We start from the raw sequence: 57671 nt of genomic DNA, 5'->3' as shown, positions 1-57671 counted from the left end.
CTGGGGGCCTCGTTCGTCGACACCGGGCAGTTCGTGGAACTGGCGCGGGCGGCCGAACGGTGCGGATTCGACACGCTGACGCTGTCCGACCATCTCTTCTACGCCGACTTCGCCTCGCCCTACCCGTACTCCCGCTCGGGACGGCCGCGTTGGGACGCGCGTACGCACTGGCCCGACGTGTGGGTGACGATCGGCGCCATGGCGGCCGTGACCACCTCGCTGCGGTTCTCCCCCAACGTCTACATCGCTCCCGCGCGCGACCTGTTCACCGTGGCCAAGCAGGTGTCCACGGCGGCGGTCCTGTCCGGCGACCGCGTGACGTTCGGCGTGGGCGTGGGATGGTGCAAGGAGGAGTACGTCGGGACCGGCCAGGACTTCCACACCCGCGGACGGCGCCTGGACGCCATGCTGCCGACGCTGCGCGCCCTGTGGTCCGGCGAAACGGTCACCCTCGACGGCCTGCCCGCGCTTTCGATCTCGCCGACCCCCGCCGGGAGCATCCCGGTGTACGTCGGCGGCGACAGCGAGGCGGCCCTGCGGCGGGCGGCCCGGCTCGGCGACGGCTGGATCGGCAACCGCATCTACACCGAGGAGCAACTCGACCCCGTACTCGACTCGTTGCGGCGCCACCTCGACGACAACGGCAGGACGGGGGCGTTCGAGATCATCGCGCCGCTGGCGGTCCTCCCCGACGCCGACACCTACCGCCGCTTCGCCGCCAAGGGCGTCACCGGGACGCTGGCCGCCCCCTGGTGGCTGGCCACCCCCGAGGAGAAGGCGCGATACGGGGAGGGCACGCTGGAACTCAAGATCGCCACCATGGAACGCTTCGCCGAGGAGGTCATCGCCAAACTCTGAGGCGACCAGGGAAGACACGGCCGCGCAGAGGCGCGGGGAAACTCGGCACCCGTCACACCCGCAGAACGGTGACCTGGCGTCCGGACGGCGTGGTCGCCTGGTCAAAGCCGCCTCGTTCCTTCCAGGGTGGGGCCTCTGGGCGGCGGTCGAAGATCACCAGTACGCCGGTGGGGAGGGTGAGCCGGTCCAGATAGCGGTCGAGTTGCACGAGGCCGTCGGGCAGGGGGTCGTTTCTGTTGGTTCGCCAGACCTTCAGTTCCATCGCTTCCCGCTGCATCAGCCGTTCGCCTTCCGGGCCGGTGTGGGGCCAGCGGACCAGTACGTCCAGGCGTTTGGTGCCTGCGGCGTACTCCCGGTCGAGGTAGCCGCCGCCGTTGACCAGGCGGTGGAGGAAGGCCATGAGGATGATCTGGCAGGCGGCTTCGTGGTAGCCCTCCTGCTGGATGAGTACCTCGCCGTGCTCACGCCAGAACACGACGAATTCCTCCAGCAGTCGCTCCATGTCGAATCGGCCGTCCGGCAGCACGAAGCTGCGCGGATCGGCCTGCACGTACTGCTCTGACGGGTCTCCCAGGACTCGCAGGATGACCTCCCGATAGATCGGGTTCGCCACCTCCAGTGGGGGTTTCTGCTTGATCAGGCCCAGGTCGCGGACGTAGGACAGGTCGTCGGAGAAGGCGGGGTCGATGTCGGGGAGCGACCCGGCCACCACGGGCTCCATCACCCGCTTGACCCGGGGTTCGTGCAGTCGGGCCGCCAGCGCGTCCAGATGCATGGCGCGCGCCCGGATCAGCCGCTCCTTGGCGTCCTCCACCTGCCCGGCGGTGATGGCGCCGGTCACGCCCATCTTGAAGACGATCTCGTGCGCGAGGGCGTTGACCAGCCACGGTTGTCCCTGCGTCAGCTCGAAGACCCGGTCCACCGCGTCCTTGGCGAACTCCTGGCCGGTCGCCTGCGTGTGCTGGCCGTACAGCTCGGCGATCTGATCGGCGGTGAAGTCACCCAGACGCAGCGACTCGGTGATGATGTTGAACGGGCTGATCGGGTTCGACCCGTCGGGGGCGCCGCCCGAGGCGACCTTGTAATCGCGCACGTCGCGCAACCCGCACAGCACCACGGACGCGGGGAACGGATGGCCCCCTGGTCGTGCGTTGTGACCGGTGCGGAGCTGACTGAGGATGCTGATCATGCTGTCGCCCTGCAGTCCGTCGATCTCGTCGAAGAACAGCACCACCCGGCGCGGGCAGCGGCGGCACCACTCACGCAGCGCCATACGGAACCGGCTGCCCGGGGAGGACTGCGGCCAGGGATCCGGCGGGAGCAGTTCGTCCGGCCATCCCGACCGCGCGGCTACCTCGCGGATGGAATCCAGCAGAATCGACTCCGCCCAGGCGACGTCGTCACCGGCTGCCTTGGCCTCCTCACAGGAGAACATCAGGGCAGCGATCTCCCCCTCGGCGGTGAGCTCGGACGCCAGGGTGTCCAGCGCGGTCGTCTTCCCGGTCTGCCGGGGCGCGTGCAGCACGAAGTAGCGATCCATCTCGATGAGTGCCCGCGCCTGCGGGATCCGTGGCGTGGGGGGCAGCATGTAGTGGCGCTGCGGGTCGCAGGGACCGGCGGTGTTGAAGGACTTCGCTCGGGGTGGTCGCACGATCACATTCTGCCATCTCCCGCGTGGTCGGCCTCAGTCCTCTCGCAGAAGGGTGTGCAACCGGCGATGGAGGATCTGACATACGAGAAGGTCATGATTCTGACTGGTCTGATGCTTCAATTCCGTACTGCGGTTCGGCCGGTGTCCTGCAGGTGCAGCCGGGGCTTGGCCTGGTCGCGGTCGGTTGCGCCGCGGAATCGGCGGTAGATTCCCGGCCAAGCTACGGCGAAGAGCGAGGCGGGCCGGTATGCCCCGCGTGGCGACGGGCAGCGTCAGCGAGAGAACGACGCTGGGCAAGTCGGAACAAACGCCATCGGCCAGGCCGGCCGACGGGGCGCGTACGTCACCGTCGCCAGAGCTGGAATCGCCGTGTGCTGCGCCCTCGGCATCGTCGCCTGCGGTGGGGAGCGCTCCCACCGATCCTTTCCACTTGCCGAGTTCCTGGCCTGACCAGACCCGTGGGGTGCGGAAGAGGCACAGCGTCGTCCAAGCGCCGTAACAGCAGGAGAGATGCGATGTCCATCGATCTGACCGAGACCTCGATCACCGAGGCAGTGCGGAAGACCTTCGACGGCGTGGAGAATGAGCGCGTCAAGGAGCTGTTCGTCTGCCTGGTGCAGCACGTGCACGACTTCGCGCGGGAGGTCCGGCTGACGGGCGACGAGTGGTTCGAAGCGCTGGATTTCCTCAAGCGCGTGGGCGATGTCACCACTCCGGATCGGCAGGAGTTCGTTCTGCTGTCCGACATCCTGGGGCTGAGCGTTCTGGTGGACCTGATCAACCACGAGGACGGGTCGTCGACGACGGATTCGACGCTGCTGGGCCCCTTCTACGTCGAAGGCCGGCCGACGGCAGAGAACGGATCGGACATCTCCGGTGAAGTCGAAGGGACTCCGCTGTTCTTCAGCGGCACGGTGCTCGACGTCGACGGCCATCCCGTGGCCGGGGCCCAGGTGGACACCTGGCACAGCGACGGGAACGGCTTCTATGACGTGCAGATGCCGGAGAAGCTGCACCACCGCCTGGCCATGCGGGCACTCATGGCCACCGACGACAAGGGGCGGTTCTGGTACCGCTCGGTGGCCCCGCGCTACTACCCGGTCCCCACCGACGGGCCGTGTGGGGAGATCCTGCGTGTCGCGAACCGCTCTGCGATGCGCCCCGAGCACCTGCATTTCCGGTTCCATGCCGAGGGCTTCGAACCGCTGATCACCATGCTGTTCCGCAGTGACGACCCCTATCTGGAGCGCGACGCGGTCTTCGGAGCCAAACGGTCCCTCGTGGTGGACTTCGTCCAACACGATCCGGGCGAGACCGCTCCGGACGGCACCCACCTGGACGAGCCGTTCCAGACCGTGGAGTGGACGTTCGTGCTGGCCCGCGGGAAGAGCTGAGGATGCCACGCATGAGCTGAACGTCTCCCGCCTCCTGGCAAGGCGCCCCGAAGGCGTTCGATGTGGACATCGACACGCCCCCTGACCAGCACATCACGTTCAACGAGCGGAAAGGGCGGCGAGCATGCGCGCGCTACGCTTCGAGCGGTTCGGCGGCCCCGAGGTGCTGTCCGTCAGTGAGGTGACTGACCCGGTCGCCGCCGAAGGCATCGCGGTGGTCGCCGTCAGGGCGACATCGGATCCACCCGCGACGGCTCGCACGCGGAACGCATGGCCCTGCCTGTCGGCGCCCTGGCCCGCAAACCCGAAGTCCTTGACTTCGCCGAGGCGGCGGCGGTCGGCGTGAACTTCGTGGTCGGCTGGCTCGGTGCGATCGAGACCGCCCACATCGCCGCGGGCGAGACCATCGCCGTCGCGGAGAAGAAGGTGCGCGGCCGGGTCGTCATCCAGCCGTGAGGACGCCGATCTTCAACCCATCTGTTCCGCGCCTGGCCGGTCCCCCGGGGGCGATAACCTCGTCTGGTGCTGGAAAAGATCGCAGCCACCCGTTATGTGACCCCGCTGCGGGAGGGCGGCTCGCTGCCCGGCGTCGTCGAGGCCGACGACCTGGGCACATACGTGGTGAAGTTCCGCGAAGCCGGTCAGGGCAGGCGGGTGCTCGTCGCCGAGATCATCGCCGCCGAGCTGGGCCGCAGGCTGGGCCTGCGAACCCCGGAGCTCAAGCTCATCGACCTCGACCCGCAAATAGGCATCAGAGAGCCAGACGAGGAGGTTCAAGACCTGCTCAAGGCCAGCACCGGGCTCAACCTGGCGGTCGACTTCCTGCCGGGCGCCCTGGGGTTCGACCCGCTGGGCTGGGCGGCCGATCCGGGGTTCGCGGCGCGGGTCGTGTGGTTCGACGGCCTCATCCACAACATCGACAGGAGCTGGCGCAACCCCAACCTGCTGGTCTGGCACCGCGACACCTGGCTGATCGACCACGGCGCGGCCCTGTGGTTCCACCACAACTGGAAGACGGCGAATCCGCAGCGCCCGTTCGACATGGGTGACCACGTGCTGGCCCCCTACGCGGGCGACGTCCCCGCCGCCGGCGCGGAGCTGGCGGAAAGGATCACCAGGGAGCTGCTGGAGCGCGTGACGGCGCTGGTGCCCGACGAGTGGCTCGACGGCGAGCCGGGGTTCGAGTCGGCGCGGGACGTCCGCGCGGCTTATGTCGATCATCTGCTCCAGCGGGCGCACGGGCCCCGCGAATGGCTCACCGGCAGCAAACCCCGGGCCCCGAAGATGGAGGGCCCCGGTTCTGTCGGCGAATTCTGGCGGGGAGGCGACCGATGACCAAAGACGTCTACGAGTACGCGGTGATCCGCGTCGTCCCCAGGGTGGAGCGGGGCGAACTGATCAACGCGGGCGTGCTGCTCTACTGCCAGCCGCGCGACTTCCTGTGCGCGCGGGTCGAGCTGGACGCGGTGCGGCTGCGGGCCCTCGACCCGGAGGCCGACATCGACGGGGTACGCCGTGCGCTCGGCGCGTACGAGATGGCCTGCGGGCAGACGCCAGGACCGCTGGCCGATGAGCCGCTCGGCGGCAGGTTCCGCTGGCTGACGGCGCCACGCAGCACGATCGTGCAGACCGGCCCGGTGCACGCGGGGCTCACCGCCGACCCGGAAACCGAGCTGGCCAGGCTCTTCGACAAGCTGGTCCGCGTTTAGAACAGCACCGACATGAACGTGTCGACCTCGTGGAAGCCCACCTTGCGGTAGACGGCCCGCGCCGAGCGGTTGTAGTCGTTGACGTAGAGGGAGACCACGGGGGCGAAGCAGTCCATGGCGGCCTCGACCACGGCGGCCATGCCGGCCACGGCGTGCCCCCTGCCGCGCAGCTCGGGGGCGACCCAGACGCCCTGGATCTGGCAGGCGTGCGGCGTGACGGCCCCCACCTCCGCCTTGAACACGACCTTGCCGTTCTCGATGCGGGCGTAGGAGCGGCCGATTCTGATCAGTTCGGCGACCCTGGTGCGGTAGAGGGCGCCGCCGTCGCCGAGGTTGGGCGAGACGCCGACTTCCTCGGTGAACATGGCCACGGACGCCGGCAACAGGATGTCGAACTCGTCCGGCCGCACCCGGCGGACGAGCGGATCGGCGGGCACCGGCGGCCGGCGCGAGATGGCCATGACCGGCTGGGCCCAGCGGATCGCGCGGGGCCTGCCCCAGTACGGCTCCAGCCGCTCCCACAGCAGGGAGACGGCGTCGACGGGGCCGACGATGGACGAGCAGCGGCGCCCCTGTTTGCGTGCGCGGTCGGCGAAGGCGTGCACGGCCTCCGGGCCGGCGTTGACCGGCACCATGTTGGCCCCGGCGTAACAGAGTGACACGAGGCCACCGCGCGGCCCGAAACCCCACATCTGCCCGCCGAGCCTCGCCGGGTTGAGTCCGACGGCCCGCACCCGGGAGGAGACGAAGACGTTGGCGACCGGATCGGTGTCCAGCAGGGCGAGAACCTCGTCCCGGTCGCTGTCGTCGAGCACGCGCGACGCCGATGTACGCAGCATCACATGGTCAGACTACGCGAAGGGGCCCCGATTAGCTCATCTGGCGCAGCCCACGGTAACCCATTCTTGACGTGGTCCTCCCTACAGCAGCCCCAAGATCCCCAGGAGAGGCAGCGGGTCCTGCTCGGCCATCATGTGGTCGCTCGCGCGTGGGGCGGGCAGCGCGGTGCAGGTCACGTCCTGCTTCGGCAGGGTCCCGTCCCTCAGGTACGCGGCCAGGCGCCCGTCCACGCACTGGTTGCCCCCCAGCGACACGCCGTGGTTGCCGCCGGGGTCGATCACCATGCGCGTGCCGGGCAGGTGCCTGCGCATCTCCAGCGCCCCCTTGTACGGCGTCGCGGCGTCGGAGCGCGACTGCAGCAGGAGAATCGGCGGCAGCCGCTTCGAGCCCTGCACGTTCACCGGCTGGCCGCCCGGCACCGGCCAGAAGGCGCAGGGGGCGTTGAACCAGGTGTTCGGCCACGTCAGGAACGGCGCCTTCTGGTGCATCCTGGTCATGTCGGCCCGCCACTTGTCCCAGCTACGCGGCCAGCGGGCGTCACGGCACTGGACGCTCAGGTAGACGGCGTAGCCGTTCTCGTCCTTGGCGTCGTTCTTGCCGTGCTTGTTGTAGATGTCCAGCAGGCCCTGCGCGTCGCCCTCCCGCACGTAGCTGGACCAGGCTCGGGCGAACGCCGGCCAGACCCTGTCGCTGTAACCGGCGAGGGTGTAGGTGTCGTCGAGCTCGCTCGGGCCCACGACGCCGCCGATCGGCTGGGTGCGCAGGCGCTCACGCATCGCGTAGTAGGCGAACGACGTCTGCTTCTGTGTCGAGCCGAGCTTGTAGACGGAGTTGTTGGCCGCCGTCCAGGCCAGGAACTGGCGGTGGCGGCGCTCGAAGGCGCGGTCCTGCTTGAGGTTCGCCTCGTACCAGACGGCGGTCGGGTCGACGATGCTGTCCAGGACCAAGCGCTTGATCCGTTGCGGGAAGAGCGTGGCGTAGACGGCGCCCAGGTACGTGCCGTACGAGTAGCCGAGGTAGCTGATCTTCTCCTCACCCAGGGCGGCGCGGATGCTGTCCATGTCCCTGGCGGCGTTCTCGGTGGTCAGGTGCGGCAGCAGCCAGGACCAGAAGGTGCCGCACTGGCCCGCGTAGTGGGCGGCCCTGTCGAGCAGCGCCCTCTCCTCGGCCTGCCCGCGCGGCACCGCGTCCGGCCTCGGGGCCTTGTAGTAGACCTCCGGGTCCACGCAGCGCACGGCCGGCTCGCTGCCGCCGACGCCGCGCGGGTCGAAGCCGATGACGTCGAAGCGCTCCCCGAGCCCCTCAGGCAGCCCCGCCGACACGAACTCGGTCAGGTCCCGCCCGGACGCCCCCGGCCCGCCAGGGTTCACCAGGAGCGTGCCGAGGTGGTCGGCGCCCCTGGGGACCTTGGCCTTGATCCGATTGATGGCCAGCTTGATCGACTGGCCCTCGGGCGCGCGGTAGTCGAGCGGCACCCGTACGGTGGCGCACTCGAGCGACGACGACCCCGACCTGCCCGGCTGCCCGGGACACGGCTGCCACCACACCGAGCCCGCCTGCGCCTCCTGGCTGGCCGACGCCACCCCGTCCGCGCTCACGACCCCCGCGACGAGCACCGCCAAACCGGCGACGATCCGAATTACCCGCTTCACCCGGCTCCCTCCCCTGTCATAGGCCCTGCGATGGTCCCGCGAGAGATCGGGTCGTGACGCTGCGTATGGGGGAACGCTTGCCAATCTGTCACTTCTCCATTGCACAGCGCAATCATCGCGCCCCGGCCGTCGGAGAACGCGGGGCCGCGAGGCGGTGGTCGTCCTGCCGGACGGCGACGCGCCGACCAAACCTCGGGCGCCGACGCCATAAAGGAAATCCGCGACGCCCGCCTCGGACGTGCCCGAATGCCATCGGCCTGATTCTCACCATCTTCCGCAGAGTACGTACGTTCTACGGAAAGTTTGCGGCGATCTACAGCGTACGCCATAATGTCCTTTGCGGCGCGAAGCCGCCCAGTAAACGCCCATTCAACAAGGAGAAGCCGTGTCCACTCGCCACGCGATCGCCCTGTCCGCCTTTATGGTCGGAGTTCTTGCGGGGTGCGCGGGAGAGCAAGAAGTCAAGCTCGACAAACTTAATTTAACGATCACTCTTCCAGGCGGCTGGACCCATGAGGTCAGCGACGACGAAGACGGGCCCATCGCCGAGCTGAGCTCGGATGGACGGCAGGTAAAGATCCACAAGAGCAGCGAGAAAATCGACTCGTTGGATCAACTGAAAAGAGCCATCGAAAAGACCGACGGGAAGGTGGAGAGCGAAGAAAAGACGCCCGCCGGATTTGGCGTCGTCTTCCAGGACAAGTCGGGCAAGAAGCTATTCCGCTATGTAGCCAACCTGAGTGGAACGCAGTACGCCTGCGACCCAGGCGCGTATTATGACGTCGATCATCTCGAAGCCGCCGTCGGGATTTGCAAGACAATGAAAGCGTAATACAGACGGCGATGAGGATTTTCACCATGGCCCCAACACCATGGGGCATTCGGAAGGGGCCAGGGCTCGAATCCCCTCATCCCCAGCAGAGACACCAAGGCCCGTCCGGATAGCCGGACGGACCCTCGCCCCTTCATGCCCGATTCTGGAGTCACGCATCAAGATCGCGTCTAGGCGCGTTCCGCCGTGGCGAAGAGCGCCTTGGCGGCGTCGCCGAGGTACGGCCCGTACATGGTGTGCTGGTCGTCGCTGTACTTGAAGCTGCTCAGCGACGTGATCGTGCCCCTGCCCGTCCCCGCGTCGAACGAGGTCATCCAGGGGCCGCCGCTCGAACCGGCCGTCATGTCGCAGCCCAGCCCCTGGTCGCGCGTCTGGGTGTACGGATCGTCCTTCAGCCGCCCCGCGCAGTAGACGAGGTGGTCGCCGTCGTACGGCGGGTCGGCCGGATAGCCGAAACCGAACGCCTGGCCGCCGCGCGGACGGTTGAAGGCGATCTCCTGGGTGCCCACGACGTCGGCCACGTGCCTGCCGCGCGGCGCGGCCAGGGCGACCATGCCCACGTCGTGGTTGTCGTCCCCGCTGCGCGACCAGGGCTCGGCGACGAACATGCGGCGCGCCGGGTACTGCCCGAACGGCTGCCGCCCGCCCGTCTCGTAGCCGGGGATGAAGGTCCAGTTCGCGGCCCACTCGCCGGCGCCGTTCTTGACGCAGTGGCCCGCGGTGACCACGACGTCCCTGTTGCGGCTCTTGACCGTGCTGGCGGAGCAGACGAAGTCGGCCCCCTCCAGCGTCAGGAACACCCGCCCCGTGGTCTTGGCCACCAGGCCGCCTGTGACCCAGCGCGAGCCGATGGTGCTGGTCTGCGGCTTGCCGTGTCCCCGCTGAGGGGCGGTTTGCCCGCCGGTCGAACGCGGGGCTACGAGGCCGCTCAGCAGGCCGCCCTTCGTCACGACGTCGAGCAGGTCGATCGGCAGTGCCTTGGCCATGCGTTCCGGCGTCCAGTAGCCGAGCACGCGCCGCTGATCCGCCGTGCTCCTGGCGGCCACATGCTCGACTATCCTCGTCCGCTTCGCCGCGTGGACGGGCGTGAACGCGGGTGGGTCCTGCTGCGCGCCGGGCGCCGCGCCGATGAGGGCGGGGCCGATCAACCCCGCCAGGAGCGGGGCGGCCGCAAGCAGGGGGGTGCTCATGGTCATGACCCCCGAGTGTGCACCACGAGATGTGTTCTTGTGACTACTTTCCGTAAATTCAGGAGCTCCCGACCTCCGGAAGCGGGATGGTGACGAGAGAGGAGAGAGTTGCGGGACTGGAGGTGAATTTTGTACCTCCCGAAACCGGACGCGAGTCCTGGAAGACAGCCGCACCAATATCCAGATTTTTCAATATTCGCGCACGCCAATATGGCGATATTCCGGAATAAATTCACTAGGTTATCTGACGTCACACCAACGCCAGTGTTTTGGCACCGGCGCCACCGCGTGCCCGAGCGCACCGCCTAGCGGGGACAATGGGATCGTGCACGCAGAGACCCTTCGCTCCGTCGTCGTCCTCGGCTCCACCGGCTCGATCGGCACCCAGGCCCTCGATGTCATCGCCGCCAACCCGGGCGGCTTCAGAGTCTGCGGGCTGGCGGCGGGCGGCGGCAGAGTCGAGCTGCTGGCCAAGCAGGCGGCCGAGTTCGGCGTCGACGTGGTGGCGGTGGCCGACGCCGACGCCGTACCGGCGCTGAAGGAGGCGCTGGCCGCGCACGGTGTCCAGCCCAAGGTGCTCGGCGGCCCGGAAGGGGTCGCGGAGGTGGCGGCCTGGCCGTGCGAGGTGGTGCTCAACGGCATCACCGGCGCGCTCGGCCTGACCTCCACGCTGGTCGCGCTGGAGGCCGGCAGAACCCTCGCCCTGGCCAACAAAGAGTCCCTGATCATCGGCGGGCCACTGGTGAAGCGGCTGGCCAAACCGGGGCAGTTGCTGCCGGTCGACTCCGAGCACTCGGCGCTGCAGCAGTGCCTGTGGGCCTCGGGGCCCGACGGCTACGACCCCACCCAGGTCAAGCAGCTCGTGGTCACCGCGAGCGGCGGGCCGTTCAGGGGCATGAAACGCGAGGAAATGTCCGACGTCACCCCCGAGATGGCCCTGGCCCACCCCACCTGGTCCATGGGCCCCGTGATCACGATCAACTCCGCCACCCTGGTCAACAAGGGCCTGGAGGTCATCGAGGCACATCTGCTGTTCGACCTCGACTTCGACCGCATCGAGGTCGTGGTGCACCCACAGTCGATCATCCACTCCATGGTCGAGTACGTCGACGGCTCCACCATCGCCCAGGCCAGCCCGCCCGACATGCGGCTGCCGATCGCGCTCGCGCTCGGCCATCCGGAGCGCATCCCCGGCGCCGCGCGGGCGATCGACTGGACCAGGGCCCACACGTGGACGTTCGAGCCGCTCGACGACGTGGCCTTCCCCTCGGTCGCGCTGGCCAGGCACGTCGGCACGGAAGGCGGCACCGCGCCCGCCGTCTACAACGCGGCCAACGAGGCGTGCCTCGACGCCTTCCTCCGGGGCGAACTGCCGTTCCTGGGGATCGTCGACACCGTCGCCAAGGTCGTCGAAGAGCACACGGTCACCCCCGCCGACTCCGTCGAAGAGGTGCTGGCGGCCGATGCCTGGGCGCGGGCGCGTGCGGCAGAGCTCACAGCCGGGCAGTCCGGGTAGCTCCCTAAACTAGACAGCGTCGTCACAGTAAGGGTTGAAATGTCTTCTGTAGCTCTCGGCATTCCGACAGTGCGCCCCAAGCCGCTGGCCGAACGCCGTCACTCTCGCCAGATCATGGTCGGCAGCGTGCCCGTGGGCGGCGACGCGCCGGTCTCGGTGCAGTCGATGACGACGACGGTGACCGCCGACGTCAACGCCACGTTGCAGCAGATCGCCGAGCTCACGGCGTCGGGCTGCCAGATCGTCCGCGTCGCGGTCCCCTCGCAGGACGACGCCGACGCGTTGCCGATCATTGCCAAGAAGTCGCAGATCCCGGTCATCGCCGACATCCACTTCCAGCCGAAGTACGTCTTCGCCGCCATCGAGGCGGGCTGCGCGGCCGTCCGGGTAAACCCCGGAAATATCAAGAAATTCGATGACAAAGTCGGCGAGATCGCCCGCGCGGCCTCCGACCACGGCGTCCCGATCCGCATCGGCGTCAACGCCGGCTCCCTCGACCCGCGGCTCCTGCAGAAGTACGGCAAGGCCACGCCCGAGGCCCTGGTCGAATCGGCGCTCTGGGAGTGCTCCCTGTTCGAGGAGCACGGCTTCCGCGACATCAAGATCTCGGTCAAGCACAACGACCCCGTCGTCATGATCAACGCCTACCGTCTGCTGGCCGCCAAGTGCGACTACCCCCTCCACCTGGGCGTCACCGAGGCCGGCCCCGCCTTCCAGGGCACGATCAAGTCGTCCGTCGCCTTCGGCGCCCTGCTCGCCGAAGGCATCGGCGACACCATCCGCGTCTCCCTCTCGGCCCCTCCGGTCGAGGAGGTCAAGGTCGGCGCGCAGATCCTCGAATCCCTGGGCCTGCGCGAGCGCGGCCTGGAGATCGTCTCCTGCCCGTCCTGCGGCCGCGCCCAGGTCGACGTCTACACCCTCGCCGACCAGGTCCAGGCGGGCCTGGAGGGCATGAAGGTCCCGCTGCGGGTGGCCGTGATGGGCTGCGTCGTCAACGGGCCAGGCGAGGCCCGCGAGGCCGATCTCGGGGTGGCCTCCGGCAACGGCAAGGGCCAGATCTTCGTCAAGGGCGAGGTCATCAAGACGGTGCCCGAGTCGCAGATCGTCGAGACCCTGATCGAAGAGGCGTTGCGCCTGGCCGAGGAGATGGGCGTCGAGGTCGACCTCGAAGACGACGCCGGCCCCACCGTCACGGTCGGCTGAGATACAACCGAGCCCACACCCTGTGGCCTGATTCATCGTTCCCGTCGTAGCCCACCTGATCGGCAAGCGCGGCGACGATGTTCAGGCCACGTCCATGCTGGGCATTCCCTGAACATCGGACCCCGAAATGCGGGGTTCCGCCCCAGCCGCAGTCATAGACCGCGATGGTGATCACCGTAGTCGTGCGAGTGATCTCGACGATGAACGTGCCATAGAGGTGACCGCTGCTGGTGTGCTGCACGGCGTTCGCGGCGAGCTCGGTGACGATGAGCTCAGCGTCATCCTTGCGTGCCGAATCGGCCAGGAGAAAGCGGGCGAAGTAGCGCGCCTCGGCGACCTGATCGAGCGTGCCGGGAAAGCCACGCCGCCAGGCCAGGCCACCGGGGGTCAGCTCGATCATCGCGTTCACGTGGGCTGAGGCGAGCATGCCGGGGTCCTCCTTGGGTCTGGGTGCCAAACGCGCTACCAAGGTGGCCGGGGAACAGCGCCTATGCAATCCCCGACTCGGAAGCTCCTTTTACTGCGCAAGACTTCGGCACTGACCTGGGCAAATACCGGTGATCGGATGTCCGGCGTCCCCTCAAGGACGCAGCCTCTCGGTCATTCCGTGACCACGCAAGTACAATGCGTATGCATCCCCAGGCGAGAGGTGAGCGTGATGTCCGGTGAGGGCAAGCGAGCGCTGTCCCTGTCCCGTTCTTGGAGCAACCGCCTACGTGAGAAGGGCTTCACGTGGGACCAGATCGCCGACGTCCTCTCGCTCACGCACGACGTCAGCCCGCTGCGCCGCTACCGGCTGGCCCACGACCGGACCGCCGCCGAGGTGGTGTCCATGGTGAACGACGCCGACCCGGCAGGCACGGCTTGCATGCGAGAAGCTCGGCTGTACGACTTCGAAACGTGGCCGCAAGCGGGCCGCCGCCCGTCCGCGCGACTCCTCGCGATGCTGGCCAAGATCTATCAAACCGCCGCCGCCCACCTGGTCACCGACGACGTCCTGAGCACCTACAACGGCGTCGACCGGGACGAGATAGACGGCGCAGACTTCCGCGACCTGGACGCCAATCGTCCACGCGAAGCCCGTGTCACCATGGAACCGAGCGCAGCGGCCACCCCCACCGACACGTCGCTCCTGGACGCATCGGCGTGCGTGCGACTGCTGCACGCCATCGACGTCGAGGAGACCGACGTGAAACGACGGGAACTGCTTTTCCAACTGGCCCTGGTCCTGGGCGGAATCAAGGCACTCGACTTCCTGCGCATCCTCACCCCCGACGAGGAAACGCGCCTGGCCGGAGTGCTCCGCGGCACATGGCGCGTGGACGAGACGACGGCACGCACCTTCGAGAAACTCACCATGCACGCCCGCCAAGCCGACGACAAGTTCGGGCCGGCCACCCTGCTTCCCGTGGTGACTGGGCATCGCACGGCACTCTCCCAGATACTTGCTCGCGAGTCGATGCCACCCATGCTGCGAGATCGGCTCCTGGGTTCGTATGCACAGCTGTCCCAACTCTCCGGTTATCTCGCCTATGACCTGCTTGATTACCCAGCGGCCGAGCACGCCTACAACGATGGGCTGAGAGCCGCGCTCGAACTCGGCGATCCGACGTTGATCGGCTTCCTGCACTGCTGGATGGGCATGATGGCCGCCCACCGACAGCAGGTGACCACGACTCTGGACCACGCTTTCGCCGCGAGGGGCTGGGCAGCACGATCCCCGAGCAAGCTGTTGCGAGCACAGGCCGAATCGGTGACCTCCCAGGCCCACGCCCTTGGAGGCAAAGCCTTGGCAAGCGCCCAGGCACGCGACAGCGCCATGGCACTGGCTGCCGCGCCGGGCGATTCCGAGCCAACGTTCCTCTACTGGGTCTCGCCGTCCATGATCGAGAGTAAGGCAGCCCGGTCGCTGATGTGGTTGAGACAGGCCGGACCTGCTGTGGCGGCGGCTCAGCAGTCGCTGGCCGGGCTCGATCCGCGTTTCAAGAAGGACCGTGCGCTCACACTCGTTCAATACGCCGAGGCCATGATCCTGGCCAAGGAGATCCCGGAGGCGACCGGCAGGCTGGCGGAGGCCGCCGGCATCGCCGCGAAGCACAGTTCGGCCCGCCCGATCGATCAGCTCAGAAGGGTGCGGGCCCATCTGGAGCCGTGGGCCGAAGACAGCCACGTTCGCCGACTGGACGAGACCCTGCGGTTTCACGGGCTAAAGACGCAGCTTGCGTGACTTGTGGCCGACGATGAAGCCAGGCGAGAGAACAGCATGACGGCAAATCATCGGTTGTTCTCTCTGGAGGTGGACAACTTCCGCAGCCTGCGACAGGTCACCCTTCCACTCGGTCCGGTGAATGTGCTGGTCGGGCCGAACGGCGCGGGCAAGACGAACGTCCTGGAGGTCTTCCGGTTCCTGGCCGACATCGTGCACACGGACATCGTCCCGGCTTTGGACCAACGGGGAGGGTTCGAGCGGCTCGTCTTCCACGGCGGCGCCAAGCCGGCCGGGCATATCCGGATCGGAATCAAGGGATCATGGTCATCCGAGCCAGGCGAACCTGGGGACGAGTACAGTCTGCGGATCACCGGAACCCCGTTCACCAGGGAGGAGCTTTTCCAGTCCAGTGCAGAACAGCACCGGCTGCGAACGATCACGGTTCTGGGCAGCTCGGTGACCGCCCAAGCAGCGGACCTCACGACAGCCGACAAGATCAGGATTCAGCCCTCGACAAGTGGGCTGTCCACGCTGCCACGGCTGAGTGACGAGAGGTTCGGGCCGATCACGGCCGAAGTGGCGGGCCTTCTCGCTAGTTTCCGGGTCTTCGACGTGGATGTGAACGAGGCGGCGCGCCCCACTCCCGCGCCCCTCAAAGCCGGCGATGGCATCGCGAATAACGCCTCCAACCTCTCGGCCTTCCTCCTCTTGTTGAGCGCCAACGAGCCCGATGCGTGGCAACGGTTGGAAGCCGACGCGGTCGAGGTACTCCCCCAATTGAAGGCCATCAAGTTCCACCATGTCAGGCTGGCCAATCAGCCCACCGTTCTGGCGATGCTGCAGGAGCGCGGGCTACGTGAACCGACGCCGCTGCGGGACGCCTCCTTCGGCACCATCCGACTCCTCGGACTGCTCACCATGCTGCACGATCCGCGCCCACCCACATTGACCTGTGTCGAGGAGATCGATTACGGGCTTCACCCGCAGGCTGTGGAGTTGCTGGTCGAACGAATCCGCGAGGCGGGTGAGATGACGCAGTTCATCATCGCCACCCATTCGCCGGCGCTGGCCAATCAGCTCAAGCCGGAGGAACTCATCGTCTGCGAACGAGGCGACGACGGCTCATCCCTGATTCCGGCGATCTCCAGGAGCAAGGTCGAAACAATCGTCCACGCCGGTGAAGGGCTACCACTCGGAGAGCTCTGGTTTTCGGGGGCTCTGGGCGGTGATCTATGAGCCGTCTGAACGGAACCCGCGCCAAAGCGAGACAGAGACCGATCATCGTTCTCGCGGGCGAAGTCCGCAACGATCGGCGAACCGCTGATTGGCTGCAGGCGAGCGGTCTCCGGCGTGCCCGACGATCGTCCATCCGATACGTTTGGACAGGTCGTCATGACGGCGCTGACGAGCAATTGCTCTCGTTGCGCCGGTACCCGATCACAAGATCGCATCGACCTATCACGTATCCATGAACCGATTTCATCCTCATGCGGCCTGCGCGACGCGATGGTTCTGAAGGACGGCGATGACCTTGCACAAGTGGCCGACCTTGGAAGGACTACAGCGTAGCTTGCGGAGGATCTGGATTGAGGCTAAAGAAGATTATTGCTCGCCAGGGTTCCCTGATGGCATGAACACGTCGCGATGAGCAAACAGAAGGTCATCCTCTTCTCCTTCCGCGACTCCAAACGGCCTCGACGGCCAATCATGAGGATCCCTCAGCATTGGCTCATCTATTTTTAGAAAGTAAATGATTCCGGAAATTGGGATTCCAGCGGGAAATGGAAAGGGGACCTGATCGCCGTTCTCATGCAGGATTTCATATATGGCGTCCGCCGCATCAGAGACTTCGGACCTTGCCTCGCCTGGCGTTGTAGCCGAATTCATTCGGCGATAAGATTCGCGGCCTTCCGATACTAGCCCCTCAAAGTCTTCGACGAAATAATCAATGCGCGACAGAATGGAAATGAAATTACCGCCAGAGCCGCCACTTTTCGAAGTCGCAGAATTGTTCGACGAAGACATATTAGATGCCTGCAACAGATTATTGCCCGTTAGTCGCTCATACGCTTCACTGTATGCGCGAAACGCTTCGATGAGGCCCTCTTCGCAAGCAGCCTGTGAAAAATTCGGGGAGTTTACGCCTTCCTCAATCACATGTAGACCACTCTGAAGGCTTGAGATAAGCCCCTGGGTCGCATTCCGAAAATCGTTCGCGCTTTCGCTCTCGCGACCTTGCCCTCGATCATGATTTACCATTTACTCATTCCATCGCGCCTATTACATCTGTATTTCAAACGCCCTACAGGAGAGCGGACGAATACTTCAAATCCACCCCTCCTATCCGCAACCTCCTATCTTGGACTCACTCTGGAGCGTCCACCTCCGACGATGCCTACGCCTCGACCACCGCCCCGAGTACCCGCTCTATTGCCGTCTACGGAGGCGGTCGGCGCTCTTCCTGTCGTTCCTCCAGTACTCCACCACCGGTAGTGCATGGTGAACACCTTCCTCTTCCCCACATAGTAGTCGACATGACAATGGCCCACGCAGTTCCCTTGCGGTCGGAACACCATACGCCGGTTACCTTCACGCTTTCCATGCTGAGCTCTTGCTGCCGCTTCGGCCTCTGCCTTGGTTTGGTACCAGACCGAGCTGTTCCTGGCAGGCCCATTCTCCCCCTCTCTTCTTCTACCACCACCAGGCCCACCGGCTGATGTCGCCATGACGAGTTCATCTCCGACGACGAACACATTGGGATTCCGAAGGGTTTGCATCATACGTTCGACGTCATTGTCACTGACGATCATCCCGTCGTAGATGCGATTCAGAAGATATTCCCTCTTGTCGTTGTCGAGCCCCAAGAAGCCTTCCGGTAGACTCGTACCATTGGGCAAGACGTTCTGCCTCTTGATATCCAGCAGATCCATGACTACAACGAACCCGCCAATGACGGCTCCAACACATTCCCGGATATCACAGGCTGTTGGCCCGCTTTCTTCGGTTCGGGAAGTACAACGGGTTCCGGTGCATAGCCCGCTTCCTGCATCCTCATCTATTATGAGGCCGTACTTAGCATAGGTTTGCACGACTGTTTGATAGTCCGCCCCTGGTATATAGGGCGAAGCCCATGCGCCTCCCGTCGCGCCGTCGTTGATGACGGTGGCGAAACCAGTAGGGTCGGTGCCAGTGAGCGGTGCGGCGTTGGCGTAGGTGTAGCGGTTGGCCTGGATGGAAGGGCTGGGTTCGAGAGTGGCGGTGTCGCGGCTGGTGAAGGTGCCGGTGCCGGGCTGGTACCAGCGGGCGTGCATGTTGATCTTGTCGGTGTCTGGGTCAGTGTATTCGCCCTGGTAGCCAAGCTGCGTCTTTGGGCCGGTCTGCGCGATGACCGTGCCGAAGGGATCGTAGGCCGTGGATGTCTGCAGAGTGGCGGTGTAGGTGGCGACCAGGTCACCATGCAGATCCGTCAATGTCGCCACGGCCGCACCAGTACCCTCCTTGAGCCCGAGCAGTGAGCCACCAGGGTCGCGGGCATACTTGGCCTGGACAGCGCCGCTGCTGTCGGTGATGGCGGCCAGGTCGTTGCCGAGCCCTGAGTAGGCGAAGGTCTGTTTGGCGGTGCCGCGGATACGGTTGGTCATTCGGTTGAGGGCGTCGTAGCTGTAGAGGCTGTCGCCGTCGGCGATGAGCCGGTCGAAGGCGTCGAAGGTGTAGGCGGTGGTGGCGCCGGCCTTGGTGCTGGTGGCCAGGGTGCCGCGCGAGGTGTAGGCGTACTCAGTGCCGTCCCCCGACGTCAGGCGGTTGCGCTCGTCGTAGGTGAAAGCCTTGTCACCGACCTTGGTGCGGTTGCCGGAGGCGTCCCACTCATACGCGGTCACCGCGCCGCCCGGGGCGGTCCAGGAGGTGAGCCGGCCGGCGTGATCGTAGCCGTAGGTGTTGGTGCCTGCTCCGGCGGTGCCCGCGGTGGTTTTGGTGGTGAGGTTGTCGTCCTTGTCCCAGCCGTAGGTGATTTTGGCGAGTTGCTGGCCGCTGACGGTGCCCTGGGTCAGGGTCTGGGTTTTCAGCCGGTCCATGTCGTCATAGGTGAAACTCTGGGTGTCGGTGGTGGTTGTGCCCGTGGCGGCGATCAGTGAGACGAGATTGCCGGCCGGGTCGTAGCCGTAGGTGATCCCCCGGCCGGTGATCGGGTCGGTCGCCGTGTCCGGGCGGTTGTTGCCGTCCCAGGTGAAGGTGGCGGTCCCAGCGGCATCGACGCGCTGGAGGGGGTTGCCGAGCGCGTCGTAGCTGTAGCCGGTCTGCTGGACGGTGCCGCGTTTGATGCTGAGCGGCAGGCTGCGGTCATTGTAGTCGACGGTCAGGTCGCCGATGACGGTTTGGCGTCCGGCCAGGTCGTAGCCGAGGGTGCGTTCGGCACTTGCCGCGCCGCCGCCCGCGCCGGTCTCCTTGGTGAGACGGCCGAGGTGGTCGAAGGTGCGGTCGATGCGGACACCGCCGGGCTGGATGATGGCGGTCGGGTTGCCGGCCTTGTCGTAGACGTAGGTCCAGGTGCGGTCGGCCGGGTCCGGGTGTGCGGTGGTGGCCGGTTCGGTCACCGTTTCGGCCAGTCCGAGGCTGTTGTAGCTGGTCCAGGTGGCATTGCCGCGGCCGTCGGTGAGCCGGGTGCGGGCGCCGGCGGCGTCGTAACCGAAGCTCGTGGTGATCGACTCGCTGCCGGAGACCGGTTCGATGAGCGAGGTGACCCGATTCAGCGCGTCAACGGTCTGCTTGGTGACATGGCCCTCGGGGGAGGTGGCGCTGGTGGGGTTGCCCGCCAGGTCGTAGCCGTAGTTGTAGGTGCGCAGCACCCCGCCGCTGGAGTTCAGGTCCTTGACTGTGGTCTTGCGGCCGGCCAGGTCGTATTCGGCGACGCTGGCGTTGAGGTTCGGGTCGGTCGTCTTGACCAGGCGCCCGGCCAGGTCGTACTCCATGGAGGTCTTGTTGCTCAGTGGGTCTGTGATGGTTTTGATCTCACCGGCTGCGTTGGGCGTATAGCTGGTCACCTTGTTGCCCGGAGCGGTCTGTTTGGCCAGCCGGCCGGCTTGGTCGTACTCCATCGTGGTGGTGTAGGACGCGGTGGACGGTTTGCGCTCGATCTGCGTCGCGGTGATCTGCCGGCCCAGGTCGTCGTAGGTGGCCTCGCTGCGCGCGCCGGTGGGATCGACGGTCGCGCGCATCTCCCCTGACATGTAGTACTCGCTCACCCACGTCCCGGCGGTCTCCCCGTCTGGGGCGGGGTCGGTGACGCGGACCTGGCGGCCGAGCTTGTCATACTCGAACCGGGTGGTGTAGCCGCGCGGGTCGGTGGTGGAGATCAACTGCCCGGCCGCGTCGTAGGTGTGTGATGTGGCAGGGGTGACGGCGGTCCCGCCGGGCGGGGTGTAGCTGGGCGCGCTCTGGCTGGTCAGGCGGCCGGCCCTGTCGAAGGTCGAGGTGAGGGTGCGGCCTTCGGCGTCGGTCTCGTGCGTCTTGGTGCCGAGCGTGTCGTAGCCGTAGCGGGCGGTGGGGTGCGCGTCAGTGGACGTGGCTGCCTTGTCGACCTTCACCTGCGGGGCGCTCGCCTCGATCAGTCGGCCGAGGGCGTCGTAGCGCATGGTGGAAGTGAAGTCGGCCGCGTTCGCACCAGTGACGTTGCCGCGCGGATCGGTGCTGGTGATGGCTAGGCCGCGATCGTCGTAGCTGGTGGTGGAGACCAGGTCCTGATCGCCGTTCTCCACGGTGGTCTTGGTGACCTGGTTGACCTTGTTGTAGGCATACTCGATGATCTCGGCCCGGGTGGAGCCTGCACCGGTGCGGGTGGTCTTGAGTACGTTGCCGTTGGCGTCATAGACGAACGCCGTCTTGCGAGCCAACACACCGGGGTCGAAGGTTTGCGAAGTCAGCAGACCGGCGGCGTCGTAGACGGATTCGGTAGTGATGGCCTTGTCTCCACCGGTGACCAGCTTGATCTCGTTGCCCGCCGCGTCGTAGGTGTGATCCTCCAGCACCACGTTCTGTGGAGGATTCGTGGGCTCGTTCAGCTTGGCAGCGCTGGCGATCTTCTCGTCCAGCAGGCCGTCCTTGAAATACTTGTACGTGGTCTTGCGGAGCATCGCATCGACCTGTGATTCCAGGCGCCCGCCGGCGTCGTAGGTGAACGACTCCAGCACGACATCCTTGGTCGGCTCCGGGTTGACCGGACTGCCGGTCCACCCCTTCAACGTGCGCGAGGCCAACTGGCCACGCTCGGTGTAGGCGTAGTCGACCACGGCGCCTCTGGCGTCGGTCAGCGTGGCCAGCAGGCCGAGGCTGTTCCACGTCTGCCGCACCACGCCACCGCCCGGGTCGGTGACCGTCTCCACCCGGCCCAAGCCGTCGTGGGTGTAGACGGTCGAACGTTCTGCGTCGCCACCGGTCAGGTCGGCGATCGTCTCGCTCAGCCTGTTGCCGTCCGGATCGTAGGCGTTCGTGGTGCGCTTGGTGTGCGTAACCCCGGAGACCTCGTTCTTGACCCCAGGCTCGGTCTGCGTCAACAGCCGCCCCAGCGCATCATAGGTGAAGGCGGTCTTCAACCCGTCCGGGTGCGCCTGCGAGACCTCGGACTTCTCGCGTACGCGACCGAGCACGTCGTAGCTCAGTTTGGTCAGCAGGCCCGCTGGATTGGCCTGTTCCGCCAGGTCACCCGCCGTGGTGTAGCGATAGATCCAGGTGTTGCCCCGGGCATCGGTTAAGGAAGCGGTCAGACCCGCTGGAGTGAGGCCACCACCTATGGCCGCCTCGCTACCATCGGTATACGCAATGCTAATTGCGCGACCGTTAGGGAAGCCGGTGGTGACCGGGGCGGTCACCTTAGTCTGCTCACCATAGGAGTTGTACTCAAAGGCGGTCGCGTAGGTGTTGTCGCCGCTATTGGCCGAGCGGGCATCGCGGGTCTTCAGCACCCGGTCGTTACGCGCGTCGAACTGGTCATCCTTGTTGAAATAGAACTCGGTATAGGAGACCTGGCAACTGCTGGAGGTCCGGCAGGTCTGAGTGGAGAAGGTGTTGCCACGCTTGTCGTTGTAGAACGTGGTGGCGTTGTCGTTGGCGTCGACCGCCTTCGACAGGAAGCCGTTGGTGTCATAGTCGTAGCGGGTGATCTTGCCGAGTTGGTCGGTCTTGGAGCTCAGCCGGTAGCCGCGCCACATGTCGTGGACGGCCTTCAGCGTCTTGTTCTTCGGGTCGGTCACCACCACCGTGGAGGTGCCCGCGCTGCGGTCCAGCGTCGGCTCGGCCAGTTGCCAAGTACCGCCGTGCTGGTCGGTATGCGTTTTGATTCGCTCGGTGGAGACGTCGTAGGTGTTGACGGCCCAGACCCGCCCCGACGGCAAGGTGATCTTCGTCAGCTCGTGCGCCGCCGCCACCCTGGCCGCGTAATGCCCGGCCACCTCCACCGCCGACAGCGGCCGATCATAGACCGCGGCCTCATCCACGGTCGCGGCGAGGCCGCCACCGAGGCCCAGCCCCTTGCCAGCAGAGATGTCGGCCAGCGGCTCGGTCACCGTCCCGGCCTGCTGGCCGTCGACATACAGCGTCTGCACGGTGCCGCCGACGGTGAACACCACATGGTGCCACTGCCCGTCGTTGACGGAGGAGGCCGTCACGATCGGGGTGGAATTGGTCTGGAAGGTCGCCGACAGTTTGCCCGTGCTGGTCACCGCCAGCAGCGGTTCGATCTTGCTCGGGTATTCGTAGCTGGTCGATACCAGCGTGCCGGTGGCGGTGGTCTTGAACCAGGTCTCCACCGACCCCCACGCACCGATCCGCGACATGGCATCGGAAGACAGACGGATGTTCGGATTAGACGAGGCCGCGATCTGCACGGCGGCATCGGCGGTGCCCGCCAGCGCGCCCGGTTTGCCCAGGGTGTAGCCGGTGATGTAGCCCGCGTCGTCGCCCAGCCAGCCCAGGTCCTTGGAACTCGTCCCGGTACTTTCGCCCAGCCGCCAGTAGCTCATCGGGTCGGAATCGAGCACCGCGCTGCGATACAACGACCCGTTGTTCAGCTGATACAGAGTGCATGCCTGCGTCGGGTCGCACACCTTCTCCAGCGCGTCCCCGTTGTAGGTGTAACTCCAGCTCAACGCCTTGCCGTCGACCTCATCGGTGGACACCTTCGTGACATGCGCGCCAGTCCAGACGAATGTCAGAGAACGGCCCCCGGTCGCGGTCGCCTTCGCGAGCTTGCCGTCAGTGCCGTAGGTCAACTCCTGACTGCGCCCCCGGCTGTCGGTCACCTTCAGCAGCCGGCCGGTGGCGTCGAACCGGTAGGAGGTGGACGACTTGTCCATCAACCGCCAAGTGCCGTCGGCGTTCTTCGCCAAGGTCGCATACATGCCCGGCGGCGGCTGGAACGTACCGTCATCCTTCTTGGCAAACCGCACCTGACGGCCGTCCGGGTAGGTGACCAGAGCCGCCTCCCGCCCCCGCACACTCTCGGCCACGATCCGCATATCCCACCGGGTCGACCAGCCCGCCCCGAACGCCCCAACGCGGCGCGGATCCAGGCTGTTGTAGGCGCGCACCACCGACAACGGCGGACCCACCGTCGCCACCTGCGCATCGGTGAACGTGGTGGTGTAGTTGCCGGAGGCCTGGTTGAACTCCTGCCCATTGACGCCGCGCACCGACAACTGCGAATTGATCGACGGCTGCTGCACCCCGATCACCATCGTGTACGTCGGCGAGTACTGGCTCTTGCCGCCGATCGTCGAAGAGTCGCTGACGAGCACTCGCCACCAGTACTGGCGGCCCCACCCGAGCGTGTCCTTCGGAACCGTCCAGGAGTTGTACAACGGATCCTCGGTAATACAACCCCTCGACATCGACGGACTGTCACACACCTCGAACTCATAGCCGATCGACCCGCCCGGCCACGTCGTCGCGGTCGCGGACAACGTCGGCTCTGTCGTCATGACCTGCGCACCGTTGGCCGGCGACATCGACCTGATCGTCGGCGCCGGCGGCAACGGGCAATCCCCAATCAACTGCCAGCCGGTCGAATCCTCCTCGGGTGGATAGAAATTCAGGTTGGCCGGGATGTTCTGAATCGCCTTCCACACCCGCCGGTCGGATGACACATACGTGCCGTAGGCCACGTACACGCTGCGCTGCCACGGCGAATACGAGCCACACGGCGGATCCGAGGCCGCCACCGAGGTCGTAGCAGAAGATGTTTTGGGCGTCAGCAATTGGGAAAGTGGACCGGCCTGTTTAGTGCGGACCACCCCCTCACGCACTTCCCCCGGCACCGCATCCACCGGCGCCGCCTTCATCCTCGGCGTCCCCGGATCGGCGGTCGAGCGCGTCGCATCGGCCGACACCGATGAAGGCAGGTTCGCTGCGCTGCCCATCATCTGCTTGGGCGTCGCCGGCATGCCGCCAGTCGACGTCGTGACGGTCGACGTCGTTGCATCGGCCGCCACCGGCTGCGTCTGCAATGTCAAGAGGCCCGGCAGCGCCGTCACTAACAAGGAAAACACCAGGCCGAATCGGACGCGAGCAGCACGAGGCCATGCCAAACTCCGGCGCATACGCCGTCACACTCCGAACCACGCAGGGCACCCCGACGGGGCGCCGGACGAAGCTCCACCCCACCCGGCACAGACCACATCGGCCCTGACACGCGCGGCTCGGAGCGAGTTACCAAACGGGCAAAGCGTAAGACGATCAACCAAACCAGAACAAGATCGAAACTAGTCACCCGAACACTACGGAATGCGACGAACCAGATGGGAGGCCACCCAACACCACAAAACAAACAAATCAGACAGCAACGAAGCGAATGTCTGAACACGACGTTCTCGCTGACGGTCCCCATGGAGGGACAGGACCAGGACCGGCGAAGGAGCGCCATCCCAGATCATCCCGATCTCCGGCAGGGGATCGTGCACCAGTGACGAGCTGAGCATCGCCCTGGCCGAAGCGCTCGGCTCCAGCGCCACCCCGCCCGGAGCCTCGTCTAACCGGGCACGGCCGCATCAACCGTCACGCCGGTCACGCTCTCGGCGCCCGCGTTCCGGAGATAGGCGGCGAACTGCGACTCGCGCGTCACCTCCCACGCAACCGCCGACTGCATGCCCCGCACTGCTTCGATCTCGGCGACCTGCTCGGCAGCGAGCGCCGAGCGCTCCGCTGCATCCGCAGACCGCGCACAGCCGCCGCCGATTCTTCGGCGGCGACAGCCAACCCGTTTGGCTTCCTCAACACTCCGCATTGATCCCGATTGCGGGAATAGTCCAGTTGAAAGTCAGCACGCCACGCCCTTTCCGTAACTCCTCTCCAGTGAAAGGCAACTTCATCCCACATCAACCAGGCGTTCCAGCACGCTCTCGGCCAACTGCTGAAACTCAGCACGGCACTTGTGCACGTAGGTTTGCATGCTACCCAATGCGCCGTCAGCGGCCTTCAGGTCGAACATCGGCTTGCGTGCGTCGTGTGCGAGCGGCATGAGGCTCTGGTAATTCCGCAAGGTAGCAATTTCATAAGACTGCCTGTCGGCGGCCTTGTTCAGAACAGAATCCGCATACACGCTTGGGATGCGTTCCAGCCACCGCTGATACGCCTTGACCGGCCGATCCAGTCGCATAGTGGGCTGCATGATTACATAACCCAGAGGCCGCATTTCGCCGGACGGTGCAGGGATAGCCTCAGGAGTTTTGGGCAACACCAGGCTCTGCCACGTCGTCCTCCAGTCGCGGAGTGCGGGGCCGAGATTGCGCAAGCCTCGGAGCGAGAAGAGATCCGCAGCAAGCGGCATCAACACTGTGTCTGCGGCCAGTAGCGCAGCACGGTTGATTGCCCCCAGGTTGGGTGCCACATCTATCAGGACAATGTCCGCATCGATTTGACGTGCAGCGTCATCGATGACGCGATAGAACGCGGTGATGGTACGCTGCGCGTCGGGCGCACCCACGACACAACGCGGCCAGGCTTCCGAAAATTTTTCCTCGAAGGCGCTCAATTCGAGGTCGCCTGGCACCAACCATAGTCCGTCCACAATACTGGTGGGTTGGTAGAACTCGACGTCCCCCAGCCCTTCCATGATCGGCCGGACGGATGCCGCCATCGTGCCGGCTTCTCGGGTAATACGCCGGGCTATCGGCGCGAACGTCGTAGGCTGTTCAGCACCCGATGCCGGACTCTCTGTCTCAGCCCAGAGAATGGCCATGTCGTCTTCGCCTAGAAATGCCGACGTGAGGTTCGCCTGGGGGTCGAGATCAGCGGCAAGCACTCGATGTCCAAGCCGTTGGAACATGTGGGCCAGATGATAGATCAATGTCGTATTCCCCACACCCCCTTTATTGTTGAAAAATGCAATAGAGATCATGATGCCCCCCTAAGAGTAACCGACCACGACGAGGCATCAACATTGAACTCCGCCCGAGAATTTCCATTGGCATCAAGTTCTGCCTGTATTCGGGAAATGCCCCGGCCGAAGCGGTTTACGTAGCCAAGGGATTTCATTGCGGCCGCCAAGGACGGGTTGCGATAGTCGTTGACTCGGTCGAAATTGTCTTCACGTACCTGCCCGTAAGGACCGCCGGGGTTGGAGATCTCGATCCGGTCCGCGAACCACAGGATACGGATCGGCGCGTTGGAGGTCTCATAATTACGGTGCATTACCGCGTTCATGCAGACCTCACGCAGGGCGCTGAAAGGATAATCCGGCTGCGGGCGCTCGCGGAAGCCGGTCTGTTCCACCACCCGAGTGTGGAGATGACCTCTGATCAGGGCTTCCAATCGCTCGGCAAGGTCAACCACGTTTACCCGCGGTTCCTGATCGTCAATGATGCCGGCGGCCATATCACCTCCGTCATATCGGACGAACTGTAGGTAAGCGCCGGGAATGAAGGCGCTTGGGTCGTAACCCAGAACCAGCAAGCCGAGCACGGTGGGTGTGCCAGTGGCGTCGGCCAGGCGCAGGCTGTTCAGCTGGAGCAATTCCGGACGCCCGTTCTCCTCAATCACCTCTGGGGCGACCTCGGAAGGAAGATAGGTGGACTGGAAGAGCCGCAGATCGAGATCGGCGAGTGTGCTCGCCGGAACCGGCTTTCCATCGAAGGGACCATCGATGGTTCGTCGGCGCTCGGCCAGAATTCGCTCATCGTCGCTGTTGGCCTTACGGGTGGTTGGCCCCGGCCGCACCCAAACGACACCGTCGTAGCGAACCGGGGGTGCTGCCGACGCTTCGACCTTGACCCGGATGATCGTCTTTCCTTTGAACGTGGCCTTCTAGACGGTCATCGAGGGCCGCGGCAGAATCTTGCCGCTATCGCGGTGCTCGGTCACCTTCAGCAGATCACTGTCAGAGGCCTTCACACCAGTCAGTGATTGTCCATGCTTGTCCACACCGATGAGCAGATCCCCGCCACCTCGACCGCACAAGTCGTTGGCCAAGGCACAGATCGCTTGCCCGATTTTCTTGCCGTCATTGGCGGACTCCTTGAACTCCAAAACCGTACTTTCCTGGTCACCAAGCACATCCGCGAGATCAGCCACGCCGCCATTGTTCCATCGCTACCTGGTCGTCGTCCCGAGCGCAGCGTTCTCGGCATCCAGGACCTCGTTCGTGCCCGGGCCAGGCGCTGGGGCGTGGTGTAGTGGGGCTCGCCGCTCCTAACAAGTAGGGCTCGGGACCCCTCCCAACGTTGCCGTGTGAAAATCCTCCGGTTCAACCGTGAACGTCGGAGGTGACCGGGACTTGCGTACGTCATGCTCTGGAAGGGTTTTCGTCCCTGTCCACTCGGCGCTGCTGGCAGGGGTCTTGGTCCTGGCGGGCTGCTGGTCCGGTCAGGGCGCGAACGACGCCTGTCTGGATGTCCGGAAGGTCGCGGCTTCCTTCCCGCACATCAAACCCGATGACAGCGGCACCACGATCATTCCCCGGATCGACGAGGAACTCGCGGCAGCGCGGGAAGCGCAGCGTACGTTCGCGGACGACGTGCCGCCGGACTTCCGGAACGCCTGGGCACGCATGATCGACGCGCTCCAGGCGAACCGCAAGGCGTGGCAGGACGCAACGCCGTGGAAAGGCGCCCCCGGCACGGACATGATCGGCGTACTCAACCTCGGAGAGGCCAAGGCCGACGAGGCGAAGAAGGCCCTGGATGCCGTGGCGGACAAGCACGGGTTCGACTACTGCGGCACAGCGATCAGCTGGCAGTACTGATCAAAGCATCAACCCCGTCAAAACCATGACCTTCTCGTACGTGAAATCCTCCATCGCCGAGTGCAGCCCCTCGCGCCCGATCCCCGAGTTCTTGACCCCACCTTAAGGAATCTGGGCGCTCGATCCGTCGACTGAGCCGGCTTGACCCGTCAGCCTGCGGCCTGCCCGCCGCCAAACACCTCCTGGACGAGCCGCTGCGTCACCTGGGTGATCTTCGACCGCCGCCCAGAAGCCCCACCCTGGAAAGAACGAGGCGGCTTCGAACAGGCGACCACACCGTCCGGCCGCCCCGTCACCGTCCTGCGGGTGTGACGGTTGCCCGAGTTTCCAGGCAGAGCCAGTCCCGCCGTTTGAAGACCATGGAGAGGATGAGACACACCGCCGCCCTCGGACCCGATGAGCAACTCGGCCGCCACTTTCGTCTGCCGAGCCACCCTTTCGATCGCCGATGGCGACCGATCCGCGATCTTGGCTAGTCCGCCGTGCGGCTCAATGCATCATCGCGTTCGGGAACCGCTGGGCCAGCCGGTCGATGGCAGCCTGGCCTCGGTGGAGGAGCCGTTGTCGACGATCCAGAACACCCGCTTGGCCGAGGCGTAAGGCTCTTGGGTCATGACTTGGGTGACCAGTGGGGGCACTGAGCTGAACGCTGACGCCGAAACCCTAGGCGATTACTGGGAGTTACATTTCCTCCGATGGTCCGGACCCGAGCGGCGGGCCGAGCTGGGCGATGCGCCGTTTGCTGAGCACGGCCGCGATCACCCGATCCAGGTCGTCCTGGGTCGGCGAGTTTGTCCAGCGCTGAGGCTCAGGATCGGAACGTGTACTCGTGCCGGTCGAAGTCCAGCGTCCAGGCGTACTCGGCGAGGAACGCCTGCGAGAGCAGCCCGTCGATCGTGACGCCGCCGAACCGGGACCAGGGCGCGGTCCTGCCGGGAGCGACGGACAGGAGGTGCCCCGGCTGCTCCAGCGCCCCCAGCCGCAGGGGATGGGCCGCCTTCAGGTGGGTGGCGGCGAGGTCGGCGCGTGGGATTCCCCACGAGCGGTACTGGGATCTGGTGGCCAGCACGGCCGCCTGCCGGGTCGTGCCGTCCTCGTCCTCCAGCACATGGACCAGGCCTGAGTCGACGAAGAAGGTCAGGTCGCGGTGGTGGCCGTAACCGCCCCTGGCGAACATGAAGTGGTCGCCCCACAGGTAGAAGGGCACGCGGGTGCCGTCGGGCGGGGAGCGGTGCCCGCACGGGGCGAGGAGCAGGTGGCCGGCCGGGGTGTCGATGGTGGGCAGGAAACGCCGCAACAGGCAGGTGCCCATGATCACGAGATCTTGGGGGCCGGTCAGGGTGGGGACGACGTCCACGGGCACGTTCGTCAGCATCGCGCCGCCGAGGGCCAGCTCGCGGGCGATGCCGGTGCGGACCGGCGTACGGGTGACGCCGTGGAAGCGGCGGCCGTTCGGCACGGTCTCGATGCCCATCGCCGCCGCCCGCTCGGTGCCCATCACCAGGAACGTGCCCCCGGTGTCCAGGTGGAGCAGGGTCCGGTGGCCGTTCAGCGTGCCTTCGACGGCGGGCAGGTACGCGGCCAGCGGGTGGTCGCCGAACGGGAGCCGGACGGGCTCGGCCGCCTTCACCATCATCGGGTGGTCGCGCCGCAGCGCCAGATCGGGCGGGATGCGGCGGCGCCGGCGGCGTAAGTGCTCGCAGGCCCGGTCCACCTGGTCCAGGTGCAGCCAGGCGTGCGCCACCGGCTTGTCGAGCGCGCGGAGCCGGAGCCCGCCCGCGAGGGACTCGTAGCGGGCCAGCGCCCGCTCGAACCTGCCGCGTACCAGGTCGGCCAGAACCAGCAGGTGCTCGTCCCCTGCCTCGGCCGCCAGCCGGGCGGCCTCCTCGACATCCCCCGACGTCCATGCCCGCCGTGCCCCGGGGGGTCGTGACGGCGTCATGCCGGCTCCTGTCCCGGCTCGTCCGCGAGCGTGCCCGGGCTGACGTCGAGCGCGGCGGCGAGGATGGCGAGCAGCGGGATGACAGCCCGCGCGACGACCTCGTACGAGCCCCGCCTCCGCTGCGTGATCAGTCCGGCCCGCTGCAGTTCGCGCAGGTGGTGGTACAGGTGGCCGGTCGAGCTCTCGCCGCCCAGCGCCTCCTGCAACTCGGCCCGGCTGCGGGGCCCGCCGACGAGCGCCGCGAGCAGCGCCAGCCGGGGCGGGCTGCCCATTGACTCCAGGGACCCGGCGGCGGCCGTCCAGTCGGTCGCCATCAGTTCGGCGACCGGATGCTCGCCGGCCCACACGTATTCGTGGCCGCCGAGGAACGCCGCCCCGGCGTACGCCACCGTGCCGGCCGTCTCGCCGGGCGGGTGGCCCTCCGCGGCCCGTTCCCGGAAGTGGCGCACCAGCTCCAGCGAGGACGACGCCGTTGCCTGACGTCCGGGGGCGGGTGCCCTTGTCTGCTGTTCCTCCAGCCGGTCCATCCGCCGTTCCAGCGCCGCCAGACGATCCTCCACGTGACCCCTTCCACTTTTCCGTAATATCGGAAAATGTACGTAGGTGGTGATGTGCCGTCAAGCAGTGGGTGAGCTCTAGGTCGCTGACGTGCGCGATCCAGCGTCGCGCTGTCGGCTGTTCACCGACTTCCTTCAGCGTCCCTAATCCGGCGGCCCAACAGGGAGGACGCGGCCGCCGCCATGCTGGACGAGGTCGTCGCCTGAAGCGGGAGGCGCGCCGGGCGCGGCGCTGGCGGTGCTGGCCAGCCGAGCTCAGCGAGCCCTCAGTTAGTCGTCGGGCCGCCACTGACACCTTCGTGACGGAAGTCCACTGACATCCGGCGGCAATGCCCACTGACACTCTCGGGGCACTTGGCACTCCGCGCCATGCCTCAGAGGCGTCGTGAATCCGGAGGAGGCCAGGGTCGCGAGCGGTGGACCTGCCTCAAGGGGGCGACGACCCGGACGGCCGGACCGCGTTCCGCCCGTCAGCGCAGGATCGTCGACGCCGAGTCCGCCTTCCGCGGCGCAGGCCGCGACGACGACTGACGCCGGCGCGGTGCTGCCGGTTCGCCTTCAGCGGCGGGCCGGCTTCGGCTCATGAGCAGTCGGGTGGCCCCAACCGGGTGGCCGCCCGCTTGTCCTGCGGCTCCGCCGCCGTCTCCTGGGAGCCGAGGAGCGCGCGGGTGAGGGTCTGGCCGTCGCCCGCCATCGCCTGCAGCGCCGTGCCGAAATGATCGTCGGTGAGCACCCGCTCGTCCGAACGCAACGCGACCAGGATGACCCGGCGCAGCAGTTCCTTGATGAACGACGCCGTGACCCCCTCGGTGGCGGCGACGACCTTGACGGTGTCGGCCACGATGGGCCGATTGCGGGCGTACAGGCGGATCAGGCGTTCGCGCGCCGCGGCGTCAGGCGGCGGCACCTCCACCGCGAGGTCCACCCGGCCGGGCCGCTGGACCAGGGCCTTCTCCAGGGCCTCCACCCGGTTGGTGGTCAGGACGAAGGTGACGTCCACGTCGCCGCTGATCCCGTCCATGGCGTCCAGCAGGGAGAAGAGCAGCGGGCTGGTTTCGTGGTGGCTACGGTCCTCGGCGATCAGATCGACGTCCTCGACGACCACGATGGACGGTTGCAGCTTGCGAGCCATCGCCACCGCGTAGTCGATCTTGCGCATGGCGGGCCCGGTCATCAGCACAGCCGTGTGCTCGCGCAGCCGCCCGATGAGGTAGCGCGTGGTGTGGGTCTTGCCGGTGCCCGGCGGGCCGTACAGCAGCAAGCCCCGGCGCAGGTGCTGGCCGGCCTCAGTGAGCTGGTCGGCATGCTCGGCGATGCCCACGACATGCTCTTCGATGGCCTCCAGCCGTCCTTCCGGCAGGACCACCTCTTCGGGGCCCAGCTCGGGGCGGGGCAGGAAGGTGAGCAGTTCGTTCTCCCTGTGCTCGCTGAAGCCGAAGCTGAGCACCTGGCCGCGGCATGGGTCGTTGTCCTGCTTGAGCCGGTTCACCTCGTCGCGTACGGCGGTCGCCGCGTCCCGCCGAGCCGCCAGCACGGTGAGCAGGCTGTGGCCGTCGTAGTCCTCCGTGCTGCTCAGGCCGATGACCACCGGGGTGCCGTCGGGGGCGGCCGTGGCGACCAGGCCGAGCTGCACGACCTCTATCGTGGTATCTGGGCCGATCGAGGCCGTGCCGTAGTCGGGGCGGCCGAGCATGCGGCTGCCTTCACGCATCGCCGCGAGCAGCATGTTGATGATGCTCTCCCAGCGCCGCTCGCCGCCCACGATGCCGAACCACTGCGCGCCCGGGGAGTAGGCGTCGAGGTAGAGGCCGGCAGCGGTCTGCAGCGCGGCGTGCTCGTAGAGCCGGTACTTCTCCTCCACGACGACAAGGTCGCCGAGCGGGCAGCCGAGGTGCTCGGTCACCTTCGCGACCAGCGGAGAGGTGGCGTTGGCCTCGCCGATCCGCTCGGCCACCGCGGTGTAAACCTGCCGCAGGCTCTCGGCGAGCGCTCGCGCGTCGGCGAGTTCGATGTCGGTCACGGCACCCATCATCGCGATCGGGGCGAACGAATGCACCCGATTAACCCGCGACGGCTCGTCGAAGGCCGTCCGGCAGGATCCGTGCCGGACGGCCGCCGCACAGAGCGTTAGAGCGTCAACCCCGTCAAAACCATGACCTTCTCGTACGTGAAGTCCTCCATCGCCGAGTGCAGGCCCTCGCGCCCGATCCCCGAGTCCTTGACCCCGCCGTACGGCATCTGGTCGGCCCGGTACGAGGGGACGTCGCCGATGATCACGCCGCCCACCTCCAGCTCCCGGTTCGCCCGGAAGGCGGCGTCGAGAGAGCGGGTGAAGACGCCGGCCTGGAGCCCGTACGCCGAGTCGTTGACCAGGGCGTATGCCTCGTCGATCGAGGCGGCGGGCTGGAGGATCATGACGGGGCCGAAGACCTCCTCGCAGGCCACCTTGGCGCCGTGCGGCACCTCGGACAGCACCGTCGGCGCGAACGTGGCGCCCTCGCGGGTGCCGCCCGCCAGGATCCGGGCGCCTGCCTCGACGGCCTCCTTGACCCACTGCTCGACGCGTTCGGCGGCGGCTTCGGAGACCAGCGGGCCCACCTGGGTCTTCTCGTCGGCGGGGTCGCCGGTGACGAGGCCGGAGACGGCGGGCAGGAGGCGTTCGACGAAGGCGTCGTACACGGGCCGCTCGACGATCACGCGCTGGACGGCGATGCAGCTCTGGCCGGCCTGATAGTTGGAGTAGAGGGCGATGCGCTGGGCCGCCCAGTCGAGGTCGGCGTCGGCCAGCACGACCGCGGCCGCGTTGCCGCCCAGTTCGAGCGTGACATGCTTGCGCGGGACCTGGTCGGCGATGGCGTACCCGACGGGCGCCGAGCCGGTGAACGACACCACGGGGAGCCGGGGGTCCTGGACGAGGGCCGAGGCGCGGTCGTTCTCGATCGGCAGGACCGAGAACATGCCCGCGGGCAGGTCGGTCTCGGCCAGGATCTCGCCCAGCACGAGCGAGGACAGCGGGGTCGCGGGGGCGGGCTTGACGACGACGGGGGCGCCGACGGCGATGGCGGGGGCGACCTTGTGGGCGACGAGGTTCAGCGGGAAGTTGAACGGGGTGATCGCCAGCACGGGGCCGTACGGGACGCGCGAGACGTAGGCCAGCCGCCCGGCCGCCGCAGGTTCGGTGTCGAGCCGCTGAACCCCGCCCGACCAGCGCCGCGTCTCTTCGGCGGCGAAGCGGAACGTGGCGACGGCCCGGCCGACCTCGCCGCGGGCCCACAGGATCGGCTTGCCGTTCTCGGCCGTGATGAGGTGGGCGATCTCGTCGGCCCGTTCGGCCAGGCGGCGCGAGACGTGGGCCAGCGCCTCGGCGCGCACGTGCACGGGCAGCGCGGCGGCCTCCTTGGCCACCGCCTGCGCGGCCGCGATGGCCTCCTCGACCTGGGCATCCGTCGGTACGGAGTGCCGGCCGACCTCGCGGCCGTCGTGGGGGTTGGTCACGGTGAGCTCGGTGTCCCCGGTCGCTGCGCGGCCGGCCAGCCAGAAGGTACGCACGTCCATACTCACGACGTTATGCCAAGACGGGGATCGGGGATTTACACCATGGTGCACAAGACTCCCACGAGGGCTCACCGTTAAGTACAAGCCCTGGTGTATACCCATGATGTAACAGAAGTAGACCCAATTCGGGATGTTTACCATGCGGAGTGGTTTGAGGGATCTCCGCCATGGCTAAGTCATCGTGTGCGGGTCTCCAGCGCGGCGGGCCCCCGATCAGAAAGGCGTGGGCCCCGTGACCGAACGACGTGAGGTCACAAGGACGCTGTGCTCCTTGGCCACGAGGGAGGTTTCATGACCTCGGCGCCCCTGGGGCTACAGGGCGCTTATCTCCTTGGTGAGCGCGCCAGTCACGACGAACTCCGTGCCCGACTCCTTGACGTGGCGGTCAACCTGCTCGAGTCGGACGGGCCGGAGAGCCTGACCATGCGCAGAATCGCCGCCGAGGCCGGATGCACGACGACCGTCATCTACACGATGTTCGGCAACAGGGAGGGCCTGGCCGAGGCACTTTACCTGGAGGGGTTCGAGCGCTTCCGCCGTTTCCTGGAGGCGGTGCCGTCGCGACGCGACCCGTTCGAGCTCCTGGCCGCCCTCGGTCCCGCCTACCGGCAGGCGTGCCTGGCCGAGCCCGGCTACTACAGCTTGATGTTCGAACGGGCGATCCCCGGTTTCGAACCCAGCGAGCGCGCCAGAACCCTGGCCCGGGCGGCGCTCAACATCCTCGACCGGGTGATCGCCGACTGCATCTCGGCCGGTTACCTGATCCCGACACAGCCCCGCAAGATCGCGGACGCGCTGTGGGCGGCGGCCCAGGGGGCGATCAGTTTGGAACGTGCTGGGCACCTGCGGGATGACAGCACGTACACGGCGGTCACGATGGCCACCATCTGCTGCTACCTGGTGGACAAGAATCTGGCGCCGCCGCCCGCCTAGGGACCCGGCAGGCTGGTACAGACGCTGGGCGAGGCAGCCCTGAGCGGGATCGGAGCTCTGGGGGTCCGCGTTCCTGATCGGCCCCGCCGCGCGGCACCTGTCCGGGGAGGGCACGGCAGACGCCGGCGGGGGAGTTTGCGCTTGCCGGTGGGGATGATCAGGTCCTTGCGGTGTGGATCATGCTCTAGGGATAACCCCATGGTGAACGTTCCAGCAGCCCAGAAGGATGGCTTCGCCCGTCCGCGGAGGAGGCGGCCGGCCATGGAAAGCGGGGCCCCGACCCTCCGCACGTCACCGTCGGAGGCGAGGAGGGCGAGCCGGGTGCGTGCGGAAAGCCACGATCTGTCCGGGACCTTGGCTCGCCATAGTGGCTCGCTGCCCGCCTCCCCTTTCCAGAAAGGCATGAGCCATGTATCCCCCTCCCCCCGGGTACCCATACCCGCCTCAGGGGTACGCGCCGCCCCCACCGCCACCGTTGCGTCCGGTCCGCGGCGTCGCGCTCTTCGCCGTGCTCGCCCTGATCTGTAACTCCGTCATCGGAGTCATCACGGCGGGGGTCGACGCCTGGTACATAGCGATCTTGCACCGTCTCACCACGGAGCCAGGCACCGTGTCCGACGCGGACCTCGACGCCCTCGACAGCGCAACCCGCCTGTCGAGCATCCTGGAGATGGTCACCTACCTGGTCGCCGTCGTGGCGTTCCTGGTCTGGCTGTTCCGGGTGCGAGCGAACGCGGAGATCCTCTCGCCGCTCGGCCACCGGCTCACCAGGCCGTGGGTGTTCTTCGGCTGGGTGGTGCCGATCATCTCGTTCTGGTTCCCCAAGCGGATCGTGGACGACATCTGGTACGCCTCCACGCGCGCCCGTTACCCGGCCTCGCCGTCGAAGGTCCTGATCAACGCCTGGTGGGCGGCCTGGGTGGTGGCCCTCCTGATGACTTACGTAGCCACGCGGCTGACGGTTCGCGCCGACGAAGATGACCTGGATAGCCTGTCGGCCGCCGCGGTGTTCGACATGCTGAGCACCGGGCCGCTGCTGGCGGCGGCCGGGCTGGCGATCGGCGTCATCTACCAGATCACCGATGCCCAGCAACGGCACCCGACCATCCCGGCCGCCCCCGGCAACTATCCGCCTCCCCGTGGCTATCCGGCTCCTGGCGGCTACCCAGCGCCGGGGGGTCACTCGGCGCCTGGCGGCTACCCGGCCTACTGACGGGCCGCCGTCGTGGTGGACAGGCGCTTGCCGAGCGCCGATCGTCGCTCGCTAACGGTGGCGCTGGGTGGCTTCGAGCGCGAGCCACAGCTCGGCGCGCACCCCGGGGTCGTCGAGGTCGCGGGCGAGCAGCTCGGTGACGCGTTTCATCCGGTAACGCAGAGTGTGACGGTGGACGCCGAGCCGCTGAGCCGCCGCGTCCCAGTGGCCGTTGCTGTCCAGGTACGCCCGTAGCGACTCCACGAGGTCCACCCGCGAGCCGTACCCGGTGAGCGGGGCCAGCAGCGCCTCGGAGTACGCCGAGAACGCCTGGGCGGCGGACTGGTCGAGCAGCCCCAGCAAGCCCTGCCCGGCCAGCTTCCGGAACCACGTCATCCCGTCTCCACGAGTTCTGGCGGCCTCCAGAGCGCGTCTGGCCTGGTCCAGCCCGGTCCGCAGGGAGGTCTCGCCGTAGCCGCAGGGCAGGCTGCCGCCCACCGGCCCGTCCACTTCCTGCCCCGCCTTCTCCGCCACCTCCTCGGTGACGAGCGCCACGGCCGACGAAGCGTGCAAGGCGGCGAAGCCGTGGCCCTCCAACGCCTCCAGGGCGTCGGCCCCGGCCGCGAGCACCACCAGCGGCTCCTCCGGCAGCCGCCCCCCGAGCGGCCCCAGCACCGCGCGCGCCCGCTCCCCCTCCCCCGCCAGCAACAGCTCCAGCACGGCGGAACGGACCCGGCGGACGGCGGCGAGCTGGCTGCGTCCCTGTTCGAGGGAGAGCGTCAGGAGGGAGCCCGCGGCGTTGATCACGGTGTGGACCACGGGTGGGAACGCCTGCTTGGCCCCGACTGCGAAGAAGCCGCGCGGCCGGGCCCCGCCTCCCAGCGGCTGTACCACGATGTGCTCGCCGGGCCCGGACAGCGCCAGGCTCGCGACGGAGCCTCCGGGTTCCGGGAGGCGGCGCAGGCGGGCCAGTTCGGCGGCGACGTCCTGCGCCCCGTGGGTGGCGTGCCGCACCTCGCCCGCCTCGTCCAGCAGCGCGGCCCAGCCGCCGATCTCCTTGGCCAGCCGGTCGATGACCGCGTGCATGCCCTCCGGCTTCAGCGCCGCCCGCGTGAGCCGTCCTTGGGCGGCGAAGGCGCGGGTGATCTCCTCGTACTGCTCGGCGGCCAGGAGTTCGCTGACCGCCTTGCCGATCGCGATGAACGGCGTCTCGCGCGGCACCTCCAGCAGTGGCAGCCCGGCCTCGTCGGCGGCGGTGACGAGGGCGGCGGGCGTCTGCTCGTGGGAGACGCCGACGCCGAAGCCGAGCCCGGTAACACCGCGGGCCACCAGCCGGGCGACATATCCGCTCAAGTCGCCTTCCATCCGCATCCCGGTGGTGAGCAGCAGCTCCTCACCCTCCAGGTACGGCGTAGGATCGGCCAGTTCGCTGACCGCCACCCAGCGCACGGCCGCGTTCAGCGCCCCGCGACCGGTGATCCCGGCCAGCGGCCGCAGGCCCATGCGGCGCACCACGGTCTGGAGCGAAGGCGGCATGCGAGGTTTATCCATTCTGGCAAAGACGAACACCCTTAGTGTGACATATCGACGTATCGGCGCAGGTGGGAGCCCGCCGTAGCGTCAAAGCATGAGCATTCCCCAGGAGCGGCGCCTCGTGACCGCGATCCCCGGCCCCAAGTCCCAGGAGTTGCTGGCCCGCAAGCAGGCCGCCGTCCCGCCCGGCATCGGCACCACCCTGCCGGTCTTCGTCACCCGCGCCGGCGGCGGCGTGGTGCAGGACGCCGACGGGAACTCACTGATCGACTTCGGCTCCGGCATCGCCGTCACGAACGTGGGCAACGCCGCGCCCAAGGTCGTCGACCGCGTCCAGAAGCAGGTTTCCGACTTCACCCACACCTGTTTCATGGTCACTCCGTACGAGTCGTATGTGCGGGTGTGCGAGAAGCTCAACGAGCTGACCCCGGGAGACCACGACAAGCGTACGTTCCTGGTGAACTCGGGCGCCGAAGCCGTGGAGAACGCGGTCAAGATCGCCAGGCACGCCACCGGCAGGCCGGCCGTCGTGGTGTTCGACCACGGCTACCACGGCCGCACGCTGCTCACGATGACGCTGACGGCCAAGAACATGCCGTACAAGCACCGGTTCGGGCCGTTCGCACCGGAGGTGTACCGGGCGCCGCTGGCGTATCCGTTCCGCTGGCCGGGCGGGCCGGAGAACTGCGCGCAGGAGGCCGCCGAACAGGCCATCGATCTGATCACCAAGCAGATCGGCGCCGAGAACGTGGCCGCCGTGGTGATCGAGCCGATCGCCGGCGAGGGCGGGTTCATCGTGCCGGCCAAGGGTTTCCTGCCGCGCATCGCGGAGTTCTGCAAGGCCAACGGCATCGTGTTCGTGGCCGACGAGGTGCAGACCGGCTTCGCCAGGACGGGCACGCTCTTCGCCTGCGAGGACGAGGGCGTCGTCCCCGACATCATCACCACGGCCAAGGGCATCGCGGGCGGCCTGCCGCTGGCCGCCGTGACGGGCCGGGCGGAGATCATGGACGAGGTGCACGCCGGCGGCCTCGGCGGCACCTACGGCGGCAACCCCCTGGCCTGCGAGGCCGCCCTCGGCGTGCTGGAGACGATCGAGGAGGAGGACCTGGTCGCCAGGGCCCGCCGCATCGGCGACATCATGCTCCCGCGACTGAAGGCTCTCCAGGAACGCTTCGACGTGATCGGCGACGTGCGGGGCCGTGGCGCGATGATCGCGATCGAGCTGGTCCAGCCGGGCACCAAGGACCCGAACCCGGCCGCCGTGGCGGAGGTCGTCAAGCGCTGCCACGCCGAGGGCCTGCTGGTGCTGACGGCGGGCACGTACGGCAACGTCCTGCGCTTCCTGCCGCCCCTCGTCATCCCCGAACACCTGCTCGAGGAGGGCTTGGGCATTCTGGAGAAGGCGATATCCGAGCTCTAGAATAAAACCCAACGAATCGGGCATCCGGCTTGCGGCTGGATGCCCGATTTTGTTGGGTTAACTGACGTCGGTCGGGTAGAGAATTCACCCTGACTTGACGCTCAGCTAGACGCTCACGGCCTCGGTCAGGGTTATAACGGTTGCGACATACGGATGGTCGATGGCATCGGGGAGCGTGATGAACTGGGGTCCGACCAGAACGGCGCAGAGTATGTTGACGTTCGACCCTGAAGGCCTGAGCCCGGCCCAGCGAGAGGGCGACTCCTGCGTCGTCTGCCACAAGAGGTGGCCGCGTCCGCGCATGCGCGTGGGCCGGCTGCCCGACGACTCCGCGGTCTTCGCCTGCGGCGACTGCGCCGAGGCGCTCCTGCCCGCCCCGAAGGCCACGGTCGTCGCCTTCCCATCCCGCTGAAAGCCCCGTAACCCCGTGAGCGAGACGCCCCGGGACAGAGGGGAAGGCCCGGGGCGTCTCCGCAGGCCGCGCCCAGCGGGGGGAGGGGGCGCGCCCGCGCACGGTGGGGCCGGCGGGCCCCAATCACTCGGAGAGCTGCCGCCACCGTTCGGTCCAGGCGGCATAGTCAGTGCATTCCCCGTCATCCGCCCGGCAACCCCCGGGAGGCCGTACGGCAAAGGCGATCCGGTCGAGCTTCTTGCCTCTCCCGTACAGGTCGCACATCGGCCTGGCCCGCCCCTTGCACGCCTTGTCGTTGGCCGGCGCCAGCCCCGCCCACGCGGCGGCGTCACGCTGCGCCTCGGGCGCGCTCACCCAGTTGAGCCACCGGTAGGCGCAGGTGGTGTCGGAGACGTTCGCGCCGAGCATCCAGGAGTCCACCCATCCGGTGGTCTTGCGCGTCGGGAGCGCCCTGACCGGCTTGCCGGCCTTCTCCAGGAGAAGGCGGTAGTACGGGGTGGCCTGGGCGTAGTCGAGCGATCCGGTGGCGAACCCGGTGACGAGGTCGATCGGGTTGGCCCAGTACGTGCGGTCCTTGGCCTGGTCGAGCAGCCCCATGGCACGGTCGAGCCGCTCCTTGCTCAGCTCGAACGGATCCCCCGACGACCCTTCGGCCAGCGCGGCGTCGGCGATCGTCAGCGGGCTGTCGCGCAGCGCCACCCGGTTGGAGGCGAACGCCTGCCGCAGATCGCCCTTGACCCTGCTGGAGTCGTAGATGAACTCGTGGAACCCCCACAGGTAGGGCACCCCGTAGACCTTGCCCGACACCGTCACCATGTCGCGGAAGCGTTCGTCGACGTCCTTGTAGTCGGCCACCTTGGCCGGATCGATGGCCTGCACCTGCTTGTCCTCGATGAGTTCGCTCGCCAGCACCGGCCCGGCGGAGATCACGTCGTAGGGCCGCTCCTTGACCCTGGCTGCCATCTCCTGCGCGCTCTGGACGGAGTCCTGCCTGGCGACCCGGCAACCGGTCTCCTTCTCGAACGAGGACATCCAGTTGACCTTGGGACTGACGCCGCCGTACTCGGCGTAACCGCGATAGGTGAGGATCTGCAGCGTGCCGTCGCTCTGCGTGGCGCTCGGGGTGGGCGTCGGCGTCGGTGTGGGGGCCGCCGCGCCCATGCCGGCGACCAGCGCCGTTACGGCGAGCGCCATGGCATTAGTGCGACGACGTTTCACGATGTCCCCCTCTGTCCCAGTGGCCTGGAGCTTACCGGGACTCGGACGGGAGGGATGCGCGTCCCTCCCGTCGGGAATCGTCGCTTACCTGTTCGTGGGGAAGCCCAGGTTCACTCCGCCGTGGGACGGGTCGAGCCAGCGGGAGGTCACGACCTTGCCCCGGGTGTAGAAGTGCACACCCTCGGTGCCGTGCACGTGCGTGTCGCCGAACAGCGAGGCCTTCCAGCCGCCGAAGCTGTAGAAGGCCATCGGCACCGGGATGGGCACGTTGATGCCGACCATGCCGACCTCGACCTCGTTCTGGAAGCGCCGGGCCGCGCCGCCGTCGTTGGTGAAGATCGCGGTGCCGTTGCCGTACAGGCCGCCGTTGATCAGCTCCAGGCCCTCCTCGTACGAGCCGACGCGCACGATCGACAACACCGGGCCGAAGATCTCGTCGATGTGCGTACGCGAGCCGGCGGGCACGTGGTCGAGCACCGTCGGCCCGAGCCAGAACCCCTTGGCCTCCGAGGCCTTGCCGCCGCCGAGCACCTCGCTCTCGCGGCCGTCGACGACCAGCTTGGCGCCCTCCTCGACGCCGAGGTCGAGGTAGGAGGCGACCTTGTCGCGGTGGGCCTCGGTGACCAGCGGCCCCATCTGGGACTCGGGGTTGTCGCCAGGGCCGATCACGAGCCGTTCGACCCGCTCGACGATCTTCTGGACGAGTTCGTCGCCGACCGGGTCGACGGCCAGCACGACGGAGATCGCCATGCACCGCTCCCCCGCCGAGCCGAACCCTGCCGACACCGCCGAGTCGGCGACCAGGTCGAGGTCGGCGTCGGGCAGCACGAGCATGTGGTTCTTGGCCCCGCCGAGCGCCTGGACGCGCTTGCCGTGCGCGGTGCCGCGCTCGTAGACGTACTTGGCGATCGGGGTGGAGCCGACGAACGACACCGCGCGCACGTCGGGGTGCTCAAGCAGCCGGTCCACGGCGACCTTGTCGCCCTGCACGACGTTGAAGACGCCGTCGGGCAGCCCGGCCTCCTGCCACAGCCGCGCCATGAGCAGCGACGCCGACGGGTCCTTCTCCGACGGCTTGAGCACGAACGCGTTCCCGCACGCGATCGCGATCGGGTACATCCACATCGGCACCATGGCGGGGAAGTTGAACGGCGTGATCCCGGCCACGACGCCCAGCGGCTGCCGGATCGAGTAGGAGTCGACCCGGGTCGAGACGCCTTCGGAGAAGCCGCCCTTGAGCAGGTGCGGGATCCCGCAGGCGAACTCCACGACCTCCAGGCCGCGGGCCACCTCGCCGAGCGCGTCGGAGTGCACCTTGCCGTGCTCGGCGGAGATCAGCGCGGCCAGTTCGTCGCGGTGGGCGTGCATGAGCTCGCGGAAGCGGAACAGCACCTGCGACCGCTTGACGAGCGAGGAGTCACGCCAGGCGGGGAAGGCCGCCGTGGCGGCGGCCACGGCCGCGTCCACGTCCGCCGCGGAGGCCATCGTCACGTGCCCGGCGACCTCGCCGTTCGCCGGGTTGTAGAGCTCCGAGGTACGGGGGTCGCCGTCGGCGAGCGCCCCGTTGATCCAATGCCTGACCGTCTTCACTGGTCCGCAGCCTCCGCGTTGATGATGTCGAGTGCGTGGACGATGATCCCCAGGCCCTCGGTCGCCTCGTCCACCGTCAGGGTGAGCGGCGGGGCCATGCGGATGGCGGTGCCGTACAGGCCGCCCTTGCCCGCCAGCAGGCCCGCCTTCTTGGTCTCCTCCATGAAGCGGGCGGCCTGGGCGGGGGTTTGGAGTTCGACGGCGAACATCAGGCCCTTGCCGCGCACGCCCTTGACCACGGGCAGACGCTCGGCGGCCTGGTGCAGGCCGCGCAGGATGATCTCGCCGGTGCGCGCCGCGTTGGCCTGCAGGTCGTGGTCGAGCACGTAGTCGAGGGTGGCGTTGGCGGCGGCCATGGAGACGGGGTTGCCGCCGAACGTGGACAGGCCCACGGCGTGCGGGGCGTCCATCAGGTCGCCGCGCGCCACGACGCCGCCGACGGCGAAGCCGTTGCCGAGCCCCTTGGCGAAGGTGATCATGTCGGGGGTCACGCCGTGGTTCCCGATGCCGAAGAACGCGCTGCCGGTCCGTCCCCAGCCGGTCTGGACCTCGTCGGAGATGAACAGGATGCCCTGCTCGTCGAGGACCTCCTTGTAGGCGGCGAACAGCCCGTCGGGCGCCATGGTGAATCCGCCGACGCCCTGGATCGGCTCGGCGATGAGCGCCGCCACGTCGTTGGAGACGGCCGTGGCCAGCACGTGGCGCAGGTCGTCCACGCACGCGGCGATGTAGTCGGCGTCCGACAGGCCCTTGAACTGGGTGAGGTGCCGGTCGGCGCCGTGCAGGAAGTGCACGTTGAGCGGGGAGAGCGAGTTGTTCTTCCACGACCGGTTGGAGGTGACGCTGACCGCGCCGAAGCTGCGCCCGTGGTAGCTCTGGCGCATGGCGAGGACCTGGTCGCTCTTGCGCGCGTAGGTGGCCAGCAGCAGCGCGGTCTCGTTGGCCTCGGTGCCCGAGTTGGTGAAGAAGACCTTGGCGTCGGGGATGCCGGACAGCCGCGCGATCTTCTCCGCGAGCTCGATCTGGCCGCGTAGCAGGTAGACGGTGCTGGTGTGCACCACGCCGGTGGCGATCTGGCGCTCGACGGCCTCGCGTACTTCCGGCACGTCGTAGCCGATCATGTTGGTCAGGATGCCGGCGAAGAAGTCGAGGTAGCTCTTGCCGTCGGCGTCGATGACGCGGTTGCCCTTGCCGCTGACGAGCTCGATGGGGTCGTTGTAGTTGAGTGCCAACCAGTTGGGCATGACAGCCCGGTGGCGCGCGAGAAGCTCCGACATGTTATCGAGTATCCCTTTCTGGACCTCGCCCTCCTATCCGCAACCTGTCGGCGTACGGTCAATTCACCTTACACGGTGTAAGTCCGCCCCTTAGGGGATGTCCCGTGCGCCTGGCGATGTACGGAACGCGAGCTCGCTACGCCGCCCGGGGCATCGCGAAAGCCGACTTCAGGGCGACGACCGGGGCCACTGCTCTCGGCCACGATCGAGTCATCCGAGATGAAGGAGACATCGAGATGACCGTCACCGTCGACAACCGCCCCGAGGCCCCGTCCGGCCCGCCCAAGCTCGACCGCGACCAGTTGCGCCGGGCCCAGCAGGACACCCTCGACACCCCGCGCATGAGCTACAGCCCGCTGGCCAGGATGATGTTCAAGCCTGTGGACCTCATGTACGGCCCGAAGGGCTCATACACGAAGTTCGCCATGCTGGAGATCATCGCCCGCGTGCCCTACCAGGCGTGGGAGCGGATGGGCTACTGGGCCGTGCACCGGCACGCGGGCCGCTCCGCGCTGGCCAGGCGGGTCTTCGAGCGGATCGTGGAGGCCCGCGCCGACCAGGACAACGAGCAGTGGCACCTGCTGATCATGCAGGACCTGGTGCAGCGCAGCGGGCAGAGGCAGACGTGGCTGCTGCACAAGGCCGCGCCCTGGCTGATCGCGTTCTTCTACTACCACGTGTCCTGGGTGCTGTTCCTGGTCAGGCCCGACTGGAGCTACCGGCTCAACGCGGAGTTCGAGGACCACGCCGAGCACGAGTACATGACGTTCGTGGCGGACAACCCCGACCTGGAGTTCGTGCCCGACCCCGGCACGTACGCCGCCGAGTACGGCCGCTTCCGCTCGGTGGCCGACCTGCTCAGGCAGATCGGCCACGACGAGCGCTGCCACAAGCTCGACAGCTTGGAGAGCATGCGAGAGCCCCGTGTGCGCTAGACCTGCGCCGGCTCGGGGGCGGCGGCCGGTTTGGCGGGGCGCAGCACGGCCAATGCGAGCAGGGCGGCGGCCACGCAGAAGGCGGCGCCGACCCATGCGCCCAGGTGCATGGCCGAGGTGAACGCCTGGTTGGCGGCCTCGCCGAAGCCCATCGGATGGGCGGCGCCGATCGACTCCCTGGCGGCCGCGGGCAGGTCGGCGGGCATCTCGGAGGTGTACCGCCCGGCCAGCACGCTGCCCAGGATCGCGATGCTCAGCGCCATGCCGACCTGCTGGACGGTGTCGTTGAGCGCGGAGCCGACCCCGGCGTGCTCCATCGGGATGGCCCCCATGAGCGAGGCGTAGGCGGAAGGACCGGCCAGACCGCCGCCGATCCCCATGATCACCAACCCGATCAGCAGCTCCATGTAGCTGGTGGTGAAGGCCATCACGACGAAGCCTCCTGCCATCAGCAGCAGCCCGGCGCCGATCAGCACCCGGTTGCTGAGCCGCCGGCCGAGCCCCGCGCCCACGCCGTTGAAGATGGCCGCGGCCACGGCGTAGGGCAGCATGGCCAGGCCGGCCTGCATCTCCCCGAAGCCCAGCACGAACTGCAGGTACTGGGTGAGCATCAGCATCACGGAGCCCGCGCCGAACGCCATCAGCAGGATCGAGAAGGACGCGCCGCTGAAGTTGCGGTTGGCGAACAGGTGGAGCGGCAACATCGGCTCCACCTGCCTGCGCTCCCAGATCACGAACGCGCCCAGGGCGATGACGGCCAGCGCGATGACGGGGACGTTCCACTCCCTCTCGATGATCACATAGACCGCCGAGGTCAGGCCCACGACGGACAGCACCACGCCCACGGGGTCGATCCTGCGGCCCTCGCTGCGGGTCTCGGGCATGAGCACGACGGCGGCCGCGATGGCGATCGCCGCGATCGGGATGTTCAGCAGGAAGACCGAGCCCCACCAGTAGTGCTCCAGCAGGAAGCCGCCCAGCGTCGGGCCGGAGACCATGCCGACCAGGGCCACGGCGCTCCAGGCCGCCATGGCCTTGCGCCGCTCGCTCTCGTCGAACACGGTCATCAGGATCGACAGCGTCGAGGGCATCATGATCGAGCCGCCGATGCCCATCAGGGCCCGCGCGGCGATCAGTTGCCACGGCTCGGTGACGAGCACCGCGACCAGTGACGCGCCACCGAAGAACACCAGGCCGATGATCAGGAACAGGCGGCGGCCGTACTTGTCGCTCAGGCTGCCCGAGGTGAGCAGCAGCCCCGCGTAGGCCAGCACGTAGGCGTTGATGATCCACTGGATGTCGGACGGTGTCGCGCCCATCTCCTCGCTCAGCGAGGGGATCGCGAGGTTGAGCACGGTGTTGTCGACGACCAGCACCAGCAGCGCCAAGCAGAGGACCACGAGGATCCACCAGCGACGGGGGTCTCGTACAGTGTTCGAGTTCACTCGCACACTGTACGACAACTCTCGCACACTGTACGAATGGATTTATCCTTGGAGGATGACCGGCAAGCAGTTCTCCTCCGTCTGGCTTCGCGAGCCGCGCAAGGCCACCAGCCCCGGCCTCAGCCGCGAAGAGATCGTCAACGCGGCCGTCGCGCTGCTCGACGAGGAGGGGCTGGCCGGGCTGAGCATGCGCAAACTCGGCGCGAAGTTGCAGGCAGGCGCCACCAGCCTCTACTGGCACGTCTCCCACAAGGACGAACTCCTTGAACTGGTCTACGACCAGGTGTGGGGCGAGATGAGCGTGCCCGAACCGGAGGAGGCGGGCTGGCGCGAGGCGGCCTCGGCCCTGGCCCGCAGCATGCGCATCGTGATGCTGCGCCACCCGTGGTCGGCCGACCTCCTCGGCCGCATGCCCGCGCTCGGCCCGAACGCCCTCCAGATCGCCGACCGGCTGCGCCGGATATTCATCTCGGCCGGCTTCCAGGGGATCGACGTCGAGTACGCCGGGAGCGCGCTCACCGCCTACATCTACGGCATGACCACCCCCGAGGTCGCGTGGAACACCGTCATGGGCGAGCGCCAGTACGACGCCGACGAGATGCGCGCGCAGGTCGCCAGGGTGGTCAAAGACTTTCCCGGCATGCTTGAGCGCATCAACCTGGATGCCTACGACGACCCGCAGGCCATCCGCGAGACCGCCTTCGACTTCGGGCTCACCTCGGTGCTCGACGGCCTTGAGCGGCGGCTGACGACGTAGCAGGATCCGGGCATGAGCGAATTCCGTGCCGCCCGCGACTTCCTCCTCGACGCCGATCCCGCCACCGCCCGCCGCGACTTCCGCTGGCCGCACCTCGAAGGCTTCAACTGGGCGCTCGACTGGTTCGACGGGGTGCTGACCGCCGAGACCCCCGACGCCGTCGCTCTGAAGATCGTGGGCTCGCGCCCGGCCTCCTCCACCTTCGCCGAGCTGACCGCGCGCTCCAACCAGGTCGCCAACTGGCTGCGCGGGCAGGGGGTGCGCAGGGGCGACCGGATCCTGCTCATGCTGGGCAACCAGGCCGAGCTGTGGGAGTCGGTGCTGGCCGCGATGAAGCTGGGCGCGGTCATCATCCCGGCCACCACGCTGCTGACCGCCAAGGACATCGCCGAACGCATCGAACGCGGCCGCGTCTCCCACGTGATCGCGGACGCGGCCGACGCGGGCAAGTTCGGGGACGGCGACCACACGAAGATCGCCGTCGGTGACGCCGGCTCCTGGCTGCCGTACCACGACGCCTACGAGGCGAGCCCGCTGTTCACCCCCGACGCGCCGACCCGCTCGGGCGACACCCTGCTGCTCTACTTCACCTCCGGCACGACCTCCCAGCCGAAGCTGGTCGAGCACACGCACGCCTCCTATCCGGCCGGGCACCTGTCGACCATGTTCTGGATCGGGCTGCGGCCCGGCGACGTGCACCTCAACGTCTCCTCCTCCGGGTGGGCCAAGCACGCGTGGAGCAACGTGTTCGCGCCGTGGAACGCCGGGGCCACCGTGCTCGTCCACGACTACGAGCGTTTCTCCGCCCCCGCGCTGCTGGAGGTGCTGCGGCAGGAGCGGGTGACCACGTTCTGCGCGCCGCCGACCGTGTGGCGGATGCTCATCCAGGAGGACCTGACGGCCTGGAAGCTGCCCCTGCGTACGGCGGTGGCCGCCGGCGAGCCGCTCAACCCGGAGATCATCGACCAGGTGGACAAGGCGTGGGGCATCACGATCAGGGACGGCTACGGCCAGACCGAGACCACCGCGCAGATCGGCAACGCTCCGGGGGAGCCGGTCAGGCCGGGGTCGATGGGCCGGCCGCTGCCCGGGTACGACGTCGTGCTGCTCGACCCCGTCAGCGGCGAGCCCGGGGACGACGGGGAGATCTGCCTGCCGCTGGACGACCGCCGCCCCTTGGGCCTCATGTCCGGATATGTTGGTGGATCGAGTGAATCCATGCGCGGCGGCTTCTACCACACCGGCGACGTCGCCACCCGCGACCAGGACGGCTACATCACCTACGTGGGCAGAACCGACGACGTCTTCAAAGCCTCCGACTACCGCATCTCGCCGTTCGAGCTGGAGAGCGTGCTCCTGGAGCACGCGGCGGTCGCGGAGGCGGCCGTGGTGCCCGCGCCCGACCCGGTACGGCTGGCGGTGCCGAAGGCGTACGTGACCCTGGCCCCCGGGGCCGAGGCGGACGCGGCCACCGCCCGGTCGATCTTCGAGCACTGCCGCAGGGAACTGGCGCCGTACAAGCGGATTCGCCGGCTGGAGTTCGGCGAGTTGCCCAAAACGATCTCCGGGAAGATCCGCCGGGTGGAGCTGCGGGTGCGTGAACCCAGGGCGGAATTCAGGGAAGAGGACCTTAACCAGTGACAAAGCGTAAATTGGCACATGGCCGCTCTTACAAGTTGATCGGCTAGGCTCTGCCCCGTGTTGCCCACCATTGCCGACGTCCTCGCCCTGGAGACCGTACGCCGGGGCAGCCCGCGCGTGGTCGCGGGCGCCGACCGGCTCGACACCAAGGTGCGGTGGGTGCACGTCGGCGAGATCGCCGACATCGCCCAACTCCTGCGCGGCGGGGAACTGGTGCTCACCACCGGCGTCGCCCTCCCCGAGGACCCGGAGAAACTCGCCGACTACATCGGCGAACTCTCCTCCGTCGGGGCCTCGGGGCTGATCGTGGAGCTGGGCCGCAGGTTCGTCCGCGAGCTGCCGCGCGCCGTGGTCAAGACAGCCGAGGAACACGGCCTGCCGGTGATCGTGCTGACCCGCGAGACGCCGTTCGTGCAGATCACCGAGTCCGTGCACGCCCGGATCATCGACATCCAGCTTGAGGAGCTGCGCGCCTCCGACCAGCTTCACGAGGTCTTCACCGAGCTGTCGGTCGAGGGCGCCTCGCCGGCCGAGGTGCTGGCCCAGGTGGCCCGGCTGTCCGGCCGCCCCGTGCTGCTGGAGAACCTCGCCCACCAGGTACTGGCCTGCGAGTCCGCGGGACGCGACGCGGGCTCCCTGCTGGCCGGCTGGGAGACCAGGTCGCGGGCGGTGGCGCCGGCCGAGCGCACCGCCTACGATCCGGCCTCCGGCTGGCTGGTCACCACGGTCGGGGCGCGCGGGCAGGACTGGGGGCGGCTCATCCTGATCTGCGACACTCCGCCGTCACCGCGCGACATGGTGCTGGCCGAACGCGCCGCCACCACGCTCGCGCTGGGCCGCCTGCTCGAACGCCACCAGGAGTCACTCGAACGCCAGGCCCACGGCACGATCATCACCGGCATCCTGACCCACGCCTACGCCGACCCCGACGAGGCCGCGGCCCGCGCCCGCGCCGCCGGCGTGCCGCTCACGGGCCGCAAGCTGATCAGCGTCGTCATCCGGCCGACCGACCCCGCCGACCAGGCCCTCGACGGCCAGGCCCAGCTCGGCGAGCTGGCCGAGGCCACCGCCGCCGCCTGCCGCGACGCCCGCCTGCCCGCCCTGGTGGGCGCGCTCGACCAGGAACGCGTCGGCATCCTGCTGCCGCTCCCGCCACGCGCCCAGGCCGAGCCCGCGCTGACGACGCTCGCCGACCGGCTGCGCGTGCTGTGGCGGCCCGGCTCGGCGTTCGTGCTGGCGGCAGGCTCGGTGGTGGAGTCCATCAGGGACGTACGCCGCAGCTTCCTCGAAGCCGAGCAGGTGGCCGACGTCGCGGTCCGCCAGCCCGACGGCCGGGCCTTCTACCGGCTGCCCGACCTGCGCCTGCGCGGGCTGCTCCACCTGCTGCGCGACGACGCCAGGCTGCAGACGTTCGCCGAGCGGGAGCTGGGGCCGCTGCTGGCCCACGACGCGCAGCGCGGCGGCGACCTCACCCGCATCCTGCGCATCTATCTCGACGCCGGACGCAACAAGGCGGTGGCCGCGCAGAAGGCCCATCTGTCCAGGCCGGCCTTCTACGATCGGCTGCGACGGCTCGAACGCATCCTCGACACCGACCTCGACGACGTCGAGTCGTGCCTGTCGCTCCACGTGGCCCTGCTGGCCCTGGAGTCCTTCCGCCGAGAGTCCCGCTGACCCGTCACCTGAGGCCGTCGAAGGTGGCGGTCAGGGTCCGACGCCCCGGAGTTCTTCCATGGTCCTTGTCACACCGTCGCTCGCTACTCGGATTAATGTGCTGGAATGAGCGATATGTCTGATGTGCTGGTGCCAGACCTGGACGACCTCGGCCGCATGCTCGCGACCGCCGGTGCCTTCTCCGTGCCCGTCCACGACGTACGGCTGACCCCGGACGAGCTCTCCCCCGAGCAGATCGTGGCAGGCGACCCCGCCGTCTCCTCGCTGGAACTGGGCGGCGGCCGGGGCATCCGGGAGATCACCCCTGGCGTCGTGACGGACGTGGAGAGCGACGAGATCTTCGTCGTGCTGTCGGGCCGGGCCACCATCGCCGTCGAGGGCGGCACCACGATCGAGGTCGGCCCGGGAGACGTGTGCCTGCTGGCCGAGGGCGCCAAGACGACGTGGATCGTGCACGAGACGCTGCGCAAGGTCTACCAGAGGAGCCAGGCCCGCGCTTAGCGTCGCGGGTGTGCCCCTCTTCTTCAACGCTCTGGAGGCGACAGCGCATCGGCTGTCGCTCGTGCCGCCCATGTTCGACTACTTCCACACCCTTGGGCTGCACGCGCTCGTCGCCGCGGCCAGGATGGGGATCTTCGACGCCCTGCGCGAGCGGCCGGCGACCTGCGCCGAACTCGCCACCACACTCGACCTCGACCCCCACGCGGCGGACGTGCTGTTACGCGTCCTGGCCGGGCTCGGCTACCTGCGCGGCCGAGGTGGCCGCTACCGGCTGACCCGCGCCTCGCGGTTGTGGTTCACCACGGACTCACCGACGTCGCTGGTGGCGGGGCTGGAGTTCTGGGAACGTACCGCCTGCGTCATCTGGCCGCGCATGGAGAGGGCGTTACGTGACGGGTCGCCCGCCACGCCCTTCTACGACCTGCTGGAGAACGATCCCGAGTTGTCGCGCTCATTCCAGGCGTGGACGGCCGCGCTGGCCAGGCGGCAGGCCCCGGCGGCGGCCAGAGCCGTCCCCGTGCCACGCGGCGGCGGACACGTGCTCGACGTGGGCGGCGGCCACGGCGTCTTCAGCCTGGAACTGCTGCGCCGCCATCCCCTCCTGCGGGCCACGGTGCTGGACCTGCCCGGGGCGCTCCAGTCGGCGGCGGGCCACCCCCGGCTGACGCCGCGTCCCGGCTCGTTCCTGGACGACGATCTGGGCGGCGGGTACGACGCCGTCCTGCTGTTCAACGTCCTGCACGGCCTCGGCGACCAGGAGGCCGCGACGCTGCTGCGACGGCTGGCGGCGGCGCTCAACCCCGGTGGCGCGATCGTGGTCGGCGACCAGTTCGGCGACAGCCTCATGCCAGGACGCTCCAGCCGCGCCCTGCTGCACCTGCTGGACCTGAACTACCTGGTCGCGACGGGCGGCCGGGTGCGCGGCTTCGCCGAAGTGGCGCAACTGCTGCGGGAGGCGGGCTTCCGCAGGCCCCGCCACCGCCGCCCGCTGCGCTCGGTGACCACGGAACTGGCCGTCGCCAGAACCTAGAAACCCATCGCGGCCCTCACCTCCTCCAGCGTGGCGATCGCCCGCTCGCGAGCCACCGCATTGCCCTCGGCCAGGATCCGCCTGACATCCGCCTCGGTGTGCTCGCGACGCCGTTTCCTGATCGGCCGCAGGAACTCGTTGACCGCCTCGGTGACCAGGCCCTTGAGCACGGCGGCACCGCCGTCGCCGATCTCCTCGGCGAGGTCGCGCGGCGGGCGGCCGAGACAGAGCCCGGCCAGCGTGAGCAGGTTCGCCACCTCGGGACGCCGCTCCTCCTCGAACGTGATCAGCCGCTCCGAGTCAGTGCGGGCCCTGCGGATGAGGGCGGCCGTCTCGTCCTCGGTGGCGGACAGGGCGATCGCGTTGCCTCGGCTCTTGCTCATCTTGCCGCCGTCGAGCCCCTTGAGCAGCGGCTGCTCGCCCATCATGGCCTCGGGCAGCGGGAACACCTCGCCGTAACGCTCGTTGAAGCGCCGGGCCACCATCCGCGTCACCTCCAGATGCGGAAGCTGGTCCTTGCCGACGGGCACCAGCGTGCCCTTGCAGAACAGGATGTCGGCCGCCTGGTGCACCGGATAGGTGAACATCAGCCCGCTGACCGCCTGCTGCGAGCTGTGCGCGATCTCGTCCTTGACGGTGGGGTTGCGGCGCAGCTCGGCCACCGACACCAGGCTGAGGAAGGGCAGCAGCAACTGGTTCAGCTCGGGGACGGCGCTGTGCTGGAAGATCGTCACCTTGGCCGGGTCGATCCCGACGGCCAGATAGTCGAGCAGCAGGTCGGTGATGTTGCGCTGGATCTCGCCGGGCACGTCACGATCGGTGATCACCTGATAGTCGGCGACCAGGACGTACATCGGACAGGCGTCCTGCAGTCTCACCCGGTTGGCCAGCGAGCCGAAATAGTGGCCCAGGTGCAGCGGCCCGGTCGGGCGGTCTCCGGTGAGCACAAGGTCGTTCATGGGGGTCTGTCTCCTTCAGGTCATGCCGTCCAGAGAGACCCGCACACGTCGAGGGGGCCGTCTCCAGGACGGCCCACAGCATGGGTGATCAGCGGCCGTCTGCCGGCCGCCACCACATGCTGATGCGTGTCATACACGAATTGTATCCGGCTGCGGTGTCAATCTTGTAACGCCGCGATCTATTGGCGTGTTCGGCTGCCTGGCCGACCTTGATCTCGTCAGGATGGTGCGGTCCCTTTTCCGCCCTCTGGAGAATCCATGTCTCGACGCACCCTCGCCGGCGGCCTGGCCATAGCCGCGGCACTCACCTTCACCACGCTGCCCGCCTCGGCGACGCAGCAGTCGGTGAGGTTCCCGTCGGCCAAGTTCCCGCTGGGCGCCCAGCCCGTGCCGACCAAGACCATGAAGGCCGTGACGCAGGGCATCGACCTGTACGACGTGAAGGCGGGCACGTCGACCGACGGTTACACGGTGACCGTTCTCATGCCGAGCGGCCGCGACTACGGGACGCTCCCCACCGCCGAGGCCAAGGTCGCCGAGGTGGAGGCCACGGGGGAGACGCCCAGCCTGCAGAAGCTGGTCCGCCCGTCCGTCGCCGACGCCCCCTCCCAGACCGCTTACATGGTCCGGGTCGGGCTGTGGAAGCTCGACGACAAGAAGAAGGCCGAGGAAACGGCCAAGAAGCTCAAGGACGCGGGCCTGAAGGTCAAGGTCGACTACGTCGGCGACGACGGGCTCCAAACCACGGGACCGTGGGACGCCAAGGTCGTCATGATCGACGCGAAGACGTTCCGCGGCTCGTACGCGGCCTCACTCGGCACCAGCGTCGCCGAGCGCGAGACCGTCTCCGCGATGGCCAAGGCCGGGGGCGCTGTGGTCGGCGTCAACGGCGGCTTCTTCAACATCCACACCGCCAAGAACCTGCGCGGCGAGCCCGTCGGCGCGTCCGTGGTCGGCGGCAGGCTGCTGAGCGAGGCCGTCCCCGGCCGCTCGGCCGTGGTGCTCAAGGGCCGCAGCGCCAAGATCACCGAGGTCAAGACGACCGTCACCGCAGCCGCCCAGGACGGCCAGAAGAGCGACGTCAACGGCGTCAACCGGGCCGCCGCGACGGACGAGCTGATCCTTTACACCGAGGAGTACGGGGCCAAGACCCCCAGCGGCGGCACCGACGCCGTCCTCGACGCCGGCGGCAAGGTCGTCGCCCTGCGCACCTCGGGCGCGGCGGTGGCCAAGGGCACGCGGGTGCTGCACGGCAACGGCATCGCCGCCGACTGGGTCAACGAACACGCCACGGCGGACTCGACGGTCAAGGTCGAGACCAAGGTCGTGGACCTGCGTACCAAGAAGGCGCTCAGCCTGACCCCCGACCTGCACGTGATCGCCGGCGGCGTCGGCCTGGTCAGGAACGGCAAGGTCAAGATCACGGCCAAACTCGACGGCCACGACTCCATGAACATGATCCTGCGCCGTCACCCGCGCACGCTGCTCGGCCTCACCAAGAACGGCAGCCTGATCCTGGCCACCATCGACGGCCGCAACCCCGGCATGACGGTCGGGGCGAACTTCCACGAGGCCGCCCAGTTCATGCGCTGGCTGGGCGCCAAGCAGGCCATCAACCTGGACGGCGGCGGCTCGACGGCGATGGTCGTCGACGGCAAACTGGTCAACCGCCCCTCCGACGGGGCAGAACGCGGCGTCGGCGACGCCCTCCTGGTCCTGCCCAAGTAACTCTCGAAGCCGCCGCCGTGTCCCCCATCGGGGGCATGGCGGCGCGCAGGTCCAGGTATCACCCGCACGTCGGCACCGCAGACGAAGCCCTCGCAGCAGCGCCCGCAGGAACGCACGGCGACCCGTGACCGCAACACGCTCTTCGGCACCTCGTTGACCACCCTGACGACCCCCGTGGGGGACCGGATGTGCTCAGCGTCTCTGATTGGCTCAGCGATCCTGAGGAACAGTGCACGGCGAAATGCCGGGCACACACCAATCGCCTTCGTACCCTGGTGCCGGTGGACAAAGCCTCCGGCTCCCTCCGGACGCTGGGGCATGGACCTCGCTGCGGTGAGAGGCATTGAGAGTGACTCCCTCTTGGGCCGTCCATGCTCATAACCTGGAGGTATGGCTGGCGACAGCGAGATTCGCACTCGGATCCGGGATTTCCTGCTGACTCGGCGCGCCCGTGTGACCCCCGGCGACGTCGGCATCCCCGGGCACGACCCTCGGCGCAGGGTGAAGGGTCTGCGCCGGGAGGAGGTCGCTCTGCTGGCGGGCATCAGCGTCGAGTACTACACCCGCCTGGAGCGTGGCGACGCGGCGGGCGCGTCACCGTCGGTCATCAATGCCGTCGCGCGGGTGCTGCGCCTCGACGACGTCGAACGTGAGCACCTTGGCCGGCTGTTTCTGGCTTCGAGCGAGGGCGGCGCATCTGTGCGGATCGTGAGGCACGTGCGGCCGCAGGTGCAGTACCTGCTGGACGCGCTCGGTGACGTGCCGGCATTCGCATTGAACAAGCGCCTGGACATCGTCGCCGCCAACCTGGTCGGCCGGGCCCTGTACGCGCCGATGTACGACGGTACCCGCGCCCCGGTGAACGCCGCCTGGTTCCACTTCAGGAACGAGGCGGCGGCCCGCGCCCTGTGGGTCGACTGGAGTTCTGTCGCCGACAACATCGCCGCGATCCTGCGCGCGGAGCTCGGCGTGCAGCCGCACGATCACGACCTCGCCGATCTCATCGAGGATCTCCTCGACAATGACGAGTTCGCCACGCGGTGGGCGTCTCAGAACGTGCACCGCCACTCGAGTGGGACCAAGCCGGTCGACCACCCGATCGTCGGCCGCATGGACCTGCCGTACGAGAGCCTGTATCTCGCTGCCGACCCGGACCTGTCAATCCTGGTCTACAACCCCGAGCCCGGCACGCCCGCCCACGACTCTCTGAAGCTTCTGGCGCTCTGGGCGCGCGACGACACGAACGACCAGTACGCACAGTGGCGCACAGCCCATAACGCGTAAGCGAGATCTCCCAGACAAGGGACGGCTTTCCCACTTGGCCGGATCCGAGGCGGTCTGGACCTCCGAGACAAGCACCCCCAGGTCCCGGACCGCCGCGGTCGGCGCGCGGGGTCTTGGGCGCTCTGCGGCTGGCTTCCGGTTCTGCTGCTCCGCGGTTCGTGGTTCGAAGGCGCCACCGCTCCGACCCTCCATTCACGCGACGGATTCATGCGACGGCGAGGCCCTTGACGGCTATCCGGTGATCTTTCCCGCGTGACGGCACCCCGATGATCACTCCCCGACCGAATCGCGCACAAGGGTTCCCGCCCGTCCTCCCGCGATCGGCCCGATGCGCCGCAACCCCCGCCTGGCGCCGAGTCTTGCCGCTCGCCGGTTCAACGCGCTTGGGGGTCACTAAGAGTGACTCCCACTCCCGCGATCCCGTCCCTAGCGTGGACTACGCGGAAACGACATAAATGACTATTAAGGGAGAAATATGCAGGCCGCAATCATTCACGGCGACCGAGATGTTCGTCTCGAGAACGTCCCGGATCCGGTCCTGGCGACCGACGGACCAGGCAGCGGGCTGGATGCGATCGTCCGCGTCGCCGCCTCCTGCGTCTGCGGTTCGGACCTATGGCCCTACCGCGGTATCGACAAGGTCGAGGCGCCCCGGCGCATCGGACATGAGTTCGTCGGCATCGTCGAGGAGATCGGCACGAACGTCGAGAATGTTCGCGTCGGCGACTTCGTGATCGCTCCGTTCCACATCTGCGACAACACCTGCCTCAACTGCCGTAACGGCTGGAGCGTCCACTGCCTCCACGGCGGGTTCTGGGGCAGCGATCCCCAGACCGGGGGCTCCGCGGACGCCGGCCAGGGCGAGCGCGTACGCGTCCCACTCGCCGACGGCACGCTCGTCGTCGTCCCCGGCCGGCCCGACCCGTCCCTCATCCCGGCTCTGCTGACGTTGTCCGACGTCATGCCCACCGGCCACCACGCCGCCGTCTCCGGTGGCGTGAGCAAGGACTCAACCGTCGCCGTGGTCGGCGACGGCGCGGTCGGACTCTGCGCCGTCATCGCCGCCAAACGCCTCGGGGCGGCACGCATCGTCGCCATGTCCCGGCACGCCGACCGTCAGGAACTCGCCCGCCAGTTCGGTGCGACCGACATCGTCCCCGAGCGAGGCGAGGCGGGCGTCGCCAAGGTCAAGGAGATGTTCGACGGAATCGGCCCGGACGTCGTCCTCGAATGCGTCGGTACGAAGGAGTCGATGGACCAGGCGCTGCGCTCGGCGCGGCCAGGCGGTCAAGTCGGCTTCGTCGGCGTGCCCTACGGCGGTCCCCTCGAAGTCGGCACGATGTTCAGCTCCAACGTCGGCGTGCGCGGCGGCGTCGCCCCCGTCCGCAACTACCTCGACGAACTCCTGATCGACGTCCTGGACGGCACCATCCAACCAGGACGCGTGTTCGACGCGGAGATGCCCCTGTCCGACATCCCCGCCGCTTACGCTGCCATGGACGAACGCCGCGCGATCAAAGTGCTCCTCCGCCCGTAGGTCCGGACGCGTCCGCCCTTCGCCCGCTGCCGTGGAGCGCGGCGACGCGGCCGGCGTTGAGCGACATGCCGTGGCCGTGGTGTCGCTGTCGTAGGCGCCGCGCTGGCCGGCGTCGGAGAGGGCGCACAAAAAGAAAAGAGCCCCACGCACCGGCGCGAAGCCCTCAAACCACACAACAAAAAGGGAGGGCCCCCAACCCCGGAAACCGAAGCTGAAAACCCTCCCACCACGAAAAACAGAAAGGGCCCGACACACAAGGCGTCGGGCCC

The 57671-nt window shown here is 67.8% G+C and carries 44 protein-coding genes (1 of these 44 running past the window's edge); 24 read left to right on the top strand and 20 right to left on the bottom strand.

Annotation, left to right across the window (positions count from 1 at the left end; all coding sequences use genetic code 11):
* Window positions 1-858, top strand: the 3' portion of a protein-coding gene (locus ACFOY2_RS40265; protein WP_379533374.1) for a TIGR03619 family F420-dependent LLM class oxidoreductase. 12 nt of this gene lie to the left of the window's left edge; only the last 858 of its 870 coding nucleotides appear in the window; the start codon falls outside the window, past its left edge; it ends in the stop codon at window positions 856-858.
* Window positions 859-910: 52 nt separating this feature from the next.
* Here ACFOY2_RS40265 and ACFOY2_RS40260 read toward each other — a convergent pair whose 3' ends face one another.
* Window positions 911-2509: a hypothetical protein gene (locus tag ACFOY2_RS40260; protein ID WP_379533373.1), complete on the bottom strand. Its 1599-nt coding sequence runs from the start codon at window positions 2507-2509 to the stop codon at window positions 911-913.
* Between the two features lie 515 nt (window positions 2510-3024).
* On the opposite strand from ACFOY2_RS40260, the gene ACFOY2_RS40255 reads away from it, so the two are divergent.
* From ACFOY2_RS40255 to ACFOY2_RS40240, 4 genes are all read left to right on the top strand, one after another.
* Window positions 3025-3903: a dioxygenase family protein gene (locus ACFOY2_RS40255; RefSeq protein ID WP_379533372.1), complete on the top strand. Its 879-nt coding sequence runs from the start codon at window positions 3025-3027 to the stop codon at window positions 3901-3903.
* Window positions 3904-4173: 270 nt separating this feature from the next.
* Window positions 4174-4359 (top strand): hypothetical protein, encoded by a 186-nt coding sequence (locus tag ACFOY2_RS40250; RefSeq protein WP_379533371.1) that lies wholly within the window; start codon window positions 4174-4176, stop codon window positions 4357-4359.
* A gap of 66 nt (window positions 4360-4425) precedes the next feature.
* The gene (locus ACFOY2_RS40245; RefSeq protein ID WP_379533370.1) at window positions 4426-5238 is read left to right on the top strand and encodes a HipA family kinase; all 813 of its coding nucleotides are present in this window, start codon (window positions 4426-4428) and stop codon (window positions 5236-5238) included.
* Window positions 5235-5612: a DUF3037 domain-containing protein gene (locus ACFOY2_RS40240; RefSeq protein ID WP_379533369.1), complete on the top strand. Its 378-nt coding sequence runs from the start codon at window positions 5235-5237 to the stop codon at window positions 5610-5612. Before ACFOY2_RS40245 ends, ACFOY2_RS40240 begins: the two co-directional genes overlap by 4 nt.
* On the opposite strand, the gene ACFOY2_RS40235 is transcribed toward ACFOY2_RS40240, so the two are convergent.
* Together ACFOY2_RS40235 and ACFOY2_RS40230 are read right to left on the bottom strand one after the other, a co-directional pair.
* Entirely contained in the window at window positions 5609-6451 is an 843-nt protein-coding gene (locus ACFOY2_RS40235; RefSeq protein WP_379533469.1) for a GNAT family N-acetyltransferase, read from the bottom strand. The two genes, ACFOY2_RS40240 and ACFOY2_RS40235, sit on opposite strands and share 4 nt — an antisense overlap.
* An 81-nt stretch (window positions 6452-6532) precedes the next feature.
* A complete protein-coding gene (locus tag ACFOY2_RS40230; RefSeq protein ID WP_379533368.1) occupies window positions 6533-8104 on the bottom strand; it encodes an alpha/beta hydrolase in 1572 nt (523 codons plus the stop codon).
* A gap of 385 nt (window positions 8105-8489) precedes the next feature.
* Here ACFOY2_RS40230 and ACFOY2_RS40225 point away from each other — a divergent pair, with 385 nt between their 5' ends.
* Window positions 8490-8936 (top strand): hypothetical protein, encoded by a 447-nt coding sequence (locus ACFOY2_RS40225; RefSeq protein WP_379533367.1) that lies wholly within the window; start codon window positions 8490-8492, stop codon window positions 8934-8936.
* A 170-nt stretch (window positions 8937-9106) separates the two neighbouring features.
* Here the strand turns inward: ACFOY2_RS40225 and ACFOY2_RS40220 are convergent, their stop codons facing one another.
* Window positions 9107-10132, bottom strand: coding sequence for a trypsin-like serine peptidase (locus ACFOY2_RS40220; protein WP_379533366.1), 1026 nt, complete (start codon window positions 10130-10132; stop codon window positions 9107-9109).
* A gap of 319 nt (window positions 10133-10451) precedes the next feature.
* Between ACFOY2_RS40220 and dxr the strand changes: the two genes are divergently transcribed.
* Window positions 10452-11642 carry a 1-deoxy-D-xylulose-5-phosphate reductoisomerase gene (gene dxr, locus ACFOY2_RS40215; protein ID WP_379533365.1) on the top strand — a complete coding sequence of 397 codons (1191 nt, stop codon included), beginning with the start codon at window positions 10452-10454 and terminating at the stop codon, window positions 11640-11642.
* Window positions 11643-11681: 39 nt separating this feature from the next.
* On the top strand, window positions 11682-12845 hold the full coding sequence (gene ispG, locus ACFOY2_RS40210) for a flavodoxin-dependent (E)-4-hydroxy-3-methylbut-2-enyl-diphosphate synthase (protein WP_357811323.1): 1164 nt from the start codon (window positions 11682-11684) through the stop codon (window positions 12843-12845).
* Here the strand turns inward: ispG and ACFOY2_RS40205 are convergent.
* Window positions 12832-13272, bottom strand: coding sequence for an ATP-binding protein (locus ACFOY2_RS40205; RefSeq protein ID WP_379533364.1), 441 nt, complete (start codon window positions 13270-13272; stop codon window positions 12832-12834). The two genes, ispG and ACFOY2_RS40205, sit on opposite strands and share 14 nt — an antisense overlap.
* Before the next feature lie 231 nt (window positions 13273-13503).
* Here ACFOY2_RS40205 and ACFOY2_RS40200 point away from each other — a divergent pair, with 231 nt between their 5' ends.
* Together ACFOY2_RS40200 and ACFOY2_RS40195 are read left to right on the top strand one after the other, a co-directional pair.
* Complete coding sequence (locus tag ACFOY2_RS40200; protein WP_379533363.1) at window positions 13504-15072, top strand: hypothetical protein; 1569 nt, start codon at window positions 13504-13506, stop codon at window positions 15070-15072.
* A 3-nt stretch (window positions 15073-15075) separates the two neighbouring features.
* Window positions 15076-16290: an AAA family ATPase gene (locus tag ACFOY2_RS40195; protein WP_379533362.1), complete on the top strand. Its 1215-nt coding sequence runs from the start codon at window positions 15076-15078 to the stop codon at window positions 16288-16290.
* A gap of 366 nt (window positions 16291-16656) precedes the next feature.
* Here ACFOY2_RS40195 and ACFOY2_RS40190 read toward each other — a convergent pair whose 3' ends face one another.
* The 5 genes from ACFOY2_RS40190 to ACFOY2_RS40170 all read right to left on the bottom strand — a co-directional run bounded on the left by ACFOY2_RS40190 (window position 16657) and on the right by ACFOY2_RS40170 (window position 27609).
* Entirely contained in the window at window positions 16657-17313 is a 657-nt protein-coding gene (locus tag ACFOY2_RS40190) for a hypothetical protein (RefSeq protein WP_379533361.1), read from the bottom strand.
* A 95-nt stretch (window positions 17314-17408) separates the two neighbouring features.
* Entirely contained in the window at window positions 17409-24575 is a 7167-nt protein-coding gene (locus tag ACFOY2_RS40185) for an RHS repeat-associated core domain-containing protein (protein WP_379533468.1), read from the bottom strand.
* 830 nt (window positions 24576-25405) lie between these two features.
* Entirely contained in the window at window positions 25406-26437 is a 1032-nt protein-coding gene (locus tag ACFOY2_RS40180) for a ParA family protein (protein WP_379533360.1), read from the bottom strand.
* Window positions 26434-27255 (bottom strand): ATP-binding protein, encoded by an 822-nt coding sequence (locus ACFOY2_RS40175; protein ID WP_379533359.1) that lies wholly within the window; start codon window positions 27253-27255, stop codon window positions 26434-26436. Before ACFOY2_RS40175 ends, ACFOY2_RS40180 begins: the two co-directional genes overlap by 4 nt.
* 87 nt (window positions 27256-27342) lie before the next feature.
* Window positions 27343-27609 carry an AlbA family DNA-binding domain-containing protein gene (locus ACFOY2_RS40170; protein WP_379533358.1) on the bottom strand — a complete coding sequence of 89 codons (267 nt, stop codon included), beginning with the start codon at window positions 27607-27609 and terminating at the stop codon, window positions 27343-27345.
* 265 nt (window positions 27610-27874) lie between these two features.
* Between ACFOY2_RS40170 and ACFOY2_RS40165 the strand changes: the two genes are divergently transcribed.
* Window positions 27875-28279: a hypothetical protein gene (locus tag ACFOY2_RS40165; protein ID WP_379533357.1), complete on the top strand. Its 405-nt coding sequence runs from the start codon at window positions 27875-27877 to the stop codon at window positions 28277-28279.
* An 808-nt stretch (window positions 28280-29087) separates the two neighbouring features.
* Here the strand turns inward: ACFOY2_RS40165 and ACFOY2_RS40160 are convergent.
* From ACFOY2_RS40160 to ACFOY2_RS40145, 4 genes are all read right to left on the bottom strand, one after another.
* On the bottom strand, window positions 29088-30221 hold the full coding sequence (locus ACFOY2_RS40160) for a retropepsin-like aspartic protease (RefSeq protein ID WP_379533356.1): 1134 nt from the start codon (window positions 30219-30221) through the stop codon (window positions 29088-29090).
* Entirely contained in the window at window positions 30218-30781 is a 564-nt protein-coding gene (locus ACFOY2_RS40155; RefSeq protein WP_379533355.1) for an ArsR/SmtB family transcription factor, read from the bottom strand. Before ACFOY2_RS40155 ends, ACFOY2_RS40160 begins: the two co-directional genes overlap by 4 nt.
* 577 nt (window positions 30782-31358) lie before the next feature.
* Window positions 31359-32798 (bottom strand): AAA family ATPase, encoded by a 1440-nt coding sequence (locus tag ACFOY2_RS40150; RefSeq protein WP_379533354.1) that lies wholly within the window; start codon window positions 32796-32798, stop codon window positions 31359-31361.
* Window positions 32799-32905: 107 nt separating this feature from the next.
* Window positions 32906-34333 (bottom strand): aldehyde dehydrogenase family protein, encoded by a 1428-nt coding sequence (locus tag ACFOY2_RS40145; protein WP_379533353.1) that lies wholly within the window; start codon window positions 34331-34333, stop codon window positions 32906-32908.
* A 291-nt stretch (window positions 34334-34624) separates the two neighbouring features.
* Between ACFOY2_RS40145 and ACFOY2_RS40140 the strand changes: the two genes are divergently transcribed.
* A complete protein-coding gene (locus tag ACFOY2_RS40140; RefSeq protein WP_379533352.1) occupies window positions 34625-35266 on the top strand; it encodes a TetR/AcrR family transcriptional regulator in 642 nt (213 codons plus the stop codon).
* A gap of 610 nt (window positions 35267-35876) precedes the next feature.
* A complete protein-coding gene (locus ACFOY2_RS40135) occupies window positions 35877-36479 on the top strand; it encodes a DUF4328 domain-containing protein (RefSeq protein WP_379533351.1) in 603 nt (200 codons plus the stop codon).
* A 51-nt stretch (window positions 36480-36530) separates the two neighbouring features.
* On the opposite strand, the gene ACFOY2_RS40130 is transcribed toward ACFOY2_RS40135, so the two are convergent.
* Complete coding sequence (locus ACFOY2_RS40130) at window positions 36531-37994, bottom strand: PucR family transcriptional regulator (RefSeq protein WP_379533350.1); 1464 nt, start codon at window positions 37992-37994, stop codon at window positions 36531-36533.
* 91 nt (window positions 37995-38085) lie between these two features.
* Between ACFOY2_RS40130 and gabT the strand changes: the two genes are divergently transcribed.
* On the top strand, window positions 38086-39414 hold the full coding sequence (gene gabT / locus ACFOY2_RS40125; RefSeq protein ID WP_379533349.1) for a 4-aminobutyrate--2-oxoglutarate transaminase: 1329 nt from the start codon (window positions 38086-38088) through the stop codon (window positions 39412-39414).
* 211 nt (window positions 39415-39625) lie between these two features.
* Complete coding sequence (locus tag ACFOY2_RS40120) at window positions 39626-39826, top strand: hypothetical protein (protein ID WP_379533348.1); 201 nt, start codon at window positions 39626-39628, stop codon at window positions 39824-39826.
* 123 nt (window positions 39827-39949) lie between these two features.
* Here the strand turns inward: ACFOY2_RS40120 and ACFOY2_RS40115 are convergent, their stop codons facing one another.
* The 3 genes from ACFOY2_RS40115 to ACFOY2_RS40105 form a co-directional block, all read right to left on the bottom strand.
* Entirely contained in the window at window positions 39950-41020 is a 1071-nt protein-coding gene (locus ACFOY2_RS40115) for an extracellular solute-binding protein (RefSeq protein ID WP_379533347.1), read from the bottom strand.
* 108 nt (window positions 41021-41128) lie between these two features.
* A complete protein-coding gene (locus ACFOY2_RS40110) occupies window positions 41129-42634 on the bottom strand; it encodes a CoA-acylating methylmalonate-semialdehyde dehydrogenase (protein WP_379533346.1) in 1506 nt (501 codons plus the stop codon).
* The gene (locus ACFOY2_RS40105; protein WP_379533345.1) at window positions 42631-43911 is read right to left on the bottom strand and encodes an aspartate aminotransferase family protein; all 1281 of its coding nucleotides are present in this window, start codon (window positions 43909-43911) and stop codon (window positions 42631-42633) included. Before ACFOY2_RS40105 ends, ACFOY2_RS40110 begins: the two co-directional genes overlap by 4 nt.
* 236 nt (window positions 43912-44147) lie before the next feature.
* On the opposite strand from ACFOY2_RS40105, the gene ACFOY2_RS40100 reads away from it, so the two are divergent.
* Window positions 44148-44846: an alternative oxidase gene (locus tag ACFOY2_RS40100; protein WP_379533344.1), complete on the top strand. Its 699-nt coding sequence runs from the start codon at window positions 44148-44150 to the stop codon at window positions 44844-44846.
* Here ACFOY2_RS40100 and ACFOY2_RS40095 read toward each other — a convergent pair.
* A complete protein-coding gene (locus ACFOY2_RS40095) occupies window positions 44843-46291 on the bottom strand; it encodes an MFS transporter (protein ID WP_379533343.1) in 1449 nt (482 codons plus the stop codon). The two genes, ACFOY2_RS40100 and ACFOY2_RS40095, sit on opposite strands and share 4 nt — an antisense overlap.
* Window positions 46292-46346: 55 nt before the next feature.
* On the opposite strand from ACFOY2_RS40095, the gene ACFOY2_RS40090 reads away from it, so the two are divergent.
* From ACFOY2_RS40090 to ACFOY2_RS40070, 5 genes are all read left to right on the top strand, one after another.
* Window positions 46347-47048, top strand: a complete 702-nt coding sequence (locus tag ACFOY2_RS40090; RefSeq protein ID WP_379533342.1) for a TetR/AcrR family transcriptional regulator — start codon at window positions 46347-46349, stop codon at window positions 47046-47048.
* A 12-nt stretch (window positions 47049-47060) separates the two neighbouring features.
* Entirely contained in the window at window positions 47061-48689 is a 1629-nt protein-coding gene (locus ACFOY2_RS40085; RefSeq protein ID WP_379533341.1) for an AMP-binding protein, read from the top strand.
* Window positions 48690-48746: 57 nt separating this feature from the next.
* Window positions 48747-50363, top strand: coding sequence for a PucR family transcriptional regulator (locus tag ACFOY2_RS40080; RefSeq protein ID WP_379533340.1), 1617 nt, complete (start codon window positions 48747-48749; stop codon window positions 50361-50363).
* A 114-nt stretch (window positions 50364-50477) separates the two neighbouring features.
* Complete coding sequence (locus tag ACFOY2_RS40075) at window positions 50478-50864, top strand: cupin domain-containing protein (protein ID WP_379533339.1); 387 nt, start codon at window positions 50478-50480, stop codon at window positions 50862-50864.
* A gap of 10 nt (window positions 50865-50874) precedes the next feature.
* Window positions 50875-51894, top strand: coding sequence for a methyltransferase (locus tag ACFOY2_RS40070; protein WP_379533338.1), 1020 nt, complete (start codon window positions 50875-50877; stop codon window positions 51892-51894).
* Here the strand turns inward: ACFOY2_RS40070 and trpS are convergent.
* Window positions 51891-52853: a tryptophan--tRNA ligase gene (gene trpS / locus ACFOY2_RS40065; protein WP_379533337.1), complete on the bottom strand. Its 963-nt coding sequence runs from the start codon at window positions 52851-52853 to the stop codon at window positions 51891-51893. The two genes, ACFOY2_RS40070 and trpS, sit on opposite strands and share 4 nt — an antisense overlap.
* A gap of 258 nt (window positions 52854-53111) precedes the next feature.
* On the opposite strand from trpS, the gene ACFOY2_RS40060 reads away from it, so the two are divergent.
* The 3 genes from ACFOY2_RS40060 to ACFOY2_RS40050 all read left to right on the top strand — a co-directional run bounded on the left by ACFOY2_RS40060 (window position 53112) and on the right by ACFOY2_RS40050 (window position 57402).
* Window positions 53112-54581 (top strand): phosphodiester glycosidase family protein, encoded by a 1470-nt coding sequence (locus tag ACFOY2_RS40060; RefSeq protein ID WP_379533336.1) that lies wholly within the window; start codon window positions 53112-53114, stop codon window positions 54579-54581.
* Window positions 54582-54971: 390 nt separating this feature from the next.
* On the top strand, window positions 54972-55865 hold the full coding sequence (locus tag ACFOY2_RS40055) for a helix-turn-helix transcriptional regulator (RefSeq protein ID WP_379533335.1): 894 nt from the start codon (window positions 54972-54974) through the stop codon (window positions 55863-55865).
* A 475-nt stretch (window positions 55866-56340) separates the two neighbouring features.
* Complete coding sequence (locus ACFOY2_RS40050; protein WP_379533334.1) at window positions 56341-57402, top strand: zinc-dependent alcohol dehydrogenase family protein; 1062 nt, start codon at window positions 56341-56343, stop codon at window positions 57400-57402.
* Window positions 57403-57671: the final 269 nt, after the last annotated feature.

The sequence above is a fragment of the Nonomuraea purpurea genome (genome assembly GCF_042650645.1).
In the GTDB taxonomy this organism is placed as follows: Bacteria; Actinomycetota; Actinomycetes; order Streptosporangiales; family Streptosporangiaceae; genus Nonomuraea; species Nonomuraea purpurea.
Note: the sequence above shows the minus strand (reverse complement) of the source record. Positions and strands in the feature narration are given on the sequence as shown.

Coding starts and splice junctions, on each gene's coding strand:
- ACFOY2_RS40255 (WP_379533372.1), top strand. CDS start 3,025: ATGTCCATCGATCTGACCGAGACCTCGATCACCGAGGCAGTGCGGAAG.
- ACFOY2_RS40250 (WP_379533371.1), top strand. CDS start 4,174: ATGGCCCTGCCTGTCGGCGCCCTGGCCCGCAAACCCGAAGTCCTTGAC.
- ACFOY2_RS40240 (WP_379533369.1), top strand. CDS start 5,235: ATGACCAAAGACGTCTACGAGTACGCGGTGATCCGCGTCGTCCCCAGG.
- ACFOY2_RS40235 (WP_379533469.1), bottom strand. CDS start 6,451: ATGCTGCGTACATCGGCGTCGCGCGTGCTCGACGACAGCGACCGGGAC.
- ACFOY2_RS40220 (WP_379533366.1), bottom strand. CDS start 10,132: ATGACCATGAGCACCCCCCTGCTTGCGGCCGCCCCGCTCCTGGCGGGG.
- ispG (WP_357811323.1), top strand. CDS start 11,682: ATGTCTTCTGTAGCTCTCGGCATTCCGACAGTGCGCCCCAAGCCGCTG.
- ACFOY2_RS40205 (WP_379533364.1), bottom strand. CDS start 13,272: ATGCTCGCCTCAGCCCACGTGAACGCGATGATCGAGCTGACCCCCGGT.
- ACFOY2_RS40200 (WP_379533363.1), top strand. CDS start 13,504: ATGTCCGGTGAGGGCAAGCGAGCGCTGTCCCTGTCCCGTTCTTGGAGC.
- ACFOY2_RS40190 (WP_379533361.1), bottom strand. CDS start 17,313: ATGGTAAATCATGATCGAGGGCAAGGTCGCGAGAGCGAAAGCGCGAAC.
- ACFOY2_RS40180 (WP_379533360.1), bottom strand. CDS start 26,437: ATGATCTCTATTGCATTTTTCAACAATAAAGGGGGTGTGGGGAATACG.
- ACFOY2_RS40160 (WP_379533356.1), bottom strand. CDS start 30,221: ATGACGCCGTCACGACCCCCCGGGGCACGGCGGGCATGGACGTCGGGG.
- ACFOY2_RS40145 (WP_379533353.1), bottom strand. CDS start 34,333: ATGGACGTGCGTACCTTCTGGCTGGCCGGCCGCGCAGCGACCGGGGAC.
- ACFOY2_RS40140 (WP_379533352.1), top strand. CDS start 34,625: ATGACCTCGGCGCCCCTGGGGCTACAGGGCGCTTATCTCCTTGGTGAG.
- ACFOY2_RS40130 (WP_379533350.1), bottom strand. CDS start 37,994: ATGCCGCCTTCGCTCCAGACCGTGGTGCGCCGCATGGGCCTGCGGCCG.
- gabT (WP_379533349.1), top strand. CDS start 38,086: ATGAGCATTCCCCAGGAGCGGCGCCTCGTGACCGCGATCCCCGGCCCC.
- ACFOY2_RS40120 (WP_379533348.1), top strand. CDS start 39,626: ATGTTGACGTTCGACCCTGAAGGCCTGAGCCCGGCCCAGCGAGAGGGC.
- ACFOY2_RS40115 (WP_379533347.1), bottom strand. CDS start 41,020: ATGGCGCTCGCCGTAACGGCGCTGGTCGCCGGCATGGGCGCGGCGGCC.
- ACFOY2_RS40105 (WP_379533345.1), bottom strand. CDS start 43,911: ATGTCGGAGCTTCTCGCGCGCCACCGGGCTGTCATGCCCAACTGGTTG.
- ACFOY2_RS40100 (WP_379533344.1), top strand. CDS start 44,148: ATGACCGTCACCGTCGACAACCGCCCCGAGGCCCCGTCCGGCCCGCCC.
- ACFOY2_RS40090 (WP_379533342.1), top strand. CDS start 46,347: ATGACCGGCAAGCAGTTCTCCTCCGTCTGGCTTCGCGAGCCGCGCAAG.
- ACFOY2_RS40085 (WP_379533341.1), top strand. CDS start 47,061: ATGAGCGAATTCCGTGCCGCCCGCGACTTCCTCCTCGACGCCGATCCC.
- ACFOY2_RS40075 (WP_379533339.1), top strand. CDS start 50,478: ATGTCTGATGTGCTGGTGCCAGACCTGGACGACCTCGGCCGCATGCTC.
- trpS (WP_379533337.1), bottom strand. CDS start 52,853: ATGAACGACCTTGTGCTCACCGGAGACCGCCCGACCGGGCCGCTGCAC.
- ACFOY2_RS40060 (WP_379533336.1), top strand. CDS start 53,112: ATGTCTCGACGCACCCTCGCCGGCGGCCTGGCCATAGCCGCGGCACTC.
- ACFOY2_RS40055 (WP_379533335.1), top strand. CDS start 54,972: ATGGCTGGCGACAGCGAGATTCGCACTCGGATCCGGGATTTCCTGCTG.
- ACFOY2_RS40050 (WP_379533334.1), top strand. CDS start 56,341: ATGCAGGCCGCAATCATTCACGGCGACCGAGATGTTCGTCTCGAGAAC.